General features: G+C 38.9%; 38 protein-coding genes and 1 pseudogene. 21 read left to right on the forward strand and 18 right to left on the reverse strand.

Annotation, left to right across the window (positions count from 1 at the left end):
• Positions 1-242, forward strand: a pseudogene (locus JWP71_RS11710) (hypothetical protein); the annotation flags it as partial.
• Positions 243-426: 184 nt separating this feature from the next.
• Here JWP71_RS11710 and JWP71_RS11715 read toward each other — a convergent pair.
• The 4 genes from JWP71_RS11715 to JWP71_RS11730 all read right to left on the reverse strand — a co-directional run bounded on the left by JWP71_RS11715 (position 427) and on the right by JWP71_RS11730 (position 3,296).
• Positions 427-1,179, reverse strand: a complete 753-nt coding sequence (locus tag JWP71_RS11715) for a SprB repeat-containing protein (RefSeq protein ID WP_299500053.1) — start codon at positions 1,177-1,179, stop codon at positions 427-429.
• A 179-nt stretch (positions 1,180-1,358) separates the two neighbouring features.
• Positions 1,359-2,420 (reverse strand): GNAT family N-acetyltransferase, encoded by a 1,062-nt coding sequence (locus JWP71_RS11720; RefSeq protein ID WP_299500055.1) that lies wholly within the window; start codon positions 2,418-2,420, stop codon positions 1,359-1,361.
• Positions 2,421-2,633: 213 nt separating this feature from the next.
• Positions 2,634-3,080: a lactate dehydrogenase gene (locus JWP71_RS11725; protein WP_299500057.1), complete on the reverse strand. Its 447-nt coding sequence runs from the start codon at positions 3,078-3,080 to the stop codon at positions 2,634-2,636.
• Positions 3,081-3,161: 81 nt separating this feature from the next.
• Positions 3,162-3,296: a hypothetical protein gene (locus JWP71_RS11730; RefSeq protein WP_299500059.1), complete on the reverse strand. Its 135-nt coding sequence runs from the start codon at positions 3,294-3,296 to the stop codon at positions 3,162-3,164.
• Positions 3,297-3,395: 99 nt separating this feature from the next.
• On the opposite strand from JWP71_RS11730, the gene JWP71_RS11735 reads away from it, so the two are divergent.
• The 11 genes from JWP71_RS11735 to JWP71_RS11785 all read left to right on the forward strand — a co-directional run bounded on the left by JWP71_RS11735 (position 3,396) and on the right by JWP71_RS11785 (position 12,984).
• Positions 3,396-3,920 (forward strand): hypothetical protein, encoded by a 525-nt coding sequence (locus tag JWP71_RS11735; protein WP_299500061.1) that lies wholly within the window; start codon positions 3,396-3,398, stop codon positions 3,918-3,920.
• A 167-nt stretch (positions 3,921-4,087) separates the two neighbouring features.
• Entirely contained in the window at positions 4,088-4,864 is a 777-nt protein-coding gene (locus tag JWP71_RS11740) for a YceI family protein (RefSeq protein ID WP_299500063.1), read from the forward strand.
• Positions 4,865-4,881: 17 nt separating this feature from the next.
• Positions 4,882-5,265 carry a hypothetical protein gene (locus JWP71_RS11745; RefSeq protein ID WP_299500065.1) on the forward strand — a complete coding sequence of 128 codons (384 nt, stop codon included), beginning with the start codon at positions 4,882-4,884 and terminating at the stop codon, positions 5,263-5,265.
• A gap of 20 nt (positions 5,266-5,285) precedes the next feature.
• Positions 5,286-6,257, forward strand: a complete 972-nt coding sequence (locus JWP71_RS11750) for a DUF5777 family beta-barrel protein (protein ID WP_299500067.1) — start codon at positions 5,286-5,288, stop codon at positions 6,255-6,257.
• Between the two features lie 38 nt (positions 6,258-6,295).
• Positions 6,296-6,703 (forward strand): c-type cytochrome, encoded by a 408-nt coding sequence (locus JWP71_RS11755; protein WP_299500069.1) that lies wholly within the window; start codon positions 6,296-6,298, stop codon positions 6,701-6,703.
• A gap of 191 nt (positions 6,704-6,894) precedes the next feature.
• On the forward strand, positions 6,895-7,152 hold the full coding sequence (locus JWP71_RS11760) for a hypothetical protein (RefSeq protein ID WP_299500071.1): 258 nt from the start codon (positions 6,895-6,897) through the stop codon (positions 7,150-7,152).
• 27 nt (positions 7,153-7,179) lie between these two features.
• Positions 7,180-8,109 (forward strand): 4Fe-4S dicluster domain-containing protein, encoded by a 930-nt coding sequence (locus tag JWP71_RS11765; protein WP_299500072.1) that lies wholly within the window; start codon positions 7,180-7,182, stop codon positions 8,107-8,109.
• 16 nt (positions 8,110-8,125) lie between these two features.
• A complete protein-coding gene (gene nrfD / locus JWP71_RS11770; RefSeq protein ID WP_299500073.1) occupies positions 8,126-9,508 on the forward strand; it encodes an NrfD/PsrC family molybdoenzyme membrane anchor subunit in 1,383 nt (460 codons plus the stop codon).
• Positions 9,492-10,391, forward strand: a complete 900-nt coding sequence (locus tag JWP71_RS11775; RefSeq protein ID WP_299500076.1) for a hypothetical protein — start codon at positions 9,492-9,494, stop codon at positions 10,389-10,391. Before nrfD ends, JWP71_RS11775 begins: the two co-directional genes overlap by 17 nt.
• Positions 10,392-10,697: 306 nt before the next feature.
• Complete coding sequence (locus tag JWP71_RS11780) at positions 10,698-11,999, forward strand: nucleotide sugar dehydrogenase (protein ID WP_299500078.1); 1,302 nt, start codon at positions 10,698-10,700, stop codon at positions 11,997-11,999.
• Positions 12,000-12,009: 10 nt separating this feature from the next.
• A complete protein-coding gene (locus JWP71_RS11785) occupies positions 12,010-12,984 on the forward strand; it encodes an SDR family oxidoreductase (RefSeq protein ID WP_299500080.1) in 975 nt (324 codons plus the stop codon).
• Positions 12,985-13,217: 233 nt separating this feature from the next.
• On the opposite strand, the gene JWP71_RS11790 is transcribed toward JWP71_RS11785, so the two are convergent.
• On the reverse strand, positions 13,218-14,522 hold the full coding sequence (locus JWP71_RS11790) for a BamA/TamA family outer membrane protein (RefSeq protein WP_299500082.1): 1,305 nt from the start codon (positions 14,520-14,522) through the stop codon (positions 13,218-13,220).
• Positions 14,523-14,772: 250 nt separating this feature from the next.
• Between JWP71_RS11790 and JWP71_RS11795 the strand changes: the two genes are divergently transcribed.
• Positions 14,773-15,864 (forward strand): PAS domain-containing sensor histidine kinase, encoded by a 1,092-nt coding sequence (locus JWP71_RS11795; RefSeq protein ID WP_299500084.1) that lies wholly within the window; start codon positions 14,773-14,775, stop codon positions 15,862-15,864.
• Positions 15,865-15,904: 40 nt separating this feature from the next.
• Here JWP71_RS11795 and JWP71_RS11800 read toward each other — a convergent pair whose 3' ends face one another.
• The 4 genes from JWP71_RS11800 to JWP71_RS11815 form a co-directional block, all read right to left on the reverse strand.
• Positions 15,905-17,020: a T9SS type A sorting domain-containing protein gene (locus tag JWP71_RS11800; RefSeq protein WP_299500086.1), complete on the reverse strand. Its 1,116-nt coding sequence runs from the start codon at positions 17,018-17,020 to the stop codon at positions 15,905-15,907.
• A 247-nt stretch (positions 17,021-17,267) separates the two neighbouring features.
• On the reverse strand, positions 17,268-17,945 hold the full coding sequence (locus JWP71_RS11805) for a GNAT family N-acetyltransferase (RefSeq protein WP_299500088.1): 678 nt from the start codon (positions 17,943-17,945) through the stop codon (positions 17,268-17,270).
• 73 nt (positions 17,946-18,018) lie between these two features.
• Entirely contained in the window at positions 18,019-18,198 is a 180-nt protein-coding gene (locus tag JWP71_RS11810; RefSeq protein WP_299500090.1) for a hypothetical protein, read from the reverse strand.
• Positions 18,199-18,765: 567 nt separating this feature from the next.
• A complete protein-coding gene (locus JWP71_RS11815; protein ID WP_299500093.1) occupies positions 18,766-19,914 on the reverse strand; it encodes a hypothetical protein in 1,149 nt (382 codons plus the stop codon).
• A gap of 264 nt (positions 19,915-20,178) precedes the next feature.
• Here JWP71_RS11815 and JWP71_RS11820 point away from each other — a divergent pair, with 264 nt between their 5' ends.
• The 3 genes from JWP71_RS11820 to JWP71_RS11830 all read left to right on the forward strand — a co-directional run bounded on the left by JWP71_RS11820 (position 20,179) and on the right by JWP71_RS11830 (position 21,993).
• Positions 20,179-20,724, forward strand: a complete 546-nt coding sequence (locus JWP71_RS11820) for a peroxiredoxin (protein ID WP_299500095.1) — start codon at positions 20,179-20,181, stop codon at positions 20,722-20,724.
• A gap of 52 nt (positions 20,725-20,776) precedes the next feature.
• Positions 20,777-21,361, forward strand: coding sequence for a carboxymuconolactone decarboxylase family protein (locus tag JWP71_RS11825; protein ID WP_299500098.1), 585 nt, complete (start codon positions 20,777-20,779; stop codon positions 21,359-21,361).
• 167 nt (positions 21,362-21,528) lie between these two features.
• Complete coding sequence (locus JWP71_RS11830; protein WP_299500101.1) at positions 21,529-21,993, forward strand: response regulator; 465 nt, start codon at positions 21,529-21,531, stop codon at positions 21,991-21,993.
• Positions 21,994-21,997: 4 nt separating this feature from the next.
• Here the strand turns inward: JWP71_RS11830 and JWP71_RS11835 are convergent, their stop codons facing one another.
• The 5 genes from JWP71_RS11835 to JWP71_RS11855 form a co-directional block, all read right to left on the reverse strand.
• Positions 21,998-22,420: a response regulator gene (locus JWP71_RS11835; RefSeq protein ID WP_299500104.1), complete on the reverse strand. Its 423-nt coding sequence runs from the start codon at positions 22,418-22,420 to the stop codon at positions 21,998-22,000.
• Positions 22,421-22,427: 7 nt separating this feature from the next.
• A complete protein-coding gene (locus JWP71_RS11840) occupies positions 22,428-23,513 on the reverse strand; it encodes a hybrid sensor histidine kinase/response regulator (protein ID WP_299500106.1) in 1,086 nt (361 codons plus the stop codon).
• A gap of 66 nt (positions 23,514-23,579) precedes the next feature.
• Complete coding sequence (locus tag JWP71_RS11845; protein WP_299500109.1) at positions 23,580-25,697, reverse strand: 7TM diverse intracellular signaling domain-containing protein; 2,118 nt, start codon at positions 25,695-25,697, stop codon at positions 23,580-23,582.
• 12 nt (positions 25,698-25,709) lie between these two features.
• Positions 25,710-26,474, reverse strand: a complete 765-nt coding sequence (locus tag JWP71_RS11850; RefSeq protein WP_299500111.1) for a methyltransferase domain-containing protein — start codon at positions 26,472-26,474, stop codon at positions 25,710-25,712.
• A 48-nt stretch (positions 26,475-26,522) separates the two neighbouring features.
• On the reverse strand, positions 26,523-27,332 hold the full coding sequence (locus JWP71_RS11855; protein ID WP_299500113.1) for a hypothetical protein: 810 nt from the start codon (positions 27,330-27,332) through the stop codon (positions 26,523-26,525).
• A gap of 396 nt (positions 27,333-27,728) precedes the next feature.
• Between JWP71_RS11855 and JWP71_RS11860 the strand changes: the two genes are divergently transcribed.
• A complete protein-coding gene (locus JWP71_RS11860; RefSeq protein WP_299500115.1) occupies positions 27,729-28,841 on the forward strand; it encodes a hypothetical protein in 1,113 nt (370 codons plus the stop codon).
• Here JWP71_RS11860 and cobA read toward each other — a convergent pair.
• From cobA to JWP71_RS11875, 3 genes are all read right to left on the reverse strand, one after another.
• Positions 28,838-29,566 carry a uroporphyrinogen-III C-methyltransferase gene (gene cobA / locus JWP71_RS11865; protein ID WP_299500117.1) on the reverse strand — a complete coding sequence of 243 codons (729 nt, stop codon included), beginning with the start codon at positions 29,564-29,566 and terminating at the stop codon, positions 28,838-28,840. The genes JWP71_RS11860 and cobA overlap by 4 nt on opposite strands.
• A gap of 130 nt (positions 29,567-29,696) precedes the next feature.
• Complete coding sequence (locus tag JWP71_RS11870; protein WP_299500119.1) at positions 29,697-30,389, reverse strand: Crp/Fnr family transcriptional regulator; 693 nt, start codon at positions 30,387-30,389, stop codon at positions 29,697-29,699.
• A 331-nt stretch (positions 30,390-30,720) separates the two neighbouring features.
• Complete coding sequence (locus JWP71_RS11875; protein WP_299500121.1) at positions 30,721-33,333, reverse strand: hypothetical protein; 2,613 nt, start codon at positions 33,331-33,333, stop codon at positions 30,721-30,723.
• Between the two features lie 166 nt (positions 33,334-33,499).
• Here JWP71_RS11875 and JWP71_RS11880 point away from each other — a divergent pair, with 166 nt between their 5' ends.
• Complete coding sequence (locus JWP71_RS11880) at positions 33,500-33,691, forward strand: cold-shock protein (protein WP_299500130.1); 192 nt, start codon at positions 33,500-33,502, stop codon at positions 33,689-33,691.
• A 168-nt stretch (positions 33,692-33,859) separates the two neighbouring features.
• Positions 33,860-34,225, forward strand: a complete 366-nt coding sequence (locus tag JWP71_RS11885; RefSeq protein WP_299500123.1) for a response regulator — start codon at positions 33,860-33,862, stop codon at positions 34,223-34,225.
• A gap of 74 nt (positions 34,226-34,299) precedes the next feature.
• On the opposite strand, the gene JWP71_RS11890 is transcribed toward JWP71_RS11885, so the two are convergent.
• Positions 34,300-37,239, reverse strand: a complete 2,940-nt coding sequence (locus JWP71_RS11890) for an outer membrane beta-barrel protein (protein WP_299500125.1) — start codon at positions 37,237-37,239, stop codon at positions 34,300-34,302.
• 291 nt (positions 37,240-37,530) lie between these two features.
• On the opposite strand from JWP71_RS11890, the gene JWP71_RS11895 reads away from it, so the two are divergent.
• Together JWP71_RS11895 and gcvP are read left to right on the forward strand one after the other, a co-directional pair.
• Positions 37,531-38,247 carry a pyridoxine 5'-phosphate synthase gene (locus JWP71_RS11895; RefSeq protein WP_299500126.1) on the forward strand — a complete coding sequence of 239 codons (717 nt, stop codon included), beginning with the start codon at positions 37,531-37,533 and terminating at the stop codon, positions 38,245-38,247.
• A 196-nt stretch (positions 38,248-38,443) separates the two neighbouring features.
• Positions 38,444-41,353 (forward strand): aminomethyl-transferring glycine dehydrogenase, encoded by a 2,910-nt coding sequence (gcvP, locus tag JWP71_RS11900; protein ID WP_299500128.1) that lies wholly within the window; start codon positions 38,444-38,446, stop codon positions 41,351-41,353.
• Positions 41,354-41,362 lie beyond the last annotated feature (9 nt).

The following is a 41,362-nucleotide window of genomic DNA, read 5'->3' on the forward strand; positions in this document are numbered from 1 at the left end:
TCTTTGAGACTAATTCGGTCAATAATAACACCATTCTAACATTAGCAACTGATTTTAAGCTAACAAGGATGTATGGCAATGGCGCACCCGACCTTACCCCTGCCTTCGGATCGCCGGCTTTATCGGGAGTTGATTTTACAGGGCCTGATTTTACAAATTCGTTTTTTAGCAAGGTCAGTTACCGCGGTGCATTGGGCAGTAGCAATTGGGCGGCACAAAGTAATTGGGCCGACTGGAGATAGATTAATAATGTATTAACTGATATATCTCAGCGAAGTGGACAGAACAGCAACCAACCTGGTGTTTCAAGTCCAAATGATCGTAGCGAGCGCGGAACAATAGCCAAAGCTGACAACCGGGTAGGAACACGTGGTCAGGTTTTACCTGGTAGCGATCTTATCCTGGATCTGCTCGGCGCTGATATACTCACTGCAAACGCAGAGTTGGCCTGTGTAAGATACTGACTATAAGTCTATTGATAGGATAAAATATTCCCCTACGGTCTATCAGAGGGAAAGGTTCAAAAAATTGAACTTTTCCCTTTTTATCGCTGCTGTAAACTATTGGTAAAATGATGTTATTGCTGTTGGCGCCTGGAGCAAAGTCAACATCCCCGTATGTTTTTGATGGCAATTGCACAACGGTTATTGTTTGGCTAACCTGCGCCACTGTAACTGTTACGGTTGAGACTATTCCATTAGCATCTGTTACTGTAATAGTATAAGTACCTACCGCAAAGCCTGTAAATGTAGGGCTACTTTGTGAACTGCCCGTGCCTATTTTATACTGGTATGGCCCGGTGCCGCCTGTGGCCAATACAGTTACCGACCCCAGTGATCCGCCGTTAGGAGCCCCATTAGTTTGTGAACTTACAGTTACTGCAAGAGGGGATGATGGCTGTCCGATCAATATACTAACTGTTGAAGTTACCGAATTAGCGTCCTGTACCGCTACTGTATAAGCACCTGCTGCAAGGCCGCTGAATGTTCCGCTGCTTTGCAGAGTTCCTGTTCTTATTTTATATTGATACGGACCGGTGCCGCCTGAGCCTGCTACCGTTACCGCGCCGGTTGATGCGCCGAAAATGGTATTGTTCGTTTGCGTGCTGATCGTTACCGCAAGTACTAATGACGGCTGGGTGATGATTACGCTTACGGTGGAAGTATTTGCATTGGGCATCGCTCACCGTAACCGTATAGGTGTTTGCTGCAAGGCTGTTGAATGTCCGCTGCTAGTTATGTCTTTAATCTCTAATACGTTAATTCGAAAACGTAACCAATAAAAAAACCGCCTCATAATTACTTATGAGACGGCCTCTTTTTTTTAAATTAAAATTAGCTGTTGGAAATCAGATCTCCTTAATTTTCTTTTCCTGCTGATGAAACGGTTACCCTCTGGTTATACTTGTATAAAGGGAAAAAATCCACATCTAAATTCTTATCAATACCTCTATCGTCAAGTAACTGCTGATAGATATCAGGGTTAACTATAAATCGCCAGCTTTTATAATCCATGGTTAAATCAGAAAGCCCTAATTTTCCAAAAAAAAGAGTGTCTTGTTTATAACCTAGGCCGCCACCCAGGTTATAATAACGCATTCCAAGCGATCTGCCTATCACTGTTATTTCATCAACCAGAAACTTAAAAGGACTAAGGTGGATGTATTCCGTACGTGTCCCCAATAAATGAGCCTCGATAATGCCGTTAGTTAGCATAACAATAGTGCTTGCCATTACTTTATCGCCATCATAAACTATAAATACCCTGGCATCATATTCATCGGTGTTGGTGATTTTTTTGAAATATTCTTCATTAAATAAATAATAGTCTGAAGCACCAATCCTCTCCATATTCTCTTTATAGACATCAAAAAAAAGAGCAATTGCATCGTCACCACTTTCCTCAATAAGCCGAAACCCCTTTTTCCAGGAACGCTTTATGGAATCATTGGTTGATCGCCGGTACTTTTTTCGCTGAGCTTCTATACTTACAGACAGATCTAATACAACACTGAGACCATTATCATATATCCCACCAAACCTTTCAAGCAGCAAGGGCTGTTTAAAAAAAAGATGCAGCCTCGAAAATACCGACACGCAGTTTTCAGCTTTAAGACAAGCAAGAAATGCAACTTTAAAATTTTCCATTAATGAATCTTCCAGCTGCTCCATTCTTTTATTTGAGATCGGTCCGGTATAGCCATATACACAAGTCAGGTCACAATATACCGTTCCCGGTATCTGCCGTTTAATAAGCGGAAAAGCTATGTGATTTTCATTCTCAATATATACTACCAAAATTGGGCTGCCTGATGTATCCAGCGAATGGTAATGCCAGGTATGGTAAAAATCATATTCAGCAGATTTTGTAACATAAAAATTCCACTCCGTTTTATCGTCGATGGTTAATAATTTAAGCATAACTTATATTTTAAATAAAGAATCAGACTTTAAGGCATAAACATCAGTATATTATTAGTGCTATCTATTGCTTCGCCATATCACTTACATGATACTGATTTGATTGTAGCGCTTTCCAAAGTTTTATTATACGTTGCCTATTTAGCTATACGTTGCCTGTGCAGTATCCGTTGCCTGTGTGTATACGTGGCCTGTGTTTATGTTTTTTTGAGCCTAATCATTATTATAGAGATCGCAATTTCTGGCACAAATACAAGCATCGCCTAAACACCTATTCTGTTGCCATAGGTCAAGACTTTTAATGGTTTGGTTGGCTGTCTCTTGCAAGTCGGCATTCGTTAAATCAGGCTGGCATGAATAAGAGGGAACATTAGCGATTTTAATATTATAGGAAGCTGCCGCTTCTTTATCAATATGATCAGTGCCAACAGAGCCTGCAATGATAAATTTTATACCCAGCTTCGCCAATTTTTCTATTACGGGTGCGGATACATCATCAGTAGTAAGAACAATAACTGCCTTTTTACCTTCCGAAAACACAACTGTATCAAGGCTTAATGAATTTGATATAAGTGTTATATCGTGTTTTTTTTGATTGGCTTTCGCCAAAAACTCTTTCTCAAAAGGTTTAATACTGTAGGCTACCGCTTTCATCCGCATGCATTTTAAAATATAAAATTATCTTTAAAATGCGGGGCGCAGAATGAGCAGTGTCAGTAAGAAAAATGACCTGCGTCAGTTTTACATTTTAGACAGGCGTGTTAAATCTAATATGGTAATAGTATTCCTTTTATCAATTAACCCCTCGTCTTTAAAATCATCAATAAGGTGTTGCAAAAGCTGATATTTATCAGTTTTTAGTTTGATGGCTGTCATTTATATATTAAGATTAAATGCGAAAGTTTGTAATATAAAAAAAACAGGTAAACGACTAAAAATGTACATTATGCTTTTGCATATTACTTAAAATTAATTATGGATAATAGTTTTTTGGTGTCCTTATCAAAATTAGAATTAATGGCTTTTTTTTCGGGTTACCCATTAGTTTATGCGGTTGCCCGTTCTTTTTCAGGAAACTTAAAAGAAAAATTGGGTAACAGCATAGCATCCCTTTTACCATTAGCCTATGCTCTAACGGGTGTTTTATTCGTGGGCTACCAATTAAAAAAGTTATTTCCTGATTATTTTATTGAAAACATTACGCTCACTATTCAACAACCTTACTTAGTACTATGGGGGCTTTTTGCCACCCTCTTTTTTATTCCTTTTTTTAATAAAAAGCCTGTTTTAAGTTTAATTCACAGCTTTGCGTTTTTTTACTTTTTGATAAGCGATCTATACCTGCAATTATTCCAGTCATCAGCAAACAATAATATTATAGTAAATGATATGAAGGTATACGTAAGCAGCCTTCTTTTAAATATGAGTACACTTATTATAGTAGTATTACTATCATTTCTTTTCACCTATTATAAAAAGCATAAAAAGTTGCTTTTGTAATACCACCTCCTTTAGTTAAATTATTAGTATACAGTTAGTTGATTTTGCATGGCCGAAATCCTAATATGTGATAAGTGTCACTGTATTGGTTGACTATGGTCATGAAAGTGTCAGGTTTAGACCGATACTTTTGGCCTTATAAAACATGCAACTAAAACAAACACATTATGAAACGATTTAATAACAAAATGTTGGCGCTCCTTTTGGTAGCAATCAGCGGCTATGGACTAATTGCCAGCTGTACTCATACCAATGATCCAATACCAGCCGCTGTTTCCACAGGGATAATAATTAATCATGGCGGTCATATTCACCTTCCTGGTGCAGTTGGCGATACAAGCAAATGGAAATTTGACAAAGCTCACAGTTCAGTAAATTGGTCGACTCCTTTTATGGGAGTGGGCGCTACCCTTACCGGAAAATTTAACCAGTTTGGCATAGCCGATGTAACTGCTGCTAATATGCTGAATTATGTTACAACTGCCCAACCCTTACCAGATACTTCCTGGGCATTTAATGAAAACGATCCGGCCAAAACACATTTTAACGGGTATGTACAGGTTAACCAGGTTAATACCGGCGAACCGGGCCGTGATGCAGGTTGCCTTATAGCTACCTTGGGCACTACTGCTATTGTGGCTGGCACACAAAATCTTTTGGTGACAAATATTGCTCAAATAAAAACCACCAAAGTAGAGTTTGATCCGCTTAGCAATAATTATCTGGTAACATTTAACTTTACCTGGAAAGGTACCCTTGGTGCACCAATCACAAAATCTATCGTAGGTAAGTTAACCTATATACCGGCCGCAGTTGCCGGTACACACCGCGAATTTGGCTTGAGTTTAGCCTTCCAGATCAATTGCAGAGATTATGGCATTACAAGTACCAATGTGGCAGATGTAATTACCATTCAGGTTAATACAAACTTCAACAACCAATAATTACAAAACCAATTGTCATGAAACGACCAATCCTATTTTTTAGCTTCTGTTTAATAATTGCGGCCACTGTAACCGGATGTTACAAAGACGTCAATTTGCCAATAGCAGCAGCCGATCCGAATGGACCACCGCAACAACTGAGTTTTAAAAACGATGTTGCGCCTATTTTAAACACCAATTGTGCTTTATCAGGCTGTCATGTTGCAGGCGCGCAAAAACCAGATCTGCGTGCAGCTGTATCCTACATAAGCCTTGTTAACGGCGGATACGTGAATACCCTTGTTCCTAATCAAAGTATATTATATGTTATGATAAATGGAAATATGCAGGAACATATTCCAAGTGCCGTAGACAGAAAGAAGGTTTATGACTGGATAAGAACCGGTGCTCTTAATAATTAAGCTACTTAAAAAATAACAACGTGAAACTTAAAATAAATTTATTGGCCACCGTGCTTACAGTAACTGCATGCACGGCCTGTTGTCTGCTTTTAATTCAGACAACCGCATACGCGCAGGATAGCACGGCTTTAGCAAAAGAAGTAATTACCCCTGCCAGAACAAAACCAGTCAAAAATACTTTTCAAAGTATTTGGATAATTGATAATCAAAGCGTAATGGTGCCAATAAAAGGCACATTCGAAATGGATATTATGCACAGGTTTGGAACAGTTGATAAAGGGTATGATGATTTTTGGGGTTTATTTGCCTCCTCCAATATACGTATCGGAGTTGGTTATGCGCCCATCAATAACCTTTACCTGGGCCTGGGTATTGATAAGTATGAGAAACTATGGGATGTAAGTGCCAAATACGCCATCATTAAACAAACAAAGGGTAAATTCCCGCTAAGCGTTACCTATTATGGTAATATGGCTGCTGATACAAGAAGCGATGGTGATCATAGTATTTTTAAAAATCAATCAGACCGTGTATCGTCTTTTAATCAACTAATATTTGCAAGGAAAATAAACGATAAGTTGTCTTTACAGGTAGCACCGAGCGTTTCGCATCAAAATTCTGTTAATGGATTTTATACAAAAAATGATAGCACCGGCAAAACACTGTTTGAAGAAATGAAGCACGATCATTTTGCGGTTTCTGTTGCAGGAAGATACAAATTGGGCGATGCGACTGCTGTATTGGTAAATTATGATCAGCCCATTACAAAACATGCCACTAATAACCCCAGCCCCAACCTATCGTTTGGGTTTGAGTTTAGCACAAGCGGCCACACATTCCAGTTATTTATGGGCAATTATGCCTATTTAAATCCTCAAAAGAATAATCTCTTTAATACAAATAGCCCTGTTAACTATACACAGGCAGATGGCACGAAAGTAAAAGGAGGTAAATTTCTTATCGGTTTTAATATAACCAGATTATGGAATTAATTTCAGCAACTAAAAATGTTTAATTAAATCATAAAATCATGAAACGAAAATTAATATTAACTATTACAGTAATGGCTGTAGGGTGCATGGGCCTTGCATTTACCTCTGTACAACAAACTAAACCCTGGCCCGTTCCGGATAAAGATGCAAAAGCAATAAATCCTGTAAAACCAAACGGAGAATCAATAGCTGCAGGCAAAGCCTTGTATGGCCAGCATTGCGCGTCATGTCATGGAAAAAAAGGGCTGGGTGATGGCAGCAAAGCGGCCCAATTAAAAACGCAGCCAGAGGATATGTCCCAATCGAAACTACAATCACAATCTGACGGCTCTCTTTTTTATAAGATAAGTGCAGGCCGCGACGATATGCCAAGCTTTAAAAAGAAAATACCTGATGCGGAAGATCTTTGGAGCGTGGTAAATTATTTGCGTACGTTAAAAAAATAATAGGTTATACCCTAACAATTAAAAGAGGCCTTGGATTAAATCCAAGGCCTCTTTTTTTATTTCATGGATTATTTTTGGACAGCCCGATACCTTATTGTTTATGACTTTAATCATTTATTTTTCTGTTCCGTATCATAGTTTAACTTCTCTTACTGATATAGCTTTACACACGATATAAATATTAAATGTTTATGAACATCCATGAAAAAATAACTCAAACTAATTCACCAACACGAAGAAAATTTGTTTGGGGAATTGGCACTTTATCTGCATTTGCGGCTATCACAGCAGCATTTAAACTGCCTTTTTTCAGCAAGAAAAAAGCAAAAAACAAGACCGTTAAAATGCTAACCGAAGATGGCAGGCTTGTAGAGATCAATGCATCATTAATAACTACCGGCAAGAAAAAAGTGACCAACAGGGAGCTGCAAAACTGGATCAAAAAATAAATACGCATCTAATAAAAAATAATTGCGATGAATCAAGAAAATAATTCGAGAAGAGATTTCCTTTTAACCGGAATAGCAGCCGCGACACTTGCAGTTGGGTGCAATTCAAAAAAAGATGCTTTTGAGGCGGGTGCTGAAGATGGGGCAGTGGCATCAGGTAAAAAAATAAAATTGCTATCTGTTGACGGGGAGGTAATTGAAGTAGATGAAGCTTTTCTGAAACCTGTTCCGCATTTGCCACCGGTTTCTAATACAGAAGCGCGCATTGGTATCCCCGGGAAAAAATTTGTAATGGTTATTGACCTTTCCCGGTGTAAAAACTTAAAACACTGCCAATCAGCCTGTAACCACGCACACGATTTAAACCCGGGCGAGAACTGGATAAAAGTTGATCCGATGCAAAGTGCAGATCATACCGCCCCGTATTGGGAGCCAACCACCTGTATGCATTGTGATGAACCACCCTGCGTGAAGGTTTGCCCGGTTGACGCGACATTTAAAAGAGAAGATGGCATCGTGTTAATTGATAGCGATCGTTGTATCGGCTGCCGTTTCTGCATGGCCGCCTGCCCATATTCTGCCCGTGTATTTAACTGGGGCGAACCGGATATACTGGCTGAAGTTGCCAATCAGCTTTATTCAGCCGAAACTAGTATCCCTCAAAAAAAGGGAACAGTTGGTAAATGTGATTTTTGTGCTGATATGACCCGTGAGGGTATGTTGCCGCATTGCGTATCGGCTTGCCCGAACGGTGTTTTTGCTTTTGGGGATATGAACGAGGATACCGTTACCAATGGCACCGAAACCTTTAGGTTTAGTGACCTGATAAGGGATAAAGCAGGTTATAGGTTGATGGAGGACCTGGGTACAAAACCAAGCGTTTACTATTTACCGCCGGTAAGCAGGAACTTCCCTTTTGAATCAGGACTTGAAAATGATAAGACACAAAATAGTTAACATTAAATAATTAACGGTGGAAAATCTAATAATAAACGAGAAAATAACAAAAGGCCAGCTACCGAAAAATTCTGTTTCTATAGCAAACCACAAAATAATTTCCATAGCAGACGAGAAAATAATAAGCGATCTGCTGCCTCAAAAATTTGGCAAAGCCGGCAAAATATGGGTGGGCGTTTTAACAGCCATTTGTTTGGTGGGCCTGTATGCCTATTATCGCCAGTTACGATACGGTTTAATAGTTACCTCCATGCGTGATTATGTTTCGTGGGGTATTTATATATCAAACTTTGTATTTTTTGTCGCCATAAGCCTTGTGGGTTCATTAATAACCGCGGTATTCAGGCTAGCCGGTGTAAAATGGGGATCGCCGCTTACCCGCATTGCCGAGATCATTGCCGTAGCCGCTATAATTTTTGCCTCCCTTATCATTATTGTTGATATGGGTAGCCCCGAACGGTTTTATTATTTATTTATTTATGGCCGTATACAATCGCCTATTATATGGGATGTAATTGTTATAACCACTTATTTTTTCATCAGTATACTGCTTTTATATTACCCCCTATTGCCTGATATCCAGATACTGCTTCGTTTCAAACAAAGCACCGGGAAACGGCTATACCGGTTTTATAGCTTTATCGGCTCATTCTGGAAAGGCACCCCCGAACAGTTTAGATTGAGCGAAAAAGCCATTAACATACTTTGCATAACCATTATTCCTGTTGCATTTACCATTCACACGGTTACTTCCTGGTTATTTGCTACAACTTATCGCCCCGGCTGGGATAGTACCAACTTTGGCGCATACTTTATATCAGGAGCCTTTTTAGTAGGTGCAGGCGCAGTGGTAGTTGCCATGTATATTTTCAGAAAAGCCCAACATTTGGAAAAATATATTACAGAAGATCATTTTGAAAAGATGGGCCGGGTGTTGGTGCTGCTGGCATTGCTCTATCTGTATTTTAATATGAACGAGTTTCTGACCCCATTTTTTAAAATGAAGGAATCAGAAGCGGAGTACCTCAATGGTCTTTTTTCGGGAAATTTTGCGCCATTATTTTGGTTCGCCATTTTAATCGGCATGATAGTACCCACGCTAATTCTGCTATTCAAAAAAGGCAGAAAACCATTGCCGGTATTTATAGCCGGGATAATGGTTGTTGTGGGAGCGTGGTTTAAACGTTATTTAATAGTAACCCCAACTTTGCTTCACCCCTTCCTGCCGATGCATGATGTACCCGAAAGCTATCGTCATTATTTCCCGAGCTGGGAAGAATGGGCCATAACCCTGGGTTCATTAGCGGGGGCCATGCTAATCATAACCATTTTGGCCAGGATATTTCCAATCATTCCTATTCAAGAAACTATAACCGAACAACATGAAACCACAAAATAAATCAATTGCCACGTTACTAACCATTATTTTTCTTTTATCGGGCTATAAGGGTTTTACGCAAACCGCGCAAAAAGCCGACCTGAGCATTGCTGTTAATTACTTTATTAGTAACAACAAAGTGCCACGCCTGATGGTAAAAGTGAAAACCAAAGTAAATGGCAGATTTCAAAATGTAGCGGGCATTAGCCTTAAATTGTTTTTAGATAAAGACACCGCCGGAAAATTTATAGGCAAAGTGGTAACTAATGATGATGGCGAAGCCACTGCCTATATTCCACCATCACTGAAAAGCCAGTGGGGAAACTCGCTCAAACACATTTTCGTAGCCACTTTTGACGGTAATAAAAAATATGAATCAGCAAATGGCGACGTTACCGTGGCTAAAGCAAAAATTTTAATTGATGCCGGAAGCGACAAAACAATTACCGCATCAGTATTTGAAATGAAGGATACTTCATGGGTTCCGGTAAAAGGGGTTGACGTGGTATTGGCTATAAGGCGTATGGGTGCTGATCTTGCTATAAATGACACCCCTGCTTTTACAACCGATTCTACCGGAAAAGCATCCGGCGACTTTAAAAGAGACGGTATTCCGGGCGATGCTAAAGGAAACATTATACTGGTTGCCAAAGTACTAGACAATGATCAATACGGGAATTTATCTGTAGAAAAAACCGTGCCCTGGGGAGCTAAATTTACCATGGTAAATTTATTCGGTAAAAGAACACTTTTTGCAACAAGAGATAAGGCCCCTCTCTGGTTGCAACTTATAGCATATTCTATTATGTTTATTGTTTGGGGTATTTTGGTTTACCTGGTATTTAACGTGTTCAAGATCAAAAAAATAGGGGAAGACATCACTGCCGGGATAAAAAAACAATAGGTTAATAATAATGCCCGATCCCCGATACGGGCTAAAAAAACTGCGAAATCCGCGAAACTTCACCGAAAGTTCGCGGATTGTTTATTTTACATACAAGATGCGTTGAACTAAATGTTAATAATAGCCGGATTCTTTCTCCACCTATTTATTAACATTTTTTTATTGCGATAATTTTCAATATAATTGATCCGGCTACCTACACCCTAAGTATAATATTATCTATTGTAAAATTCTTTTTTTTAGGAATTTTATTGTCAATTGCACTTCTTTTTACTTTGTGTATTTATCAAATAACATATAAAAAAATTGAACATAATAAATAACTATCAAATACAAGATATTGCTATCATTGGATTGGGTTATGTTGGCCTTCCTTTGGCTATTGAATTTGGCAAAAAATATAGAGTTACCGGATTCGATATAAATATTAATCGTATAGATGAATTGGCCAACGGCACTGATCATACTTTGGAAGCAGCGCCCGACGAATTAAAAAATGTGACACGGTCTGCTCACGACGATTTGGGAGTTTATTTTACGTTTGATAAAAGCAAACTGAATAATTGTAACCTATTTATTATAACCGTACCCACACCGGTAGACCAATATAACACTCCAGACCTGTCACTGTTGATTAAAGCGACAGAAACCGTTGCCATTGCATTGAAAAAAGGGGATATTGTGATATACGAGTCTACGGTATATCCGGGGTGTACAGAAGATAATTGCATTCCTGTTTTAGAAAAACATTCGGGCCTGGTATTTAATACTGATTTTTTTTGCGGTTATTCGCCCGAACGCATAAATCCTGGCGATAAAACCAGGACACTCACAAACATTAAAAAAGTTACATCGGGATCTACCCCACAGTCTGCTAAAATAATCAATGAATTATACCAGTCGATAATTCCGGCAGGTACGCATTTAGCCTCGTCTATTAAAGTTGCAGAATCTGCAAAGATTATTGAAAATGCACAGCGGGACATCAACATCGCGTTTGTGAATGAGCTATCGAAAATATTTAACTTATTAGGGATAGATACAAATGAAGTTTTAGAAGCCGCTTCCACCAAATGGAACTTTTTGCCTTTTAAACCAGGATTGGTAGGCGGTCATTGTATTGGTGTTGACCCTTATTATCTAGCCCAAAAAGCAACTTCAGCAGGCTATCATCCCGAAATTATATTATCCGGCAGGCGAATTAATGACAGCATGGGCCCGTATATAGCAGATGCGGTAATTAAATTAATGGTTAAGAAACAGATCAACGTTTGGCAATCATCCATTTTAATAATGGGTTTTACTTTTAAAGAAAATTGCCCGGATATACGCAATACCAAGGTGGTTGATATTGTTAAAGAATTTCAAAGCTATAATGCTGATATTGAAGTTTATGACCCATGGGCAAATTGCGAACAAGTTCATCTTGAATATAATCTGGATTGCAATAACACTTTACCGCGTGATAAAACTTATGATGCCATTATATTGGCCGTAAGTCACGATGAGTTTTTAAAAATTGATATTAAAGCAATGTTAAAGGAACCCGGTATTTTGTTTGATGTAAAAGGTATTTTGGATCCGTCAATGATTGATGGCAGATTATAAATATATTCCGATGTACGAAAAAAAATATCACGACTTAGATCTAAGTAAGAACAGTTTCCTTATTACCGGTGGGGCAGGATTTATAGGCTCGAACCTGGTGGAATATTTATTGAAATACGGCGCTAAAAAGGTTAGGGTGCTTGATGATTTTTCCACTGGTTTTCATGAAAATATCAATGAGTTTAAATCCAATCCGGCTTTTGAATTAATAGAAGGAAACATTTGTGATTTTGAAACTTGCAAAAGGGCTGTTAAGGGCATAGACTACGTGAGTCATCAGGCAGCACTCGGTTCTGTACCGCGGTCTATTAACGATCCAATCACCACTAATGCAATAAATATTGGCGGTTTTTTAAACATGCTTTGTGCGGTAAAAGATGAACCTAATGTGAAGCGCTTTGTTTATGCAGCATCATCGTCAACTTATGGCGACAGTAAAGAACTACCAAAGGTTGAAGACCGGATAGGAAAGCCTTTATCGCCGTATGCAGTAACAAAATACATTAATGAATTATACGCTGATGTTTTTGCCAAAACGTATGGAATGGAAACTATAGGGTTAAGATATTTTAATGTTTTTGGCCCGCGTCAAAGCCCTAAAGGCGCATATGCGGCTGTGATACCGTTATTTATAGATGCAGTAAAAAATAACCTTTCACCAACTATACATGGAGACGGTGAGCAAACCAGGGATTTTACATTTGTTGAAAACGCAGTTCAGGCAAATGTAAAAGCCTTTTTTATCGAAAATAATGAAGCTGCTAACCATGTTTACAATATAGCTTGTGGAGAAAAAACCTCGCTTAACCAGCTTTTAGAAAAGATAAATTATTTTGCGAAAAAAAATGTAACCGGCACGCATACGCAAAGCCGTACAGGTGATATTAAAAATAGCTGGGCAGATATTTCAAAGGCTAAAAGACTTTTAAATTATTACCCACAATTCAAATTAGATGATGGAATACAAATTACGCTAAACCAATGACATTATGTTGAATCGACCTCCAGTTTGGCAGTAAGCAAATGCAGCAATAAACCTATATCCGTTAAATGTTATTACCGTACTGTCCCACGCACACGTGGATACACCTGGGACGCTTGGGACACCTGGGACACCACAAATCACAATCATATGATAATCAACCTATTAAATAATTGACAAATAAACTGACTATTAAATTAACGGTCAACAGTTGGGCGACTTAAGATTTATTTGGCTTAAAAAGATTCATTTAAATTCAGGAAAAATCCTTTGTTGCCATATTTGCCAAAAGCGTAATCTAATGCCAGGTTGGTACGGGTAGCTTTGTTAAACAACACACGTAAACCGGCACCGTAGCCGGGTTGAAATACCTGGAACAGTTTGGTGCCCTGTTCATCGTTAGCTGTTTGCAGGTTTGCAAAGGTAACACCGCTTAGAAACTTGTTTTTTAATATAGGGAAGCGAAATTCGGCCTCTGTATCATTAAATTGGGTACCCTTAAAATATTGCGACGTATAGCCCCTGCCGCTCCTGAAAGACCCGTCGCGCGCGGTGCCCGGTAATTCAAGGTAAGGTATTGAACCGTTGATCAGGTAGGAACCCCAGTTCCAAAGCGCTAACACAGTTTCGGGGTTGATGGTTGATAAGCTAAAATATTTTCTAAAGTCGGTAGTAAATTGTACGGAATTTTTTGTGCTGCCTATCCACGTTTGATTAGCCCTGATGCCGGCATCAAAGTAAATGCCTTTATAAGCGCGGTTTGGGTTATCGCGTGTAATGTACTCTACATTAAAAAGAAATCCATTTGCCGAGTAATGATCCTGCGGAAAACCATGCTGGTTATTGTAAACACTGGATGGCGTTGCATTATTAGTGGTATCCTTGTTTTGAATGCTCCGCCTTACCTCGAATGACAATCCGGCTCCCACAAAAAGATTTTTCTCCACCTCCTTGTAAATCTTTTCCCTGAAATTATAATATAGCGAATGGATGGAATAAACTTTGTGCGCCGCATCTGCCAGTACCTTATCTGTAGCGCTTCCTCCATTAACCTCGCGGCCTATACCTAAACCATAATCAGGCGTTACCGTTTTTGCAACTACCAGGTTACCCTGAATGTTCCAACTGTTACCGGGCGTAAATATATTATGATTGACATAAAAATAAAGAATGCCTTTACTTGTAATAGAGGCCGAGGTTGCCGCGACTGATAGCAATGTATTAGGGTCATTACCTAATTTTTTACCCGCTACAGCTTTAATGCCTAATTGAGCGCCAATGGTGGGGTTAGCAGCAATATTAGGTACAATAGTAATACCTGACCTTTTATGCAATGTATCCGCCTTTTTTTTAGGATAGAGAATATTCCGGGCTAAATCACTAAAATCATATTGCCTGTTTAGGTTATCTGATAGCTTTTGCCGTTTTAAACCTTTAGTACGTAAAGAATCCTCTTTTAGGGAATCAGCCGGAACAATTACCTGGCTGTAAACAACTCCGCGAGTGTTGATAAACAATAATAACAATAATAATAATCTCAAAAAAGAACGCCTTTTATTGACTAAGCTAAACCGTGCTGTTAAAGTATAAAAATTCAAATTACAATAGTTAAATTAGTTGAGTGGTTTAAGTATCTTTTTAACTCATATATCCGTTAAATGTTCTATACAGCCCATAATTTAAGACCAAGGTACACTTAATAATAAAAAACATTTCATATAACGTGTCAGTTGTAATAAGATTGTTTAATATTAACAGTTGGGGTTGGCATACAGAACTCAATTAAGAAAAATGATAACTGATCAAGATTCATCTAATCCATTTTTAAATAACATATTTGATCTGGAGCTTTTTTTTCAATTGTCGCCAGATATGATATGTATAGCCGGTTATGATGGGTATTTTAAAAAAATAAATCCAGCGGTTCAAAAAACACTGGGATATACCTATGATGAACTATTTTCTAAACCAATAAATGAATTTGTGTATGACGAAGATAAAGCGATCACATCATATAGCCGCGAAAATCTTAAAAAGTCAATACCATTATTAAATTTTGAAAATAGATATGTAACAAAATCCGGCGAAATTGTATGGCTTGCTTGGACATCAATGCCTATTGAGAGCCAAAGGCTGGTATTTGCGATAGCCAAGAATATTACGCATAAAAAGAAACTTGAGGAAGGCCGGAATTTACTGCTTACCAATTTTTTAAAAATAAATAATGAGTTAAAGCAACTAGCTTATACAACAGCACATGATTTTCGATCGCCTGTAAATAATTTACTTTCCATTTTTAGCCTGATTGATGTTTCTAAAATACCCGATAGTGAAGTAATAGAATATTTAGATATTTTAAAATCATCTGCCGGCAGCCTTCATGATCGCTTAAATAATTATTTAGATATCCTGATCCAAAAAAACAATATCCAGCTTGAACAGGTAAGTTTAAGCGAATGTTTTAACACGGTGCTTAAATCTTTACGGTCTTTAATAATAGATTCGGGCACTGAAATACAGGCCGACTTTTCTGACCTTGATCTGGTAAAATTTAATAAAGCATATTTAGAAAGCATTTTTCTAAACCTGATAACCAATTCCATTAAATATGCTAAGCCAAATACATTCCCCGTAATTTCGGTTTATAGTAAACGTTTAAACGGGGCAAACCTGTTAATTTTACAGGATGAAGGGCTTGGATTTGATATGGAAAAAGTAAAGGAGAAGATTTTTGGGTTTAACCAAAAATTTAATGGCAATATAGATAGTAAAGGAATTGGTCTTTACTTAGTCTATAATCATATAACAAGTTTAGGGGGGCAAATTGATATAGAAAGCCGCCTTAATGAGGGGGCAAAATTTACAATCTCATTCAAAGAATAGTTAAACCTGTTACTGAGAGCAATAACAGGCACCTATTCGATTAATTTTTTGCGAACTTACTATAGCCTATCAAACTTTTATCCTTACTGTTTATCACCTTTACCAGATACACTCCGGTTTGCAAATCACTAATCTCGCCTTGCCAGTTAGGCTGTGTAGTTGTTACCTGCTTTACCGGGAAGCCACTAATGTTTGTGATAGTAATATTATAAGTTGTTGTTTGCGGCTGTTTTTCGGCTATAGCTACGTTGATAATATTGCTTACCGGGTTTGGATAAACGCTAAGGCTAACCGCGCTATCGCCGCCTGCCAAAGCGTTGTCCATATTAGAAAAGAATACTTGCGCGTTGGTAGAAAAAGTAATTGCATTATTAATATCCTCTTGCTTTAACCGGTAAAGATTTTGGCCCGTAACGGGGCTTTTATCTGTAAAGCTGTATGTTCCATGCCCATCGCTATTTAGCGCATCTATTATAGTATATGTTTTGCCGTTATCTGTACTGCGCTCAACAGTATATTTAGTGTAATCCTGTTCGTTTTCGACCCCCCAAAGTATTTGAACCTGTTTAACATTAGCTACTTTGTTAGCCATAAATGATAATAGATGACAGGCATAAGCCCGGTTTTGACGAATAACAAGTGTAAACCGTTTAGAGCCAAATGTATTGCTGTCAATTTTTGAAACAATAAAACTATAAGTAGCGTTATGGCGCATATCTAACGAGTCTTTTGTGTAAGCATCCATAAGCCATATATCAAAAAGTTGGGGTATGCCAACCAATTCGGTCATATTTAATTGATACCGGCCATTTGTTTTTGTATTTACATTTAACCCAATGGTTGCGCTTGTTGCAGGTAGCGGCTGTATGTTGAAGCTTAAAGGAACCAAGTCGCTCGAATAACTGGAAATGTTTACCTGGCCAGTCCCGGAAAAATAGATCGCGTCATTTTTAGGATCGTATTTGGTACTGGCTCCGGCTTTAAAAAGAACAACTATCTCATCCTTATTAATAACGTCTTTTGCCAACTGCAGCCGAAGGTACTGAAGGGGTTCATCTGTAATAAATTTTGTAGTTACTAACGTTTTGGCGGCGTGTGCATCTTTAATAAATAATATTAAAGTTAATATAAAACTAAGTAGCAATAATCTTTTCATAACAACTGCTTTAAATTAAGCTCTTGTTGTTATACTCCAATCGTTTGTAAATGGTTGTATAAATCGAAATAATAATTTATTGTATTATATTTTAGGAACAATCTGAGATAATACCCGGTAATAAACTCACAGGATACCAGATTTTTTAATTTAATTATTGGATGGTAAATAGCATTATTAATGGTTGGCTATATAGCAACAATGGTGGCGCACTGTTTACCTATGTTGCGCAACACAACACTCTGGGTTACTTATGCATAATAGTAAAGTAAATCTCTTTCCGGATAGAAAAACCTGTGCTTTCATAAACTTTGATGGCCCGCTCATTATCATAACGCACATGTAACATAGGGAGCTCGCCCGCAGCTTTTATGCGGTTTATATGATGTAGCAACAGTTGTTTTGCATAACCTTTGCCCGTATAATCAGGGTGTGTGCAAACCGCGCTGATCTCTGCAAATGGCAATGGATGCATGCGTTGCCCGGCCATGGCCACTAATTTTTCGCCGTCAAAAACACCTTTGTAATGGCCAAAATCTATTGTTCGTGGCGCAAACGGACCGGGGTTAGTTAATTTGGTAAGAGCCAGCATTTGGGGTACATGTTGGTTTGTTAAGGGGATTAATTCCGCTTCGTTATGTTCCTGCGGTACTTCCCCTTCAAATATCATTTGTAAGCATTTTATCGTATTTGCCACCTTCCACTGTTTTGGTATTTCTGTCTCTGCCGGTGAAATGAAACCTACAGGGCCAGTATGCGAGATCAGGTCATACAATAATTGGAAACTGTAAGTGGTGTTTTCTTTAAACCCAACAAACGGCGATACGTCTTTATCAAAATATTTTACCAGCTCATTGCCGTTAGCCAATTGCTTGTTGCCTGATATTAAAGCGTTAAATGCCGGGTTATCTAATATGTGTTCCATTATCGGCAAACCTATTAAAAAAGAGTTTCAATCTATGTAAGGAGAAAGGTTTACACAAACTTTTACTGTTTAATTACATCCGGTCCATATCACGGCCCTTACTGTATTTACGCTCATAAACCTCGCGTAAGGCTAATCCAATTACTACGCCAAAGGCTACGCCTAAACCCAGGCGATGCAAAGCTACCCCAACTGCAATACCTATAACTAATCCTATTGCAAATGAAGCATCTTTTTTCTTTTTGAAGTTCATGGGGTAAATGTAGCTATTTCGGCAACTTCTTTCAGATAGTTACTTAACAGCAGTTAAGATAAATTGCAATAGTTTTTGCGTGGATGCTTCAATATTATCTTCGCTTGTTTTTATAATGAGGTCTGGGTGAGTAGGTGTTTGCTTACGGACCTGCTAACTGTAAAAAGACTTTTATACAGATACATTAGCAGATCTTGTTTCACGTGTGGTGAAACAAAATGTAACAAGTGAAACAAGATTTTGGCTTAAAATGTTATTTATGAGCAAATTACGAAAAAGTGATGTAACAAAATGTAACAACTTATTCGTCAGTATTTTCAAGTATGATTTTGTGGTTTTTTGTTGATAATCAACTAATTAGAAATTGACACTTTTTAAAGTGGTGTAACAAGTTATTGAAACAAGATGAAACAAAGTCACTGGTATTCGGACAGTTATCGGGATATGCTATAAAATATAAACCATGTCATTTCGAGCGATAGCGAGAAATCTTATCTACCCTGCAGTGTCCGCATGTATGGGATATAAGATTTCTCTCTTCGTTTGGAAATGACAGAAAAGCGGTGCCTACCTCATCACTCTGCCCAATCCAAATTGGTCGCCGGCTTTAACCGGTTTGCCATCTTTAAAATCTATCTCCAACAGCTTTTCGCTTTCTACGGTATTGTAGTTTTCGTCTTTAAGTAGGGTAACTATTTTACGGGTTTTTACATCTATTACTTCGCCGCTTGATGGATAGGCGTATTTACCATCTAAAGTAAAAGTTATCCAGCCCGGCATGTCCTGTAATGGGATAGTACTTAACTGCTGATAAGGTTCCACCGCGCTAAAAATATGCATGCGCATGTTAGCTCCATCACACACCCAAAGTTCCTTTTCGTCGGGTGTTAAGCCAATACCGTGGCTTGGGCAGCCATGTCGTCTAACAGATCCTTTGTCCCAGCCTTCAACTACTATATGTGCTATTTTTTTGCCGGTTGTTAAATCGCCAACCTCGAAGCCCAACAGGTCATTACAGTTAACAAAAATGCGTGTACCCTTGCCATTAACGGTGAACGGGCGTATAAAATTAGCAAATGGGCCAACCTCGCCAACAACAGTGTTTGTTTTTGGGTCGGCAATTTTTACCATCGTATTTTTAAGATCAGCCAGATAAACACGGTCGCCCGCTAAGCCATATATCGTATTATGCGATCCGTTAAACCCATCAATACGTTTAATAACGTTGCCTGTTTCGCAATCAATTACACTCCAATAATGGTTTTCAAGCGACGGCAGATACATGGTTTTGCCATCCGGCGATACCGATAAACGATCACAGCCAAACTCAATAGGTTTCTCCCATACCAGTTTACCTGTTACAATGTCTATTCGCTGCAGGCTCTCCAGCGTGGTAACATATACGCTATGCAACGGGATGCTTACCCCAATACCTTTAATATTTGACGGCAGTCCGTTTTTAGGATGCAAACCTTTAAACGGTATGCGTTTTATAAGCTTGTGCCCGTGGTCTATATCAAATATCAGCAAGCCATGCCCGCCGTAGCCTAAATAGTCGCGCACGCCCGGTACCGCTACAAATAAATAGCGTCCGTTCATTAAAGGCGCAGCGTCCCTGGTTGTTGAGCTTGTCTTAGCTAATGGTTTCCATGCTGCAGCAAAAAGGATGATTGCCCCTGACAGGAGCGCGATAAACACGCGAATCTTGATTTTCATAACTTGCTTTATTTAAGGTTAATATTGGTGAGGTTAAGGTAAGTAGTGATTTTGAAAACTGCAAGAGGTGGTTTGTAACAGGATGGATATACAGCCCGGCAGCTAAATTTGTTATTGCCGAAAAGAAAAAATATCGTGTTATTTAAAAATACTATACATTCATTCAAACGGTATAGATATAAACTATAAGCTATTTAAAATTGAAATGAGTTGAAGTGATAAAATGGATTATATTTGCAAGAAATTTAAAAAAACACATTATATATGATTACTATAGGAGAGAAATTCCCCGGGTTTTCCAAAACAGCAGTTGTTAGTTTAGAAAAAGGAAAAGAGTTTGAAACATTAACTTCTGATTATTTGGTTAACGATGATAACGTTTGGACTGTAATGTTTTGGTGGCCAAAAGATTTTACTTTTGTTTGCCCTACAGAGATTGCCGAATTCAATAAAAACTATGGTGAATTCCGTGATCGCGAAACCCGCTTAATTGGTGCTTCTACCGATTCGGAATTTGTACACGCCGCCTGGAGAACACATCATGATGATCTGCGCGACTTGAAATTTCCGATGCTGGCTGATACTTCAAAATCATTAGCCGAAGAATTAGGTATTTTAGAGCCTACCGAAAAAATTGCTTACCGTGCCACTTTTATTATTGACCCTACCGGCGTTGTGCGTTGGGTATGTGTTAATGACCTAAGCGTTGGCCGTAACGTAAAAGAAGTTTTACGCGTACTGGATGGTTTACAAACCGACGAGCTTTGCCCATGTAACTGGGAAAAGGGCCAGGAAACGCTAACCGTTTAAAATTTAAAGGATCCCCAATAAAACGGGGATTTTTTTATTAATTATAATTACCATGAGCGAAAGCACAGAAACTATAACCGAATTATTGCAAAGTATAGGTATTGATACAGCTTACCGTACCGCCAGCCTTTCTTTACTTGAAAAAGGCGATTCGCGCTATTTACGCGATTTAAAATTAAATTTTACAAGCACCCTAACTTCTGAGCATTTGAGCACTAAAGAATGTGCCTTATTGGGCCTTAGTGTAGCGGTTAATAATAATAACAACCCGTTAATAGCTTTTTATACCAAATATGCTACAGAGCAAGGCGCTAATGATGCAGAGATAGCCGAGGCTGCCGCCTGCGCGTCGTTATTGGCATCAAATAATATATTTTATCGTTTCAGGCATTTTACTCAGAAAGAAAAATACAGCCAAATACCTGCGCGTATACGTATGCAGATAATGATGAAACCGGTAACCGGCAAAGAATTTTTTGAATTAATGAGCCTGACCATATCAGCGGTGAATGGCTGCGAAATGTGCGTTAATGCGCACGAAGACTCCTTAATTAAATTGAATACTACTGAAGAACGTATATTCGATGCTATAAGGATAGCATCATTAGTAACCTCGGCAGGCGCAATTATAAACTAATTTACATACTTGTTTAAGGCATTTACCTGAATAAGTTGTAGAATAATTATTTTTACAGTAATTTGTAATTAATTAGATCAATGCCAGTCTGAACAAATAAAGTTTAACCGGTGTTGATCTGTTTTAATTGCAGACCACAGGTTAAATGGATATCAACTATTATCTTCATGGCCGATAAAAAAATAACAGTACTTTACGTGGATGATGAAGAGAACAACCTGTTTTCTTTTAAAGCCACCTTTCGCATAAAATATAATATTCTTACTGCTATAAGTGGTGACGCGGCGCTTAAATTGATGGAGGAAAAGCCGGTAGAAATTATTATTACCGACCAGCGCATGCCGGCAATGACAGGGGTAGAATTTTTAGAAAAAGTAATTGAAAAATTTCCGGATCCGATTCGGATACTGCTTACCGGATATGCAGATATGGGTGCAGTAGTTGATGCCGTTAATAAAGGCAAAATATTCCATTACCTTACCAAACCCTGGAATGAAGAGGAGCTGGACATGACCATAGACCGCGCTTACGATGCCTATTTGGTGAAGATGAAATTAAAAGAAGAGAATGAAAAGCTGGGCACGTCTAACGATCAGCTTGAATTTTTGTTAAGGCAAAAGCTTCTTTCTTAAAATCTTATTCGGGTAATTGTATATTAAGTTCTGTACAAACCTTATTTAATAGCACAGATAGCGCGTCGGCAGTTATTGGCTTGGTTAACCAGGTTTTGAATGATCCATGCGATTTGATGCGATTAATATCAGATACCTCTCTTGATGAAGTAAGCGCCACTATATAATATTTATCCTGTATATCCGGATGAAGTTTCTCAAACTCATCAATAAACTGGAAGCCATTCATAATGGGCATGTAAATATCCAGGAAAATCAGGACAACTTTTGTACTTGCATCATCCCGCTCTTCAGTTATATGTTCAAGCGCAAGGGTAGCATCCATAAAGCTTTTTACACGGGCCGTTTTATGCTTGTTAGTAATCACTCTTTTTGCTATAAAGTGATCAAGATCGGTATCATCAATAACTATAAATGATAATTCCATGCGCTTTTTATTTAGTAGGAAGGGTTACCTTAAAAGTGGTGCCCTTGTCTAAAATTGAATTAACTTCTATCTGTCCGTTCAACTTCAGCAAAGCACTTTTTACATTATATAATCCAAAACCAGAGCCTGCATCCTGAGAGCTGGCACGATAAAACAAGTTAAATATCTCACCAATATGATTACCTAAAATACCAATACCTGTATCCTTTACCTGTATAATAGCCACGCCTTTACGTACATCAATTATTAACTCAACCTCTTTAACGCTATTATGTTTGTTTTGATATTTAAACGCGTTTGATAAAAGGTTATTTAATATAAGCTTTAATGGTGCCGCATCATTGCGGAAAGACTCATGCTGGTTAATGCTTATTTTAAAATTAATATTTGAAGTATCGGCAAAAGCTGTATAGATATGCTTAAATTCATCAATCAGGCTATTAAAATCAATATCGCTTATCTGTAATTCGCCACGCTGCAGGCTATAATAATCATGCATACTCAGGATGTAGGTATCCAGTTTTTTAAGGGATTTTTCCATCAGGAAAAGCATCTCTTTCATTTCGGCGATATCATACATTTCGCGGGCCACATTTATTGCCCCTAAAACGCCGGATAGCGGCCCCCTTATGTCATGGCTAACACTATAAGCAAATTTATCCAGCTCACTATATGCTTTTTGCAGCTCATCGTTTTTTATAGAAAGCATTGAATTTGCCAGATAAAATTTATTCGCCTCCTCAATAGCCGAAATTATCTCTGCTTCATCCCATGGCTTCTTAACAAACCTAAAAATATTACCTCGGTTTATTGAATCAATTACAGCCTCTATATCGGTATAACCGGTTAATAATATCCGCATCGGGAGCGGGAAGGTGGTGCGTATCTCTTCAAAAAACTCAACGCCTGTTCTAAGCGGCATTCGTTGATCGCAGAATATCACCCTAATGTCCGGGTGATTTACCAGGTGCTCAATAGCTCCCGGAATGTTTATCGAAGTAAACACCTGGTAATCAAGCCTGAATGAGGCTTTAAAACCGGTGAGATTATCCTTCTCATCGTCAATATACAATATCTTAATTTTGTCTGCCATTGTTATGAAGATTTTGTGCAGTATTTGTACAGTGGATTTAATTAGTTTTAATCAGGCGGGCGCAGTTTACGATAACTGCGCAAGTTTTGTGTCAAAAACAACCGGTATTTTTAAAACAAACTCAGTTTCCTTATTTAATTCAGATTTGACCGTTATTTGCCCGTTGTGTTTTTTAATGGTATTATAAGCAATGCTCATCCCCAGGCCGGTGCCTTCTCCAACCTCTTTAGTAGTAAAAAATGGTTCAAATATTTTCTTTATGGTTTGCTCATTCATGCCTATACCATTATCTGCTATTTTAATGACAACGTTTTCACCATCATAATCTGTACTTATCTTTATTTCGCCGCCTTCTTTATCACCAAATCTTTTATTAATAGCATATATGGCATTTGATATAATATTTAAAAATACCTGGTTAAGTTTGCCGGCATAGCTTTCAACCAATGGCAGGTCACTGTATTCTTTAATTACTTTTATTTTATCATTTAGCAGGTTATTGGCAACAACCATAGTTGATTCAAGCCCTTCGTTAATATCGGCCCTTTTCAGATCATCTTCATCCAGGCGCGAAAATATCTTAAGGCCCTTCACAATTTCGGCGGTGCGCGACGCGCCCTCGTATATTCCTTTTATCAGATGTTTCACCTCGTCTACCAGGTAATCAAAATCCAGTTCTTCTTTATACTCTTCTATCTGCTTTTTCTTATCAGCCGGTGACGCGTCAGACATGCTTACAGCTTCGATAGTTGTCATTGCTTCCAATATCATCTCCACATCGCGTTTTAATGGGTTAATGTTGGAGGTTACAAAGTTGATAGGGTTATTGATTTCATGCGCTATACCCGCGGTTAACTGACCCAACGATGCCATTTTCTCTGACTCGACCAATTGCGATTGCGCTTGCTTTAGGTCCTCCAGTGATTCATTTAGTTCATACGTGCGTTCATTTACCTTTAATTCCAGGATCACGTTTTGTTCGCGAATGATACGTTCATTTTCTTTAGCGATGTTTAGCGCCTCGGCCTGCGAAGCATCTTTTTCTCTTTTCAGGATATTTATTCTATCAGCCAAGCCAAATGATAACAGGCCCATTTCAATTGCCGATGCAAATTGCATAGAATAACTGGTGAACGTATTATATGGCAGTATGCCATAATCTTTCATTAAAAAAACAATTGCCCCGGTTAAAAGTATGGACCAGGCTATAAAAAAATATTTAGCCGGCGCCGATCCTTTTATCATTATCATGAATGATACAGACAACACACCAATAGTTAGCAAGGTAGTACTGGCCTGCATTATTTGGAAACCAGCCATTCCTTTACCTATACATACCAGGAGTATGGCAACAGAAAATATACCTATGAGCAGTGTAAGTGCAATATCAGACTTGGGTGCTGCTTTTTTTGTGCCCAAAAACTTTTTGGTGAACATTAAGGCCGCGATACTGCTCACACAGGCAAACAGCACAACACTTTTAAGTTCGAAAACGGAATTGGCGGGCCACAAGTATTGAAACGTATAGCCCTTTATCCCTATTTGGGTAAAACCTACAAATAATACATATATAACATAATACAGGTAACTGCTATCCCTTACAGAAAAGAAGATAAACAAGTTATATAATACCATAATTAAAACCACACCCAGATAAATACCTATGATTAAATTCTCTAAACTGAGGTTTTGCCAAAGACTTTCGGGTTGATTTATAGTGATTGGCAGGATGATCTGCTCGGTACTTTTTACCCGTAAATAATAGGTTTGAGTTTGGCCCTTACTAAGGTCAAGGTTAAAAATATAATTTGGGTATTGATACGGGCGTTTATTAAAATCAACAACTTCGCCTAATAACAATGACTTACCATTTGATGTATAAAGCTCAACCTCATCTAATATAGGGTAGGCAACTTCCAATAATAATTTATTATCGCTTTTATTGGTAACAGTAAAGCGGAACCACACACTATTGACAGAGAACCCCATGTTGGGCACATCTTTATTACCCGCAATAAAATGAGTTGATTTAACTGCTTCGGCAAAGTTTATTTCTTTTCCGGGCTGCAGTGTTTCAAGGTTTTTACCTAATGATATTCTCCCGTTGTTATTTTTAACTATAAGCTCGCCCTTACTTTGAAGACTTGTAAAAATAAAAACCAGGATGTAAAGCCATTTAACCATTATTAATATGCTTTATTTTATAGATGATACAATGACAACGTTTATCGAACAGACAAAATAGTTTTTGGTATCGGCTTCATGCATTGCGTTTATAAAGATTTCTTTTTCTTGTTGATTGATAAAGCCTTCGGTTTCTGCCTCATCAATCATTCGCTCAATCCAAAGGTATTCATTAGCTTCTTTAAGTGTGCGAATAATAAATGGGAATATTTCTATTTTAATATCCTTAAAACCGGCACTATCCATATAAGCGGTTAGTTTTTTGGCAGCTATGCCATTATTTATTTTTTTATCAGTTAAAAAGCTGATGATCTTTTTTTCGATGGGCAAATATTCATTGTAAAAAGTAAGGCTTGCCCAGTCTGTTTCAATTATAGCCAGTGGGTGCCCCCGCTTAAGCACCCGGCGCATTTCAAGCATCGTATTTTCAGGCTCTTTTAAATGCTGAATCAAACGCTCGGCCCGTAAACCGGCTATAGTTTCGGTTTCAAAAGGAATAGTGCTTGCTTCTGACTGCAAAAACTGAACATTTGCCTGATCGCTGTAAGATGATCTTCCTTTATTTAGCATAGTTTCATCATGGTCAATGCCAACAATGGTAACCTTATCGCCCAGTAATTTACCTAAATTACTTACATCCATGCCTGTACCGCAGCCCAGATCAATAACCGTACCTTCACTTATATTGGTAAAAGGGTTATATGAATACTCTTTTAATGTTTTTAAAAACCTGCCTGTTTCTTCCAGGTAATCAATATTATAATGTTTACTTGACATATCGTTTTTACGTATTTTATACTATTGGGCGTGTAATAGACGCCTTGCTCATAATATATTAAGTGGGCTATCCTCTATTTCCTTAGTCATATGTGTTTTATTAAACTCTATTATTGTTTGCTTTAAATCCCATTTTTCCAAGTTAGGTATCTTTATTTCGTAATGTATTACTATGGTTTTTTTTCGCAACTGTTCTGTGCGTATAATATTTAGCTCGTTTCGTAACTTAACTATAGCAGCACGCTCTTCATCATTGGCGCTACTTAGGGTATCAACATCCTGCAATATCATTGATGTTGCCAATAAATCTAATTTGGGATAATAAAATGTGCCCTCATTACCAATGCTGGTTTCAATATTATAGCCTACCATTTTTGCCATATTTACGGTGTACGGGGCACATAAGGCAAAGAGCGATTGCAGCCCTATTTGTGACGAAATTGCAACCGCGGCCCTGGTTAAAAATATACTTCCAATGCCATAGCCCGCTATTTCTCTCGAGTTCCACAAGCCACATATTTCGCCTGTACCGTGTCGGGCGTATTCCCAAACCATAGGATAAATAGCAGGGTCAAGCTTTCCGGTTGCCTGTTCTATAGGTAAGGCCTCTGTTCCACCGGCTACGTGTACACGTGTGCCGCCGTATATTTTTTTTCCGTCTAATGATTCTACAATTATTACAAATACAGCGGGATTATATATCCATTCAATTTTTGAAGAGGTTACTTTTGTTACCCCGATGCTGGTTAAAACATAAGTATGCCCCTCTATAAACAGCGCGCAAGTATCCGGTTCATCAATGGCTCTAAATGCCCTGAGTCTAACTTCTGGAATCTCTTTATTTAAACTATCATCCATTGTTATTACTAATATATAAGCATATCAATAGTACTACTATTAAAAAGGTAAGCCTTAAAACGATAAAATGATCAGCTATATTTCAGTATAAACCCTTTAAAATTAAACTGGGAAGACAATCAATTTTAAAGCAATTTGCCTGTAAGGATAATTACGGAAATCTACCAATAAATTTTATTAAAAAAGCATGAGCTAAATGTAACATTTAAATAAAAAAACAGCCATCAAAATTTATGCATATATTGAATTATCATGGCAGATTTAAGTATTACTTAATAAATATTATTACGTGTTAAAAATATTATTAAATAATTTTTTAATTTTGTATTATACAGTTAGGCAGCAAATTAACGTTATTGCCTATAGTATTAAGGTACAGTTAGCCTATAAACAAGAATGAAAAAAAGCTACTCAACTCCTATTCTAATTTTATTAGGCTTATTTTTTATAACGCTTTCTGTTTCCTGTAAAAAGGATAACACTGTACCACCTGCAAATACTATATCAGATCCGGTCAATTTTGCTAAGCTTGGCTTATATGAGCAAATTGGTGGCAGTACAAGGCGAATATTTATTGCTATTTCACAAATTGGCAGCCAGCCATTAGCAAGTCCTTACGGTTTAGTTTTTGATACCGGATCTACCGGAATGACTATTGACGCCAATGGGATATTACCCGCATCAATGATCACTGCAAATGGTTTAATAGTAGCCGGCGATTCTGTAAACGTAAACGGTATTACGGTTACATCGCAACAAGCTCTAATTACCTACGGTGGTGTTGATGGCTCTGTGCAGGAATATGGCAACCTGGCTTATGCTACTGTACAGCTTGGTGATGGCCATGGCAGTATAACCACCCCACGCATACCTTTTTTTATATACTATAAAATTGTTAATACAACTACGGGCAAACCATTAGCGGCCCACTCTGCTGATGTTTTTGGTGTGGGGCCGGGTGTTAGCTATACCAGCCGGCTAATAGGGAGCCCGTTAAGTTACTTTAAGCTTGGTGCTAATATTACCAATGGCTTCAGGTTGGCTGTGTTACCCTCATCTGGGTTTAATACGACGGCTACTTATGTACCCGATCTGTTATATATAGGATTAACCCCTAAGGATTTGAGTGGGTCAAACTTTATTATGCATACCCTTAGTTATAATGCAATAAGCGGCTATTTGCCAAATATCACATCTACAGTAACCTATGGTGGCACCAGCACTTCGGCCAGCATATTGTTTGATACCGGCACCCCCACAACAAGTATTATTGAAAATAGCGCCGCTACCGCTAATGTTGCAAACTTACCTATTAACACGGTGGTAAGCTTTACAACCAGCCAGGGCTTTAATTATCAATACACGGTAACCAGCACGGCTAATGCTACCGAGGTTGAAAATCCATCATACTCGCTCGATACAAGAACCATATTTAGTATTGATTTCTTTTTAAATAACGAATATCTGTTAGACTATACCAATCACCGTATCGGTTTAAAAAATAATTAACCAGGCAGATTAACCACTTGCCCAATAATAATTATTGATGGAAAAGTAAGCTGCTTGCTTTCGGCCATATTCACCAAATCTTTAACCAACCCTTTAACTGATTTTTGATGCGGTAATGACGCATGCTGAATAATTGCCGCGGGAATACGGCCATTACCGGCTTCGGTATAGGTTGTTGCTATGGTGGCCAGCTGTTTCATTCCCATATAAATTACAACCGTTGCATTGCTTTGCATAGCAAGTTTAAGATCGGCAGATAGGGTGCCATCTTTTTTGGTGCCGGTAATTATCCATACACCTTCGCTAATTGCGCGGTGCGTAAGCGGAATATCTTCAAACCCGGATGCCTGCATACTGGTAATGCCCGGTACAAAATGAGTTTTAATACCCTGTTCGCGGGCATACAGTATTTCTTCAAACCCCCTGCCAAATATAAATGGGTCGCCGCCTTTTAAACGCACCACTTTGCCTTTGGTAAAAGCAAAATGCTTTATCAATTCATGAATTTCTTCCTGCGGAGTATACTTACCATAGGGTTGTTTACCTACATATATATGTGTGCAATCTTTTGGTGTAATGTCTAATAATTGTTTGTTTGCCAGGTTATCATATAGCACCACGCTTGCACTTTGCAAAATTTTATAAGCCTTTACGGTTATCAGTTCCGGATCGCCGGGGCCTGCACCTACAATAAATAATTCGGGGATGATAACAGTATCCGGCATCGCATTGTGTTTGTAAGTGCAAATATAACCAATACACAGGAATGCAGGGAGCTCCAATGGAGCCAAAAACAAGGATTATTGTTGTTTGTGTTTATAGAACAGGTGAAAGAAGACAGGCTCCAATAGAAATCTAAGCGCCCTGTACCGTTAGCTTTAAAAGATTATCGTAATTAGCAATAGAGATGCTCTTGCCCGAAAGGGCAACTAATTTATCATGAACCAACTCATTAATTACGCGGAAAACGGTTTCGTAAGTTGCACCCGCAAAAGAGGCAAGGTCTTGCCTGCTCAGGTCAATATTTAAAAAACCCGAGTTTGTTAAGCCAAATTGATTTTTTAGGGTGATAAGCGCTTCTGCAACGCGACCCTTTACCGGCATGTGGGCAAGATTGCGCATTTTCTTTTCAGATTCGCGCAGCTCTTCGGCAAAAAATCTTAGTAGTTTGTAGGTAAAATCGCTATTTACTTTTAGTGTGGCCTCAAAAAACTCCATATCAATGTAACATACAATCCCATTCTCTAATGCCGTAGCCGATACCGGGTAAACAGCTACATCACCCAATCCGCGGTGACCTAATATAGAACCCTCTTTAGCAAAACGAACGATTAGTTCTTTATCGGCATCCCAACGTTTATGAATCTTTACATTCCCCGCATTTACAAAAAACACACCGGTTACCTGATCGCCTTCTTTAAATATCGTTTCGCCTTTTTTAACCTTAAATGTTTTTTTATGCTGCAAAACAGAAGGCAGCCATTCTTTTAAACAGTTTTTGGTTAAAAAGCAATTATCCGGATTGCACTCAATTTTTCCCTTTTTCATCAGTTAAGAATTAATGCAATATTAATTAAAAAATTAATGCCAAATGCGATTAAACTTATAAAAAACATAACATTTTTATAATTACTTTATTTTTAACACGCTATAAATCATAATTTGATTGATAAATATGTTCGAAATCTAAATTATATTCAATTTTTTCCAATTTTTTAATTGCGATTTTATGTTATACGTTAAAAATTGCTAAAAAGATTAAGTCATTTTCAAAAAAAAGCGTCTGTATTAAAAATTAATTGAATTTTTAATACAGACGCTTTAATAAATGTCGCTATTTTATTATAATAGCGACATTTAAGTGTTTGCAATGTTAAATTTATCTTAATAAATTAATAACTAAATAAGGGGTTTCTTTATTCAGATCAGGATATACTAGCCCTTTGTTATGATTATCAAACAATTCAATAAGGTACATTACATTCCATTTGGGGTTGATCTGATCGGCGGGGATGGTTGCCTGGTAAACATCCTTTTGTTCTGTTGGAAGCATTTGCAGGGTTTGGTAATCTTTGGTTTGATTTACCGCACGATAGCGCAAGCGCACCCATTTTAGCCCGGCAGTTGCGGTAGCTTTTACAGTAATGGTAATGGGTTTGCCAACCGGCGCGCTTAATACCGGCCTATGATTAACCGTAAAATATTTATTATTGTCGGCATCGGTAGCTACTTTGTAGTTTGGGGCCTGTTTTACCGGGCCGGTAGCTATAAAGTTTTTACGCTGATCCTGTAGCTTTATCAATCCTTTATTTAAAGCAATCAATTCGTCGCTCCAATGTCCCGAAAGGTTTTTACTGCCAATTAATATATTATCGGCATAAACATCGCCGGCGGCATAAACAATTTGCTGCCACGCGTTAATGGCATTTTGCTCGTGAGCTATTGCCGCGTCTAAAGCCGCTGCATCCTGCGTACGCAAAAACAAGCAGTAACTAACTGCGGCGCCCACCCTGCGCGAGTGATAAAGCGCCAGGTTTGATAACATTTTAAGATCAACCATAGTTGAGTTAAACTCTTTATTGTTTTTTGTACCGATTGTTTTTTCAGCCTCTTCAACTTTTTTATTAATATCTGCCGATAGGTGTGCCAGCCATGCGGCACTTGTTGAAGGCAGTGTTTTAGCGGTTTCTAAAGTGCCTAACAGCACCTGGGCCTCTTCATCAAAACTGGCAAATTGTTGTATGTCGCTCCCTTCTGCTTTGGCATATAACGGCAAATCGCCCAAGCGTTGCTTTTCGGGCCATGCACTTGTGGTAGGGAAAAAACTATACGGATAACAGGATGCAATAATACGCGGCAGTACCCAGCTTGCCTCATGCAAGGCAGATTCTACAATCGGCGCGGTTTTACTGCCAAATCTATGCTCAAATTCTTTATCCCATGTATCAGTTGGCGTTTTTGGGTTATAGCCTATCAGACCAAACATCTGGAAAAAGTTCCAGTAGCGTTCAAACTCATAATCATAATACTGGTACTGTGGTTTAAGCAAATCAAACGGCTTGGCATCATGTGCCTGCGCCTCCATTTTAGTAGCCAGGGGCTCATAAACTTCGTAAGCATCGCTATTATAAAAATGAGTGCTTTCTATAAAACGACGCGCATATTCCGGGTCGCCCCATAAAAACACGCGGTTGGTACCTCCGTTCCACAACTTCCATAACATTTTATATTGCTGCGGATAAGTTAGCATATCGGCATAGCCATGCCTGCGATTTTTTTGATCTTCGCGGTTAATATGCGTGGGGTTATATGGCAGCCCCATTTGTTCCATCCAAAACTTAGGCGCTACCCTGAATTTTATACCCATATTAATAGCAGCATGTATCAACGTATCGGTTAACCCCTTGGCATGAATATCTACCTGCAAATTTGGCGCGCTCTCTTTAACTGTTCGCAAAAAGTTTAAGCCAAACTCCAGCAATTCACTGTCTTTTAGGCCCCCTTCATTATTATCCTTAAATAATATGGCGTCAAGCTTAGGTATCACCTTAACAAATTTATCAAAGGCAGCTTTGGTATATTCTTTTAAATTACCGGCATCAAGCCCTCCAACCTGCCACGGCTGGGGCTGGCCCTCTTTGTAAGCAAAATTCGGATTACCGCCCGCCTGCACACCGCCCTTATAAATATGATCCCATATACCTAACCGCACGCTTATGCCACGGTCATGCGCCATATCTATTATATGGTTCATGGTGGCCAGGTTGCGCTGCTGCTGTTCGGGCGTAATGTCTGCCATCTTTACATCAGGGAAACCATCAACATTAAAAAAGTAAGGGTAGCAAGGTGCCAGAAAGCCGCCATTTTCATAACCGAACATGATCTCGAGCATATTGAACCTGTTCTTTGCCATCATATCAAGGTAACGCGTCCAATACGCATCATTATAAAAATGGCTTTCCCAATAGGCACGGTTCATGGTGTACATGGATAGGCCGCGTTCTTTCATATCGGGTTTTTCGGTAATCTCTTTAACATATTGCATCGGGTTTACCTTGCCTGTACTCCAGCCAATGCGGTTAGCTACATCTAATAAGCCATACATCACACCTTTGTCGTCAAAACCACCAACTACCCAAACCGCTTTATCTTTTTTGATGATTTTGTGGATAGTTAAAGCCTCTGAAACCCGGGCAACTGTATAATTTTTAAGAAATTGCGCGGCTGCACCATTACCCGATGCAAGGCCTGTAATTATAATACACTTACCCTTTGCATTATTTACAGATAAAACCTGCTCAAAAGTTATATGCTTTGAATTCAATGCATCAATTAATTTAGCTAGACCATGGGTATAAGGAGCTCCCTTCGTTTTATCAACCACTAATGATACCTGCGGAACTACGGCAGCATAGCCCGGTAAATTGGCTGTCGAAATAAATAATACAGTAATTAAAATTGCACATTTGGCAAAATTTAGCAGGTTCTTCATTATAATATGGATAATAATTTGATTTATTGGTTAGCACTAATATAGGCTAATTGTGCAATCCCCATAGGTAATTAACTCAAAAGTTACATTGCAAAACATTAAGTGATAATCTTTTATCTTGTTTTAGAGAAATTTAAAACTATCTTTAGCACTTTAAATTAAAAATATAATGCAAGGAACAGTAAAATTTTTCAATGAAAGCAAAGGCTTCGGATTCATTGTACCAAGTGACGGTAGCAGCGAAGTTTTTGTACATGCCTCAGGCCTTATCGACAATATTCGTGAAAACGATAGTGTTACCTACGATGTAGAGCAAGGTAAAAAAGGGGTAAATGCGGTGAATGTAAAAGTAAGCTAACGCTATCATAAACAATCGTATCAAGCATCCGTCAAATGGCGGATGCTTTTTTATACCCTAATTTTATGAATTCTATCCACCAACCAGCCTATTATAATTTTTCATAAACAAAAACATTTGCTCATTGTTTACGGTTATATATGGCTTCACACTTTACCATTTTAGTACATGAATAACGATAAGCGAAAAATCATTATATTTGATGATGATGAAGACATCTTGTCCATCTGCAATTATATTTTAGAAGAACAAGGTTGGGAAGTACACACTTTTACTGATTGTAATGGTATTACTGATAGAGTGGCGGCTATTATGCCAGATGTTATTTTGATGGATAACTGGATACCTGATTCTGGCGGCATTATTGCTACACAAACCTTAAAAAAGGTAAATGATCTTAAAAACATCCCTGTTATTTACTTTTCGGCAAATAGCGATATTCAGTTATTGGCAGACCATGCCGGTGCTGAAACTTATCTGGCCAAACCCTTCGACTTGCAAGAGTTAGAGCGGGTTATAAACACAGTAATATAATTTATACACATAAAAAACAAAAGTCCTCATGCTGGTAATCGGCATGAGGACTTTTGTTTTTATATAGTATAGTATTATTCGCCGCCGCCATTACCACCATTACCGCCGCCGCCGTTACCACCACCGCCGCCGCCAAATCCACGGTTTCCACGTCCGCCGCCATCTCTTCCGTTGCCATTTTGTTGTGTTGGCGCCCGGCCCGCAAATTTTTGCAGGCGTAATGAGAAGGTTAGCATATAATAACGGCCGAGCCTGTTTGTATTGGTTTGTACAACACTGCTACCGGTACTGGTAGTTGAAAAGCCGGTATTTTGATTAAATAAATCAATCGTTGCTAATCTTACGGTTGCCCTGTTTTGTTTCAGGAACCTGCGCTCTAAATATACGTTCAGAATATTAGGGTTAGTTACATTAAGGCTGCTTGCATAACCATAGTTATATTGTTTGCTGTATTCATAGTCGAATGTCCAGTTGCCAAAATAGTTTTTACCGTTTAACGCGAAAGACAACCCCCTAATGTTTGTATTTTGATTAAATACCCCGCCCGACAAAGAATTATCTGTTTTAGCAATAGAGTACGTAGTAATTGCCTGTACATCAATAACATTTATTATGTCTACCCTGAAACGTGCATTAGGGCTAAGGGTAAGTGTTTTTGCAATATTTTTTAGCATTGGTCCGGAAACGTTATTGCTATCAACATTTGTTGCAAAAGCAGGGGCCACAGCATAACTGCCAGAAGCACCAAAAGACACGGTATATTTACGCTCTTCCCATGGTTTTGAGATAAATCCTTGTAAAGTAGCGCTGTAATAGCCATCGGTATTTAAATATTTGGTTAGGATAGTATTTTGATAACGTGACAGCCCTGGATTGGCCGACAACACCCCTTTAGTAAAGCTTGGATAAGTGATCTGGTTAGATGCAACATAATTATTAATTGATGAGTACATCGCATTAGCAAAGAATACGTTTCCTGATGCAATACCGAATGACTGGTACCTCATAGAGAAGTTATTTGTAAACTGCGGTTTCAGATCAGGGTTACCTTGTATTAAATATAACGCGTTAGAAAAGTCTGTAACGGGTTGTAACTGGCTAAAGGTAGGCTGGCTGCTTGATCCATTATAGTTAGCGCTAAATGATTCGTTACGAGAAAAGTTGTAAATATAACGGGCGGCTGGTATATAGTTAAATTGAGTAATGTGTGTGTGCAAACCGGTAGTCATTGATTGCCCGTCTAAAACAGAAGGCTGTACGCCCATACCTAAAGTATAGTTGTATTTAGCAGCAATTACACGGTAGTTTAAACCAGCTTTGTTAGTAGTAAACGTAAAATTGTAATTATTGCTTAACAAAGCATAATTATTAAAAGTATTACCTGCTGATAAGGTATCTGTTTCCTTATCATTCGAAGTATATGAATGGCTAAAAGTATAATTAAATTCCAGATATGATATTTTACCAATTGGCTCCAGGTAAGATAGGTTACCACCAACAGTTGTAGTAAGGTTATTTGTATTAATTACCTGGTTGGCCGGCACATTTGATACACCAACGGTATAAGTGTTTACCGGGTTATCGTATGAATTAGTTTGCGTAGTAAGTCCATTTAAATAAATGCTTAAGTTACGGCGGTTAGGAAACCTGTGGTTATACAAAACATTTACACCAAAACTTGGTGAACTTGAATGATTAACGTCAACTGTTGAGTACTTCTTTACTACCACACCACCAACTGTATAAAGTTCATTATCTAATGACGATGAATTGGTACCGGCATAAGTAAAGGTAGGTGTTATTTTAAGGTAGTTAATGGTGTCGGGCTTGTACTCAATATTAAAATTAAACCTGTGATTTACAGGGTTATCTTTTGATTGCTTATCAGAGTTACTTGCAGTACCCGCGCCGCTGTTGGTTGTTAAAGATGTTGTAGTGGTTAATGTTGAATTATCAGAGAAGCTATAACTGCCATACACAGAAGTATATTTCCCCCATTGATCGCGGTAGTTTGTGCCTATAGCATGTGCATTGGTAATACCATCTTTAGTGCTGGCTAAACCGTTGCCGCCTCTTTGGCCACCACGGCCGCCGCCGCCATTCCCGCCGCCGCCACCACCGTTATTTCCACCGCCAAAATTGAAGGTATTTGTATTGGTGTTATTAATATTGCCTAAAATGGTTATTTGCCTGTCGCCTTTAAAATTAAAAGCATTTACAGAGCCTATATAACGGTTGCTATTATTAACTCCCGGTGCTTTAGGTAAATAATCCTCCCCATCACCCGCGGTTGCCTGTAAAGAATAACCGTAGTTTTTATCGGCACGTATGGTAAAGTTTAATATTTTGTTGGGCTCGCCGGTTTTTACACCGGTTAAATTGGCCTGGTCACCGTAATCATCAATTATCTGTACGCTTTCTAATATATCAGCAGGTAAATTTTTTGTAGCAGCCTGTACGTCGCCCCCCATATAATCTTTACCATTAATACGTATTTTTGTTATCGTCTTCCCTTGCGTGGTAACATTACCGTTTACATCAACATCAACTCCCGGAAGCTTCTTTAATACATCTTCCACAGGCGCGTTTTCACGTACCGGATAAGCGGCAATTTTATAATCAACAGTATCCTCTGCAAATTTAACAGGGTTAACGCCAACAATTACAACCTCATTAAGCTGCTTGCTGTCGCTCTTTAGCATAATAGGTGCAATGTTTAATACCCGGGCAGTATCGGTAGGTAAAAAGCTAAAATGCTTTTTTATCCCTTTGTAGCCAAATGATGACAGGTATAAGGTGAATTTATTGCCTTTAATATTCGAGAATGAGAATTTGCCGTTCATGTCAGTCATCACAGTTGTACTGTCAACATCTGTTACTATTTTAACAGAACTACCCGGCAATGTTTGTTTTGTGGTATCAATCAGCGTTCCGTGTATCTCACGGCTTGTTTGTGAATAAGATTTACCGGTAAAAAGAAAAAGAAGAATTAAGGGAGTAAAAATATACTTCATAAGTTTATTATCGTCGAGTTATTTATAGATAAATATTAGGTTTAAAAGCAATTAGATGCAAAGGTTCAATTTATATTACAGTTAATATTTAATTTTAATACTATTGTTACATTATTAAGGGTGATATGTTTGATAATACTATAATTGTTACATTTATCAGCCTATAAATCAACTATATCTGCCTACAAATAGGCCATATTTTTAATACTTAACGCCAATAAATACGGATAAAATTGTTTACGCCGTTAATTAACTAATAATGATATTTGCCTTTTGTAAGCACATATAGCTATGACCCGATTATCTGTAAATATAAATAAGATAGCAACATTACGTAATTCGCGTGGTGGTAATAACCCCAACCTTATACAAGTGGCCAAAGATTGCGAAAGATTTGGCGCGCAGGGAATAACCGTGCACCCTCGCCCGGATGAAAGGCATATCCGCTATAATGATGTTTTCGAACTTAAAAAAACAGTAACTACCGAGTTTAATATAGAAGGCAACTGCCAGGAACAAAAATTTATCGACCTGGTGCTGGCCAACAAGCCCGAGCAGGTAACACTGGTGCCTGATGTTTTGGGGCAAATAACATCTAATCACGGCTGGGATACTATTAAGAACCAGCAATATTTAAAAGACATGATAGCGGTATTTAAAAACGCGGGCATACGCGTCTCTATTTTTGTTGACCCTGTTGTTGAAATGGTTGAAGCAGCAGCTACAACCGGAACTGACCGTATAGAATTATATACCGAGGCTTATGCCCACCAATATCTTAATGATAAAGAAGCGGCTATCGCGCCCTATATTAAAGCAGCCGAAGCTGCACAAAAAGCAGGGCTGGGCATAAACGCGGGCCATGATCTTGATTTAAACAACCTGAAATATTTTGCCGATAATATTCCGGCATTAGCAGAGGTGAGCATAGGCCATGCGCTGATAACCGATGCTTTATATTATGGGTTGGAGAATACTATACAAATGTATTTAAGGCAACTGGTTTAATTCCTCATTTCTAATTTGAGTTTTCGGCATACGAAAAATGCTTTTGCTTGCCAAAGGGCTCATTTTATTTCGCTTTTAACACCACTAAACAAATTTAATTTCCCATATGAAATTAAGGTTAGATAATTGTTTATCAATTGATAGTCAATAGGTAAAAATGTACCTTTGCCCCAACAAAATAACGGGATACTTTTTCATGACATTAAACACCGCTTACCAGGAAAAATTTGAGGGCAGGCATATAGCGCCTAATGCGGCAGATACCGCAGAGATGCTACAAGCCACCGGCGTTAAAACCTTAGATGAATTAATAGCGCAAACAGTACCGGCAAAGATAAGGCTGAAAAGCCCGTTAAATCTACCGGCAGCTAAAAGCGAATTTACTTACCTCAACGACCTAAAGCAAACTGCATCAAAAAACAAAGTTTACCGCAGCTACATTGGCCAGGGTTATTATGATGTGATTGTACCCGGTGTTATACAAAGAAATATTCTGGAAAACCCCGGATGGTATACACAATACACCCCATACCAGGCAGAGATAGCACAGGGTCGTTTACAGGCCTTGTTAAACTTCCAGACAATGGTTATTGATCTAACCGGGATGGAAATTGCCAACGCTTCTTTGTTAGACGAAGGCACTGCTGCTGCCGAGGCGATGTTTATGCAGTATAGCCTGCGTAAAAAAGAAGAAGCCAAGGTGTTCTTTGTATCAGAAGAAGTTTTCCCGCAAACAATAGATATTTTAAAAACCAGGGCAGAGCCTTATGGCATAACCCTGCAAATTGGCGACCACCGCACAGTTGAGTTAACTGATGATATGTTTGGTGCCATTGTACAATATCCTGCGGGTAACGGCGCTGTTTATAATTATGCCGACTTTGCAGCTAAAGGTCACGAAAAAGGCATTAAACTTACTGTAGTTGCCGATATTATGAGTTTAGTGCTCCTGACGCCGCCGGGCGAGTGGGGTGCTGATATTGTGGTTGGCTCTACCCAGCGCTTTGGGGTGCCAATGGGTTTTGGCGGACCGCATGCCGCTTTTTTTGCAACTAAAGAGGAATATAAGCGCTCATTACCGGGCCGTATAATTGGTGTCACTATTGATAGCGCGGGCAACTACGCTTTACGTATGGCGCTGCAAACCCGCGAGCAGCATATCCGCAGGGATAAAGCTACCTCTAACATTTGTACTGCGCAGGCATTGCTGGCTATTATGGCCGGTATGTATGCTGTTTATCACGGACCAAAAGGCTTAAAGCTGATTGCCGAAAGGATACATGGTTTAGCCATACTTACAGCCAAATGCTTAACACAATTAGGCTTTAAGCAATTAAATGAGGCTTACTTTGATACCTTAAAGTTTGATCTGGGCGAATTGGTTGGCCCTATCCACGGCGAAGCTTTAAATAATGAACTTAACCTGCATTACCAGGGCAGCGTGGTTACCCTCTCTATTGATGAAACTACATTGCCTGAAGATATAAAAACATTAATACGCCTGTTTGCCAAAGTAAAAGGCAAAACGTTGAATGATGTTAATTTTGATGAACTGAAGGCTGGTGTAACCACGGTTATTCCTGCCGATCTGCAACGTACATCGGCTTACTTGACACATGGTATTTTCAACACGCACCATTCAGAACATGAAATGTTGCGTTATATTAAATCGTTAGAGACCAAAGACCTTTCGCTTTGCCATTCCATGATCGCTTTAGGTTCATGTACCATGAAGCTAAATGCTACTACCGAAATGGTGCCCGTTACCTGGGCCGAGTTTAGCCGCATGCACCCTTTTGCTCCGGCCGACCAGGTAGGCGGCTACATGCAGCTATTTGATGAGCTGAACCGCTGGTTAAGCGAGATAACAGGCTTTGCGGCAATGAGCCTGCAACCAAACGCGGGTGCGCAGGGCGAATATGCCGGCCTGATGGTTATCCGCGCCTATCATCATGATCGTGGCGACCATCACCGTAATATTGTATTGATCCCATCATCGGCACATGGCACAAACCCTGCATCTGCAGCAATGGCGGGCATGAAAATTATTGTTGTAAAATGCGATGATAATGGCAATATTGATGTAGCCGATCTGAAAGCCAAGGCAGAGCAATATAAGGCTGAGCTTTCCTGCTTAATGGTAACCTATCCATCAACCCACGGCGTTTTCGAAGAATCAATTATTGATATCTGCCAGATAATTCATGATAACGGCGGACAGGTATATATGGACGGCGCTAACATGAACGCTCAGGTTGGCCTAACCAGTCCGGCCAATATTGGTGCCGATGTTTGCCATTTAAATCTGCATAAAACATTCTGCATACCGCATGGCGGTGGCGGTCCGGGTATGGGCCCTATCGGTGTAGCGAAACACCTGGTGCCTTATTTACCGGGACATGCCGTGGTTGATATTGACAATGGCAAGGCCATACACGCGGTATCAGCAGCGCCATGGGGTTCGGCATCTATATTGATCATATCACACGCTTACATCGCTATGATGGGGCCTGACGGCTTAACCAATGCTACCCGTTATGCTATATTGAATGCAAACTATATAAAAGCAAGATTAGAGAGCCATTACCCGGTATTATACACCGGCAACAACGGCCGTTGCGCGCACGAAATGATACTGGATTGCCGCTCGTTTAAAGCCTCGGGTATTGAGGTGGTTGATATAGCCAAACGTTTAATGGATTATGGTTTCCACGCGCCAACCGTATCGTTCCCGGTTGCGGGTACGGTAATGATTGAGCCGACAGAATCAGAACCAAAGCATGAGCTTGACCGTTTCTGCGATGCCATGATAGCTATCCGTAAAGAAATAGCAGCAGTTGAAAGCGGCGCGTCTGACAAAGCAGACAATCCGCTTAAAAACGCCCCGCATACCGTAACTGTTGTTACCGGTAACGATTGGGAGCATCCATACAGCCGCCAAAAAGCAGCGTTCCCACTGCCTTATGTGGCTGCTTATAAATTCTGGCCATCAGTAGGCCGGGTTAATGACACTTATGGCGACAGAACGCTGATATGCTCATGCCCGCCATTAACTGATTACGAGTTTGAAGAAAGTGAAGTAACAACGCCGGAATACGGAACATAATTGATGTGC

The organism is Mucilaginibacter sp. (genome assembly GCF_028287845.1).
Lineage (GTDB): Bacteria > Bacteroidota > Bacteroidia > Sphingobacteriales > Sphingobacteriaceae > Mucilaginibacter.

Excerpts from the sequence above, each read along its gene's own strand:
- JWP71_RS11885 (WP_299500123.1), top strand. The coding sequence starts at position 33,860 with ATGAATAACGATAAGCGAAAAATCATTATATTTGATGATGATGAAGAC.
- JWP71_RS11820 (WP_299500095.1), top strand. The coding sequence starts at position 20,179 with ATGATTACTATAGGAGAGAAATTCCCCGGGTTTTCCAAAACAGCAGTT.
- JWP71_RS11765 (WP_299500072.1), top strand. The coding sequence starts at position 7,180 with ATGAATCAAGAAAATAATTCGAGAAGAGATTTCCTTTTAACCGGAATA.
- JWP71_RS11760 (WP_299500071.1), top strand. The coding sequence starts at position 6,895 with ATGAACATCCATGAAAAAATAACTCAAACTAATTCACCAACACGAAGA.
- JWP71_RS11805 (WP_299500088.1), bottom strand. The coding sequence starts at position 17,945 with ATGGAACACATATTAGATAACCCGGCATTTAACGCTTTAATATCAGGC.
- JWP71_RS11835 (WP_299500104.1), bottom strand. The coding sequence starts at position 22,420 with ATGGAATTATCATTTATAGTTATTGATGATACCGATCTTGATCACTTT.
- JWP71_RS11785 (WP_299500080.1), top strand. The coding sequence starts at position 12,010 with ATGTACGAAAAAAAATATCACGACTTAGATCTAAGTAAGAACAGTTTC.
- JWP71_RS11840 (WP_299500106.1), bottom strand. The coding sequence starts at position 23,513 with ATGGCAGACAAAATTAAGATATTGTATATTGACGATGAGAAGGATAAT.
- gcvP (WP_299500128.1), top strand. The coding sequence starts at position 38,444 with ATGACATTAAACACCGCTTACCAGGAAAAATTTGAGGGCAGGCATATA.
- JWP71_RS11745 (WP_299500065.1), top strand. The coding sequence starts at position 4,882 with ATGAAACGACCAATCCTATTTTTTAGCTTCTGTTTAATAATTGCGGCC.
- JWP71_RS11860 (WP_299500115.1), top strand. The coding sequence starts at position 27,729 with ATGAAAAAAAGCTACTCAACTCCTATTCTAATTTTATTAGGCTTATTT.
- JWP71_RS11890 (WP_299500125.1), bottom strand. The coding sequence starts at position 37,239 with ATGAAGTATATTTTTACTCCCTTAATTCTTCTTTTTCTTTTTACCGGT.
- JWP71_RS11715 (WP_299500053.1), bottom strand. The coding sequence starts at position 1,179 with ATGCCCAATGCAAATACTTCCACCGTAAGCGTAATCATCACCCAGCCG.
- JWP71_RS11730 (WP_299500059.1), bottom strand. The coding sequence starts at position 3,296 with ATGACAGCCATCAAACTAAAAACTGATAAATATCAGCTTTTGCAACAC.
- JWP71_RS11725 (WP_299500057.1), bottom strand. The coding sequence starts at position 3,080 with ATGCGGATGAAAGCGGTAGCCTACAGTATTAAACCTTTTGAGAAAGAG.
- cobA (WP_299500117.1), bottom strand. The coding sequence starts at position 29,566 with ATGCCGGATACTGTTATCATCCCCGAATTATTTATTGTAGGTGCAGGC.
- JWP71_RS11720 (WP_299500055.1), bottom strand. The coding sequence starts at position 2,420 with ATGCTTAAATTATTAACCATCGACGATAAAACGGAGTGGAATTTTTAT.
- JWP71_RS11850 (WP_299500111.1), bottom strand. The coding sequence starts at position 26,474 with ATGTCAAGTAAACATTATAATATTGATTACCTGGAAGAAACAGGCAGG.
- JWP71_RS11800 (WP_299500086.1), bottom strand. The coding sequence starts at position 17,020 with ATGAAAAGATTATTGCTACTTAGTTTTATATTAACTTTAATATTATTT.
- JWP71_RS11795 (WP_299500084.1), top strand. The coding sequence starts at position 14,773 with ATGATAACTGATCAAGATTCATCTAATCCATTTTTAAATAACATATTT.
- JWP71_RS11830 (WP_299500101.1), top strand. The coding sequence starts at position 21,529 with ATGGCCGATAAAAAAATAACAGTACTTTACGTGGATGATGAAGAGAAC.
- JWP71_RS11825 (WP_299500098.1), top strand. The coding sequence starts at position 20,777 with ATGAGCGAAAGCACAGAAACTATAACCGAATTATTGCAAAGTATAGGT.
- JWP71_RS11755 (WP_299500069.1), top strand. The coding sequence starts at position 6,296 with ATGAAACGAAAATTAATATTAACTATTACAGTAATGGCTGTAGGGTGC.
- JWP71_RS11845 (WP_299500109.1), bottom strand. The coding sequence starts at position 25,697 with ATGGTTAAATGGCTTTACATCCTGGTTTTTATTTTTACAAGTCTTCAA.
- JWP71_RS11875 (WP_299500121.1), bottom strand. The coding sequence starts at position 33,333 with ATGAAGAACCTGCTAAATTTTGCCAAATGTGCAATTTTAATTACTGTA.
- JWP71_RS11810 (WP_299500090.1), bottom strand. The coding sequence starts at position 18,198 with ATGAACTTCAAAAAGAAAAAAGATGCTTCATTTGCAATAGGATTAGTT.
- JWP71_RS11870 (WP_299500119.1), bottom strand. The coding sequence starts at position 30,389 with ATGAAAAAGGGAAAAATTGAGTGCAATCCGGATAATTGCTTTTTAACC.
- JWP71_RS11735 (WP_299500061.1), top strand. The coding sequence starts at position 3,396 with ATGGATAATAGTTTTTTGGTGTCCTTATCAAAATTAGAATTAATGGCT.
- JWP71_RS11855 (WP_299500113.1), bottom strand. The coding sequence starts at position 27,332 with ATGGATGATAGTTTAAATAAAGAGATTCCAGAAGTTAGACTCAGGGCA.
- JWP71_RS11895 (WP_299500126.1), top strand. The coding sequence starts at position 37,531 with ATGACCCGATTATCTGTAAATATAAATAAGATAGCAACATTACGTAAT.
- JWP71_RS11740 (WP_299500063.1), top strand. The coding sequence starts at position 4,088 with ATGAAACGATTTAATAACAAAATGTTGGCGCTCCTTTTGGTAGCAATC.
- JWP71_RS11775 (WP_299500076.1), top strand. The coding sequence starts at position 9,492 with ATGAAACCACAAAATAAATCAATTGCCACGTTACTAACCATTATTTTT.
- JWP71_RS11815 (WP_299500093.1), bottom strand. The coding sequence starts at position 19,914 with ATGAAAATCAAGATTCGCGTGTTTATCGCGCTCCTGTCAGGGGCAATC.